This window comes from Paraburkholderia sp. GAS32, from assembly GCF_050434225.1.
GTDB lineage: Bacteria > Pseudomonadota > Gammaproteobacteria > Burkholderiales > Burkholderiaceae > Paraburkholderia > Paraburkholderia madseniana.
Genome location: NZ_JBNPVS010000047.1, coordinates 1 through 57,671 on the forward strand (window position 1 = coordinate 1; position 57,671 = coordinate 57,671).

Annotated in this window: 44 protein-coding genes and 1 pseudogene (1 of these 45 running past the window's edge); 7 read left to right on the forward strand and 38 right to left on the reverse strand. The window is 62.9% G+C overall.

All coding sequences use genetic code 11. The features are described from left to right. Nucleotides 1-249 precede the first annotated feature (249 nt). Together P3T25_RS38115 and P3T25_RS38120 are read right to left on the reverse strand one after the other, a co-directional pair. Nucleotides 250-1,605 carry an MFS transporter gene (locus P3T25_RS38115; RefSeq protein WP_429362293.1) on the reverse strand — a complete coding sequence of 452 codons (1,356 nt, stop codon included), beginning with the start codon at nt 1,603-1,605 and terminating at the stop codon, nt 250-252. A 164-nt stretch (nt 1,606-1,769) separates the two neighbouring features. Then, nucleotides 1,770-2,942: a M20 aminoacylase family protein gene (locus P3T25_RS38120; RefSeq protein WP_429362295.1), complete on the reverse strand. Its 1,173-nt coding sequence runs from the start codon at nt 2,940-2,942 to the stop codon at nt 1,770-1,772. Nucleotides 2,943-3,060: 118 nt separating this feature from the next. Here P3T25_RS38120 and P3T25_RS38125 point away from each other — a divergent pair, with 118 nt between their 5' ends. Next, entirely contained in the window at nt 3,061-4,011 is a 951-nt protein-coding gene (locus P3T25_RS38125) for a LysR substrate-binding domain-containing protein (RefSeq protein ID WP_154564209.1), read from the forward strand. Between the two features lie 108 nt (nt 4,012-4,119). Here the strand turns inward: P3T25_RS38125 and P3T25_RS38130 are convergent, their stop codons facing one another. Then, entirely contained in the window at nt 4,120-4,578 is a 459-nt protein-coding gene (locus P3T25_RS38130) for a hypothetical protein (RefSeq protein ID WP_429362297.1), read from the reverse strand. 129 nt (nt 4,579-4,707) lie between these two features. After that, nucleotides 4,708-6,144 (reverse strand): aldehyde dehydrogenase family protein, encoded by a 1,437-nt coding sequence (locus tag P3T25_RS38135; RefSeq protein WP_154564211.1) that lies wholly within the window; start codon nt 6,142-6,144, stop codon nt 4,708-4,710. Nucleotides 6,145-6,352: 208 nt separating this feature from the next. On the opposite strand from P3T25_RS38135, the gene P3T25_RS38140 reads away from it, so the two are divergent. Beyond that, a complete protein-coding gene (locus P3T25_RS38140; RefSeq protein WP_054040615.1) occupies nt 6,353-6,724 on the forward strand; it encodes a cupin domain-containing protein in 372 nt (123 codons plus the stop codon). A 129-nt stretch (nt 6,725-6,853) separates the two neighbouring features. Here P3T25_RS38140 and P3T25_RS38145 read toward each other — a convergent pair whose 3' ends face one another. From P3T25_RS38145 to P3T25_RS38155, 3 genes are all read right to left on the reverse strand, one after another. Then, on the reverse strand, nt 6,854-8,245 hold the full coding sequence (locus P3T25_RS38145; protein ID WP_429362300.1) for an NAD(P)/FAD-dependent oxidoreductase: 1,392 nt from the start codon (nt 8,243-8,245) through the stop codon (nt 6,854-6,856). Nucleotides 8,246-8,402: 157 nt separating this feature from the next. After that, nucleotides 8,403-10,019, reverse strand: coding sequence for a purine-cytosine permease family protein (locus P3T25_RS38150; RefSeq protein ID WP_429362302.1), 1,617 nt, complete (start codon nt 10,017-10,019; stop codon nt 8,403-8,405). A gap of 267 nt (nt 10,020-10,286) precedes the next feature. Continuing rightward, nucleotides 10,287-11,258, reverse strand: a complete 972-nt coding sequence (locus P3T25_RS38155; RefSeq protein WP_154564215.1) for a LysR family transcriptional regulator — start codon at nt 11,256-11,258, stop codon at nt 10,287-10,289. 154 nt (nt 11,259-11,412) lie between these two features. Between P3T25_RS38155 and P3T25_RS38160 the strand changes: the two genes are divergently transcribed. Next, entirely contained in the window at nt 11,413-12,813 is a 1,401-nt protein-coding gene (locus P3T25_RS38160) for an NAD(P)/FAD-dependent oxidoreductase (RefSeq protein ID WP_154564217.1), read from the forward strand. Nucleotides 12,814-12,877: 64 nt separating this feature from the next. On the opposite strand, the gene P3T25_RS38165 is transcribed toward P3T25_RS38160, so the two are convergent. Continuing rightward, nucleotides 12,878-13,771 carry a LysR family transcriptional regulator ArgP gene (locus tag P3T25_RS38165; protein ID WP_154564219.1) on the reverse strand — a complete coding sequence of 298 codons (894 nt, stop codon included), beginning with the start codon at nt 13,769-13,771 and terminating at the stop codon, nt 12,878-12,880. 97 nt (nt 13,772-13,868) lie between these two features. On the opposite strand from P3T25_RS38165, the gene P3T25_RS38170 reads away from it, so the two are divergent. Further along, nucleotides 13,869-14,507 carry a LysE/ArgO family amino acid transporter gene (locus tag P3T25_RS38170; protein ID WP_154564221.1) on the forward strand — a complete coding sequence of 213 codons (639 nt, stop codon included), beginning with the start codon at nt 13,869-13,871 and terminating at the stop codon, nt 14,505-14,507. A 15-nt stretch (nt 14,508-14,522) separates the two neighbouring features. On the opposite strand, the gene P3T25_RS38175 is transcribed toward P3T25_RS38170, so the two are convergent. From P3T25_RS38175 to wecB, 11 genes are all read right to left on the reverse strand, one after another. Next, nucleotides 14,523-15,422: a hypothetical protein gene (locus tag P3T25_RS38175; protein ID WP_154564223.1), complete on the reverse strand. Its 900-nt coding sequence runs from the start codon at nt 15,420-15,422 to the stop codon at nt 14,523-14,525. Continuing rightward, the gene (locus P3T25_RS38180; RefSeq protein ID WP_429362305.1) at nt 15,415-16,944 is read right to left on the reverse strand and encodes an AMP-binding protein; all 1,530 of its coding nucleotides are present in this window, start codon (nt 16,942-16,944) and stop codon (nt 15,415-15,417) included. Before P3T25_RS38180 ends, P3T25_RS38175 begins: the two co-directional genes overlap by 8 nt. Before the next feature lie 7 nt (nt 16,945-16,951). Further along, nucleotides 16,952-17,188, reverse strand: a complete 237-nt coding sequence (locus P3T25_RS38185; RefSeq protein ID WP_429362307.1) for an acyl carrier protein — start codon at nt 17,186-17,188, stop codon at nt 16,952-16,954. 33 nt (nt 17,189-17,221) lie between these two features. Then, the gene (locus tag P3T25_RS38190; protein ID WP_429362309.1) at nt 17,222-18,940 is read right to left on the reverse strand and encodes an MBOAT family O-acyltransferase; all 1,719 of its coding nucleotides are present in this window, start codon (nt 18,938-18,940) and stop codon (nt 17,222-17,224) included. A 5-nt stretch (nt 18,941-18,945) separates the two neighbouring features. Further along, on the reverse strand, nt 18,946-20,172 hold the full coding sequence (locus P3T25_RS38195) for an alginate O-acetyltransferase AlgX-related protein (RefSeq protein ID WP_429362311.1): 1,227 nt from the start codon (nt 20,170-20,172) through the stop codon (nt 18,946-18,948). Continuing rightward, entirely contained in the window at nt 20,172-21,200 is a 1,029-nt protein-coding gene (locus tag P3T25_RS38200) for an alginate O-acetyltransferase AlgX-related protein (RefSeq protein WP_429362313.1), read from the reverse strand. Before P3T25_RS38200 ends, P3T25_RS38195 begins: the two co-directional genes overlap by 1 nt. Nucleotides 21,201-21,342: 142 nt before the next feature. Beyond that, entirely contained in the window at nt 21,343-22,080 is a 738-nt protein-coding gene (locus P3T25_RS38205) for an alginate O-acetyltransferase AlgF (protein WP_429362315.1), read from the reverse strand. A gap of 15 nt (nt 22,081-22,095) precedes the next feature. Beyond that, nucleotides 22,096-24,840 carry an NfrA family protein gene (locus tag P3T25_RS38210; protein WP_429362317.1) on the reverse strand — a complete coding sequence of 915 codons (2,745 nt, stop codon included), beginning with the start codon at nt 24,838-24,840 and terminating at the stop codon, nt 22,096-22,098. Beyond that, nucleotides 24,837-27,059, reverse strand: coding sequence for a glycosyl transferase family protein (locus P3T25_RS38215; protein ID WP_168435860.1), 2,223 nt, complete (start codon nt 27,057-27,059; stop codon nt 24,837-24,839). Before P3T25_RS38215 ends, P3T25_RS38210 begins: the two co-directional genes overlap by 4 nt. After that, on the reverse strand, nt 27,056-29,242 hold the full coding sequence (locus tag P3T25_RS38220) for a cellulose synthase (protein ID WP_429362356.1): 2,187 nt from the start codon (nt 29,240-29,242) through the stop codon (nt 27,056-27,058). Before P3T25_RS38220 ends, P3T25_RS38215 begins: the two co-directional genes overlap by 4 nt. Before the next feature lie 101 nt (nt 29,243-29,343). After that, nucleotides 29,344-30,540 (reverse strand): non-hydrolyzing UDP-N-acetylglucosamine 2-epimerase, encoded by a 1,197-nt coding sequence (gene wecB / locus P3T25_RS38225; RefSeq protein WP_429362319.1) that lies wholly within the window; start codon nt 30,538-30,540, stop codon nt 29,344-29,346. 970 nt (nt 30,541-31,510) lie between these two features. Here wecB and P3T25_RS38230 point away from each other — a divergent pair. Beyond that, nucleotides 31,511-31,672 (forward strand): DUF1328 domain-containing protein, encoded by a 162-nt coding sequence (locus P3T25_RS38230; protein ID WP_035551387.1) that lies wholly within the window; start codon nt 31,511-31,513, stop codon nt 31,670-31,672. A 130-nt stretch (nt 31,673-31,802) separates the two neighbouring features. Here P3T25_RS38230 and P3T25_RS38235 read toward each other — a convergent pair whose 3' ends face one another. Then, nucleotides 31,803-32,432: a GNAT family N-acetyltransferase gene (locus tag P3T25_RS38235; protein ID WP_429362321.1), complete on the reverse strand. Its 630-nt coding sequence runs from the start codon at nt 32,430-32,432 to the stop codon at nt 31,803-31,805. 129 nt (nt 32,433-32,561) lie between these two features. After that, complete coding sequence (locus tag P3T25_RS38240; RefSeq protein ID WP_429362323.1) at nt 32,562-33,485, reverse strand: LysR substrate-binding domain-containing protein; 924 nt, start codon at nt 33,483-33,485, stop codon at nt 32,562-32,564. Nucleotides 33,486-33,566: 81 nt separating this feature from the next. On the opposite strand from P3T25_RS38240, the gene P3T25_RS38245 reads away from it, so the two are divergent. Further along, entirely contained in the window at nt 33,567-34,463 is an 897-nt protein-coding gene (locus tag P3T25_RS38245) for an EamA family transporter (protein WP_154564241.1), read from the forward strand. A 35-nt stretch (nt 34,464-34,498) separates the two neighbouring features. Here P3T25_RS38245 and rfbC read toward each other — a convergent pair whose 3' ends face one another. Both rfbC and P3T25_RS38255 read right to left on the reverse strand, forming a co-directional pair. Beyond that, the gene (gene rfbC / locus P3T25_RS38250; protein ID WP_154564243.1) at nt 34,499-35,050 is read right to left on the reverse strand and encodes a dTDP-4-dehydrorhamnose 3,5-epimerase; all 552 of its coding nucleotides are present in this window, start codon (nt 35,048-35,050) and stop codon (nt 34,499-34,501) included. A 151-nt stretch (nt 35,051-35,201) separates the two neighbouring features. Next, nucleotides 35,202-36,197 (reverse strand): GlxA family transcriptional regulator, encoded by a 996-nt coding sequence (locus P3T25_RS38255; protein ID WP_154564245.1) that lies wholly within the window; start codon nt 36,195-36,197, stop codon nt 35,202-35,204. Between the two features lie 765 nt (nt 36,198-36,962). Between P3T25_RS38255 and P3T25_RS38260 the strand changes: the two genes are divergently transcribed. Next, a complete protein-coding gene (locus P3T25_RS38260; protein ID WP_154564247.1) occupies nt 36,963-37,337 on the forward strand; it encodes a hypothetical protein in 375 nt (124 codons plus the stop codon). 133 nt (nt 37,338-37,470) lie between these two features. On the opposite strand, the gene P3T25_RS38265 is transcribed toward P3T25_RS38260, so the two are convergent. The 15 genes and pseudogenes from P3T25_RS38265 to P3T25_RS38335 all read right to left on the reverse strand — a co-directional run. Next, nucleotides 37,471-40,671 (reverse strand): multidrug efflux RND transporter permease subunit, encoded by a 3,201-nt coding sequence (locus P3T25_RS38265; protein ID WP_429362327.1) that lies wholly within the window; start codon nt 40,669-40,671, stop codon nt 37,471-37,473. A 13-nt stretch (nt 40,672-40,684) separates the two neighbouring features. Beyond that, a pseudogene (locus P3T25_RS38270) lies at nt 40,685-40,915 on the reverse strand (GNAT family N-acetyltransferase); the annotation flags it as partial. A gap of 67 nt (nt 40,916-40,982) precedes the next feature. Further along, nucleotides 40,983-42,344, reverse strand: coding sequence for a TldD/PmbA family protein (locus tag P3T25_RS38275; protein WP_429362329.1), 1,362 nt, complete (start codon nt 42,342-42,344; stop codon nt 40,983-40,985). Next, nucleotides 42,344-43,780 (reverse strand): TldD/PmbA family protein, encoded by a 1,437-nt coding sequence (locus P3T25_RS38280; protein WP_429362331.1) that lies wholly within the window; start codon nt 43,778-43,780, stop codon nt 42,344-42,346. The genes P3T25_RS38275 and P3T25_RS38280 overlap by 1 nt, the downstream gene beginning before the upstream one ends. Next, nucleotides 43,773-45,434 carry an ABC transporter ATP-binding protein gene (locus tag P3T25_RS38285; RefSeq protein WP_266261514.1) on the reverse strand — a complete coding sequence of 554 codons (1,662 nt, stop codon included), beginning with the start codon at nt 45,432-45,434 and terminating at the stop codon, nt 43,773-43,775. The genes P3T25_RS38280 and P3T25_RS38285 overlap by 8 nt, the downstream gene beginning before the upstream one ends. After that, nucleotides 45,431-46,546 carry an ABC transporter permease gene (locus P3T25_RS38290; protein ID WP_408265304.1) on the reverse strand — a complete coding sequence of 372 codons (1,116 nt, stop codon included), beginning with the start codon at nt 46,544-46,546 and terminating at the stop codon, nt 45,431-45,433. Before P3T25_RS38290 ends, P3T25_RS38285 begins: the two co-directional genes overlap by 4 nt. Then, nucleotides 46,500-47,552: a microcin C ABC transporter permease YejB gene (locus tag P3T25_RS38295; RefSeq protein WP_097391967.1), complete on the reverse strand. Its 1,053-nt coding sequence runs from the start codon at nt 47,550-47,552 to the stop codon at nt 46,500-46,502. Before P3T25_RS38295 ends, P3T25_RS38290 begins: the two co-directional genes overlap by 47 nt. 8 nt (nt 47,553-47,560) lie before the next feature. Beyond that, nucleotides 47,561-49,504 (reverse strand): extracellular solute-binding protein, encoded by a 1,944-nt coding sequence (locus P3T25_RS38300; RefSeq protein WP_429362334.1) that lies wholly within the window; start codon nt 49,502-49,504, stop codon nt 47,561-47,563. A 279-nt stretch (nt 49,505-49,783) separates the two neighbouring features. Beyond that, the gene (locus P3T25_RS38305) at nt 49,784-52,537 is read right to left on the reverse strand and encodes a TonB-dependent receptor plug domain-containing protein (RefSeq protein WP_154564263.1); all 2,754 of its coding nucleotides are present in this window, start codon (nt 52,535-52,537) and stop codon (nt 49,784-49,786) included. A gap of 381 nt (nt 52,538-52,918) precedes the next feature. Further along, nucleotides 52,919-53,494 carry a helix-turn-helix domain-containing protein gene (locus P3T25_RS38310; RefSeq protein ID WP_154564265.1) on the reverse strand — a complete coding sequence of 192 codons (576 nt, stop codon included), beginning with the start codon at nt 53,492-53,494 and terminating at the stop codon, nt 52,919-52,921. 303 nt (nt 53,495-53,797) lie between these two features. Next, nucleotides 53,798-55,003, reverse strand: coding sequence for a tetratricopeptide repeat protein (locus P3T25_RS38315; RefSeq protein WP_429362337.1), 1,206 nt, complete (start codon nt 55,001-55,003; stop codon nt 53,798-53,800). 9 nt (nt 55,004-55,012) lie between these two features. Next, nucleotides 55,013-55,444 (reverse strand): ExbD/TolR family protein, encoded by a 432-nt coding sequence (locus P3T25_RS38320; RefSeq protein WP_429362339.1) that lies wholly within the window; start codon nt 55,442-55,444, stop codon nt 55,013-55,015. A gap of 156 nt (nt 55,445-55,600) precedes the next feature. After that, nucleotides 55,601-56,023 carry an ExbD/TolR family protein gene (locus P3T25_RS38325; protein WP_097391962.1) on the reverse strand — a complete coding sequence of 141 codons (423 nt, stop codon included), beginning with the start codon at nt 56,021-56,023 and terminating at the stop codon, nt 55,601-55,603. 12 nt (nt 56,024-56,035) lie between these two features. Next, nucleotides 56,036-56,944 carry a MotA/TolQ/ExbB proton channel family protein gene (locus P3T25_RS38330; protein ID WP_154564269.1) on the reverse strand — a complete coding sequence of 303 codons (909 nt, stop codon included), beginning with the start codon at nt 56,942-56,944 and terminating at the stop codon, nt 56,036-56,038. Nucleotides 56,945-57,021: 77 nt separating this feature from the next. Continuing rightward, on the reverse strand, nt 57,022-57,671 hold the 3' portion of the coding sequence (locus P3T25_RS38335; protein WP_372342507.1) for an energy transducer TonB. It continues 61 nt past the right edge of the window; 650 of the gene's 711 nt are visible here — the last part of the coding sequence; the start codon falls outside the window, past its right edge; its stop codon occupies nt 57,022-57,024.

Here is a 57,671-nt window from a genome sequence, read left to right on the forward strand (position 1 = left end):
AATTCCTGTCGGAGGCTCATGGTGTCTCTTGCGTTCCAGGGCATGGTCGGGACCGGGCGTTTTAATACCCGGAAGTGTCAACCATGTCCCCGCACGTCTGTCAGCCATGTCTCCGGTCCATACACAGCCGGCAAAGAGAAGTAGGTGCCGCCCCGCACAGGGGCAACGCTAATAGACCACTAACAATTCAAGGAAAGGCCAAAGCCCTAAGAACACGGCCAATGCCGCCGCCAAAGGCGAAAAACACCTTCAATCTATTGCCTTCCCAGCAGTCTCCCGCATAAACGGCAACGGCAACAACGACACAACCCCACACCCAATCAAATACCAGGCAGGCGCCAGATTACTCCCCGAAATCTGAATCAACCAGGTAGCAAAAAACTGCGCAAACCCACCAAAAATCGAAACCCCTAAACAATAAACAATCGACATCCCGGTAGCGCGAATCTCGCGCGGAAACATCTCGGGCAACATGACGATATTGGGCACAGCCGTAAAAGCGACAAACACAGCCAGCACAGCAACAACAGACAACAAAACAGGCACCGTAGGCGAAGCATTGATAATCATGAACGCCGGATACACGGCAACAATCAGCAACACCCGCGAAATCCACAAAACACGTTTACGCCCCACCCGATCGGACAACGCCCCCGCAAACGGCGAGCAAATCACCGTCACCACCGCCGCGGTCCACGCGGCCCACAACGCCGACGACATCGGCAAATGCAAAATCCGAATCGCGTAGGTAGACAGATAAAACAGCACGATGTAATTCGCCGCCGTGCCGCCAATGGTCGTCAGCACCCCCGTCGTGATCACCCGCGAATGCTCGCGAAACAGCCTGCGAACCGGCTGTGCATCAGGCGCCTGGGCCGCCGAAACCGTGCCGTCTTCCACGCCCGGCAACGTTTCGTCCAGATGCCGCCGGATGTAAATACCAATCGGCCCCATCGCCATGCCGATCACAAACGGCACGCGCCAGCCCCAGCTCTCCAGCGCAGCAGTGGACAGCGCCGCCGCCAACGCAACACCCAGCAGCGAGCCGCATACCGTGTTCAACCCTTGGCTCACAAACTGCCAGCTTCCGTAGAACCCGCGCGTCTTGTCGCTGCCATATTCAAGCAGCAACGAGGTCGATGCGCCGACCTCGCCGCCCAGCGCGAAGCCCTGAATTAATCGCGCAAGAATCACCAGCAGCGGCGCGGCGATGCCGATCGCCGCATACGTCGGCGCGAATGCGATGATCGCCGAGCCGAGCGTCATCAGCCACAGCGTGAGACTCATCGCGGCCTTGCGGCCGGCACGGTCAGCATAGCCGCCGAGCACAATGCCGCCCACCGGACGCATGATGAATCCCACGCCGAACGTGCCGGCGGCCAGCATCAGTTGCGCAAGCTGCCCTTCCACCGGGAAATACAGCTTGCCGATGATCGTCGCGAAGAAACTGTAGATCGTGAAGTCAAAAAACTCGAGGCCGTTGCCGAGCGTGATCGCAGCAATCGCTTTGGCGTGACTCGTGCGTTTGGCCGGCGGCACGGCCGACGCGCCAGCGAGATTCAACGCGTCGGTGCCTGCTGGTTGCGGTGTAGCGGAATAGTCCATCTGTGTCTCCATGGTGTCCTCCCTGCTGATGCGCGGCCCTGCGGTCTTGTGCGCCTGAGAGCAAAGGACGGCCTGACTGGCCCCAACACGGCCTTGATGGCCCCGCTGGTCTTCGTGACCCTCGGAGCCTTGCACGGCCTCAGTTCAATCCGATGGCACCCGGCTCAGACGAGGAACGTCTGCGCAAGCCGCACCCAATAGGCCGCGCCGGTAGCGAGACAGTCGTCGTTGAAGTCATAGCCCGGGTTGTGGACCATGCAGCCGCCCTCGCCATCGCCATTGCCGATGATCAGGTAACTGCCCGGGCAACGCTCCAGCAGGAACGCGAAGTCTTCACTGCCGGTCAACGGTTGCATGTCGGCGATCAAACCGTCTTCGCCGAGCCAGTCGAGCGCGACCTGCCGTGCGAGACTGGTCATCTGCGCATCGTTGACCAGCACCGGATACCGTCGCTGATAGTCCACATGCGCTCGCGCGCCGAACACCGCCGCCTGCCCGCAGGCAACCGCCGTGATGCGCTCCTGCAAATAGTTGCGAACCTCGGGCTTCAGCGCGCGCACGGACAGGCGCATCTCCGCGGTTTCAGGAATCACGTTCGGTGCTTCACCGGCGTGAATCGCGCCGACGGTGATGATCGCCATGTCGAGCGGCGCAATGTTGCGCGACACGATCGACTGCAAGGCCAGCACGATCTGCGCGCACACCACCACGGGATCGACCGCCTTGTGCGGCACCGCGCCATGACCGCCGCGGCCAGTCACCTTGATGATCACCGTATCGGACGACGCCATGAACGAGCCCGACAGGAAACCGAACTTGCCCGTCGGAAAACCGGGCATGTTGTGCATCGCGAAGACCGCGTCGCACGGAAACTTGTCGAACAGGCCGTCTTCGAGCATTTTCTTCGCGCCGGCCTGACCTTCTTCAGCGGGCTGGAAAATCAGGTTCAACGTGCCGTCGAAACTCTTTTCCTGCGCCAGATGCTTGGCTGCCGCCAGCAGGATCGCCGTGTGCCCGTCATGGCCGCATGCGTGCATCTTGCCGGGGACGGTGCTCGCGTACGGCAGGCCGGTCGTCTCATGAATCGGCAGTGCGTCCATGTCGGCGCGCAGGCCGAGTTTGCGCGTGCCGCCGCCTACTTTCAGTTGCCCTACAACGCCGGTCTGACCCAGCCCGCGATGCACGGTGTAGCCCCACTCCTGCAAGCGCTCGGCGACCAGGTCGCCGGTGGCGAACTCTTCGTAAGCCAGTTCGGGCTGCGCGTGGATGCGGCGGCGCAGCGCGATCATTTCGTCTTCGAGTTCGGCGATGCCCGCCGGGATGGCCATGGTGTTCACGATGTTGTCTCCGTCGATGAAAGCGTGAACCGAGCATAACCACGCCGATTTTCCAGCGGCAGGCGTAGAATCGTTGCGCCAGCAACCAGCGGTTGCCACCCATCTACGGGTTTTCCAGATGAAACTGCATCAACTCAGCACCTTAGCGGCCATTGCGGATACCGGCAGTATCCGGGCCGCCGCCCGTTCGCTCGAGCTTTCGCCGGCCGCCGTGACCAAGGCCATGCGCGAACTGGAAGCCGATCTGCACGCGCCGTTGCTGGTGCGCGGCGCGAGCGGCGTCGCGTTCACGGAGTTCGGCCGCGCGCTGGTCGTGCATGCGCGGCTGGTGCTCGGTCAGTTGCAGCGCGCAGAAGCGGAGATCGAGGCGATGCGCGGCGCAGCGGCCGGCAAACTGTCGATCGGCGTCACACCGTGGGTGGCGCTGACATTCCTGCCGCCCACGGTGCAGCGGTTCCGGCAACGCATGCCGGAGGTCCAACTGGAATTCTTCGAGGGTCTGTTGGCGGTCGTGCAACCGCGCTTGCGCGACGGCAGCCTCGATTTTTCGATCGGCCGTCCTCCGCCTGCTTCGCCGCAATCGGAGTTTCACAACGTACCGCTGTTTTCCACGCATTCGGCGGTGGTCGCGCGCCGCGATCACCCCAAGGCGGGTTGCCGCACGCTGCTCGAACTGGAAGACGCCGAATGGGTATTGAACTGGGACCCCGCCAGCCGCGAGTCGATCTCGGACAATCTGTTCCGCAAGCGCGGCATGAAGGTGCCGCACACGATCCATCTCGCGCATTCGCTCGCGGTCGTGCTCGGCTTGCTCGCGCAAACGGACATGCTCAGCATTTTTCCGTGGCCGCTCGTCGAGGTGAGCATCGCGAAGGAGAATCTGTGGGCGCTGCCCTTGCGCGAGACGGTGGATGAAACCATCGTCAGCATCACGTCACGCCGCGGCGCGCCGACGAGTCCGGCGGCCACGTGTTTTCTCGAGTGTTTGCGCGAAGTCGTCGACGAAGGTGCGCGCTCGCAAGACCCCGAGCTGCGCCGGCTGTTTCATTCGATCGAACTGCTGCTGTAGTGACGTGACCGAATCGCGTTGTTGAGCAACGTCACGGGCCAGCGTGGCTTCATCGCATTCAAACAGGCGAGGTACGGTCGCCCGCTACTACCTGGGTTGCTGGCCGGATTACTGGCTGGATAAATGCTTCTGCAGATACGGCACGAAGCCGTTTTGCGTCGGACCGATCTGCTTGACGCAATCATCGTAGTCAGAGCCCATCGCGCGATCCTGGCCATACATGCCACGGCATTGCGCGTACAGCGTGATCGTTGCCCCGCTGCCCTTGGCCACGCGCGTGGCCGAAAAGACCGCATGGCCCGAGCGGCTCGGAACGTCGGTCTCGATCGCTACCGCGTCCGCGCGGACGATCGACGTGGAAGAATGCGCCGCCACGTAGTCCTTCGTAAGCGACCAGGCCTTGTCGCACTGCGCCTGATCCGCGCACCCAACCGCGGCATTACGCTGCGCGCTATCGAGCAGGTTCTCTGAGCGGGTAAAGTCGCGCGCCTGCGCCTCCTGTTTTTCGGTGGACATGCAGCCGCTCAAGGCAAGCGCAGCAAGCGCAATAGCGATAGTCGTTTTCACAGGTTCAAGATCCGATGGCGAATTCCGGCAAAGATTATAGACGCCCGCAAACGGCGTTCGCAGATTGGAACAGCCATCGGAAAACGGCCGGCGCGGTGACGTCCCTCACCGCCCGGCAGTCACGCAGCGTCAGCTCGCGTAACCCACTACGCCCTTGATCTCCAGAAAATCCTCGAGACCGAACTCGCCGTACTCGCGGCCATTGCCCGATTGCTTGAAGCCGCCGAACGGCGCATCGGGGCTGTAGTCCGCGTAGTTCAGATAGATCGTGCCGGTACGCAGGCGCTTCGCCACGGCATGCGCGTGCTCGATCGAGGCGGATTGCACATAGCCCGCGAGGCCGTAGAGGCTGTCGTTGGCCATCGCGATCGCCTGGTCTTCGGTGTCGTAGCCGAGGATCGACAGCACCGGCCCGAAGATCTCTTCGCGCGCAATCGTCATGGTCGGCGTGACATTGCCGAACACCGTCGGGCGCACGAAGTAACCATCCTTCAATCCTTCAGGACGGCCCGGCCCGCCGGCCACCAGCGTAGCGCCCTCTTCAACGCCCACGCCGATCAGCCGCTGGATCTTGTCGAACTGCTGCTCGCTGATGACCGGCCCGAGATCGATGCCCTTCGCATCCGCAGGACCGACGACGAGTGCTTCAGCCGCTTCCTTCGCATACGCCAATGCCTCGGCGAGGCGTGCGCGCGGCACGAACATGCGCGTGGGCGCATCGCACGACTGGCCGCTGTTGTCGAAACACGCACGGGCGCCGCGCATCACAGCCTGTTTCAGATCGGCATCTTCGAGAATCAGGTTGGCCGATTTGCCGCCCAGTTCCTGGTGCACGCGCTTGACCGTGTCCGCCGAGGCCTTGGCGACCTGCACGCCCGCACGCGTCGAACCGGTGAACGACATCATGTCGATGTCCGGATGACGCGACATCGCCTCGCCCACCGTTGCGCCTTCGCCGTTGACGAGGTTGAACACGCCGGCCGGCACACCCGCTTCGTCGAGGATCTCGGCGAAGATGATGCCGGAGAGCGGCGCCAGTTCCGAAGGCTTGAGCACCATCGTGCAGCCGGCCGCGAGCGCGGGCACGACCTTGGTGGCGATCTGCAAGGCCGGCCAGTTCCACGGCGTAATCAGCCCGCACACGCCGACCGCTTCCTTGCGGATCAGAATGCTGCTCTTCACGTACTCGAATTCGAACGTGTCGAGCGTGCGGATCATCGTCTCCAGATGCGCAACGCCGGTCCACGCCTGCGCGTCGTTCGCATATTGCAGCGGTGCGCCCATCTCGCGGCTGATCGCATGCACCATGTCGTCATAGCGCTTGCGGTACACGTCGAGGATCGCTTGCAGCAAATCGATTCGCTGCGCGATCGTCGTCTCGCTGTAGGCAGGAAAGGCACGCTTCGCCGCGGCCACGGCGCGGTCGACATCGGCCGCGCCGCCGAGCGAAATCTGCGCGAACGCGGTAGCCGTGGACGGATCGATCACGTCGAGCGTGGCGGCACCGGCCGGGTTTTGCGGATCGACCCACTGGCCGTCGATGTAAAACTGTTTGGCGTGTTGCATGGGCTTGTCCTTTACATGAATGGTTGGGTCAGACGTTGGGCCGGCAAAGCGCCCGAGAGCGGTATCGAATGCTTTACATCGACGCCGCTCAATCTGAATGTCTTCAAATCGAAATTCATCGCTACGCAGCTTTGGCTCAGACTCCGGTTCTGCTTCGATTCCGTCATCGAATCCCTCGTCTTTGAATCAAATTAACCAGGAGAGACACATGAGCACCATCACTTTCACCCGCATCGACGCTAAAGGCCCCGGCGCTTCCGGCCTGAACCCCGCTCTGCACGATCCCGCCGACGTCATCCTCGAAGGCGCCAAGGCACCGCACGCCCTCAACGCATTCTCCGACGCAAGCAACATGCTGTCCGCCGGCGTATGGCAATGCGATGCGGGCACGCTGAAGCTGGCCGACCTGCCGATCCACGAAGTCTGCGTGCTGATCGAAGGCGAAGTCGTCATCACCAGCGACGACGGCCGCAGCGAACGCTATGCCGCCGGCGACGCCTTCATCCTGCACAAGGGCTTCTCGGGCACGTGGCATATGCCGGTGGCGACCAAGAAGTACAGCATCGTGTACTGCGGTTGATTCATACTGCATCGCAGCGTTGCTTCAACAAGAGCCGCACCCGTTAAGGTGCGGTTTTTTCATTCCGGCTGCAATCAATAAAAAAGCCGTCGGGCACATCGATCACTACAGTGGCAACCATAACGGCAACTACATCGGGAAGCCCAGCGCCTTGATCGAATTGATCCAGAGACGCCGCCAGCCGCCGCGATCGTCGGCGCCGTCGAATGCGTTGAAGGTAATCTTCGCGGCGATCCAGCGCAACGGTTCCGGCGGAATGTACGACGGCCCTTTGCGCGAAATATCCAGCGACGTAATCAGCGTCTCCCGATTCCACAGCATGTCGAGGCCCATCTTCGCACCAAAGCGGCTGCCCGCCACCCCGAAACCCGTATAGCCCGCGACGAACACGCTTTTGCCGCCGTGATAGCGGCGCGCGAACACGGCGCCGCGTGAGCAGTAGTCGATCGGGCCACCCCATGCATGGGTGAAGCGCACGTCGTCCAGTTGCGGAAACGTGCGGTAGAACGCTTCGGCGAGCTTGTAGTATGTGCTCTCGTCACGATCCGCGGCCGGATTTGGATCGCCGCCGAAGTGATAGCTCACACGGCCGCCGAAGATAATCCGGTTGTCTTTGGTAAGACGGAAATAATTGAGTTGCGTACGCGTATCGTAGATGCCCTGGCGATTGTTCCAGCCGATGCGCGCCATCTGCTCGTCGCTCAAAGGCGCAGTCGCGATGATGTGATCGCGCACCTGCATTACGCGGCGCTTGATGTCGGTCACGCCCACGTCTGCCGTGCCGGTGCCAAGCAGCACGCGTGGCGTTTCGATGCTGCCCGCCTGGGTGTGCACCATCATCGTTGCGCCGAGATCTTCCATGCGCGTGATCGGCGAGTGTTCATGCAAACGCACACCGAGTTTCAGCGCGGCGGCCTTCAGGCCCCACGCGAGTTTCGCCGGATGAATCGTGCCGCTGCGATTGCGCGACCACATCGCGCCTGCGAACAGCGGTGAATCGAGTTGTTCGCGTGCGCCTTTGCTGTCGAGCAAAACGACATCATGCCCGTGGGCTACGTGGAGCTCGTAATCGCCTTTCAGATGATCGAGGTGCCCCGGATCGACGGCCACCGTCATCTCGCCATTCCATTCGACGTCCGCTTCAATGCCGTAACGCGTCAACGACTCCTTGAAACCGTCGAGGTTCTCCTGCCCCAGCTGTTCCAGCACGTCGAGGTCTTGCGGAAAGACCCGCGTTGCATTCGGCAGACCATGCATCACCGACGTGGAGATGATCCCGCCCGGACGACCCGATGCGCCGTAGGCCGCCTTCCCCGCCTCGACCAGCACGACGTCGAGCGACGGGTCCGCTTCTTTCGCCTGAATCGCCGCCCATAAACCGGTGAACCCACCGCCGACGATCACCAGATCCGCGGAAGTCGGTCCGATCAATTCCCGTTCGACAGCCGGTGCACGCGGATTGTCCAGCCAGAACGGAAACAGCTTTACACCTTCAAACGCGCGCTTTACTGACTCGCTCATTGTGTTTGCCTACTCAACTTGAATACCATTGCATTTGCTGCGCGACTGTTGCTTCGGTGCGGCCTTGGTGGCGCTTCGACGCAGCTTCTAATGCCACCTCGATTGCCCTCGGCGAAGTCTCACTGCGCCTTGCACTGAGCGCCTCGAACCGCACGATTCAACCCGCGTCCTGCGTGTCCAGCACTTCTTCGCGTTCACGTCGTACGGCGCGCTGCTGCGCTTGCGTTTTCATTTGTGTCTTCATTTGCGCGCCGCCAGCCTTAAGCCTGGTCGCCGGCACCACCGGGTGCACGGTCGCGTTGCGCTGCGGACCGCTACGCAACCAACGTCGGCCAAGCGGCCCGTACACGCCATCCGGTTCAGGAAAACACTGCAGCAATGCGATATACAGCGCACAGGCCAGCGTCAGCGAAACAGGCATGCTGATGTCGAGACCACCGGCGAGCTGCCCAAGAGGACCGACGAACTGATCCGGCAGATTGACGAAGCACAGGCCGACCACCGCGCTCGGAATCCACGCGCCCATCGCTCGCCAGTTCCAGCCGTGCGTGAACCAGTAGTGCCCGCCACGGCCGCCGCGATTGAACACCTGCAGATCGTCGGAAAGATAGAAACCGCGCCGCGTCACGAAGCCGATGATCATGATCACCATCCACGGGCAACTGCAGACATTGATCAACACCGAGAACGTCGACACGCTTTCGACCAGATTGAACGCGAAGCGGCCGAGAAAGATAAAGCCGATGGCAAGACTGCCGATCAGCAACGTGGCGCGCACGCGGTTCAGAAACTTTGGAAACATGCTCGACATATCGAGCCCGGTGCCGTACAGCGCGGTGGTACCCGTCGACATCCCGCCGATGATCGCAATCAGGCACACCGGCAAAAAGAACCAGTTCGGCGAGATCGCCAGCAGACCGCCCACGTAGTTATTCGAGGCGATGAAATCCGGTGCCTTGCTGGCGATGATCGTCGCGGTAGCAAGACCGAAGAAGAACGGCACGAAGGTGGCCAGTTGCGCGAGCATCACCGCGAGGATCGTGCGCTTCTTCGGCGTGTTCTGCGGAATATAGCGAGCCCAGTCGCCGAGCGTGCAGGCGAACGACACCGGGTTGCTCATCGCAACCAGCACAGCACTCACGAACGCCGGCCAGAAACCCACCGACCCGAGCGCCACCTTGCCGGCGTACGCGCTATTGAACGGCCCGGCGAACGCCACAATGCCGACCACGAAAAGCAGACTCGCGGCCCACACGGCGATCTTGTTGACCCACAGCATGAAGCGGAAGCCGTAGACGCAGACGGTCAGCACCAGCACCGCAAAGAGACCGTACGCGAAGCTCAGCGTCATCCAGTTGACCGGCAGGCCGAGCAGATGATTCGCGCCGCCCACGAGCGCATCGCCCGAACTCCACACCGCCAGCGAGAAGAACGCGACGGCGGTCAACACCGCCAGAAAGGAGCCGACGATCCGGCCATGAATGCCGAAATGCGCACCCGACGAAACCGGATCGCTCGTGCCGTTGCGCGGACCGAACAGCCCCATCGGCGCAAGAATGCACGAACCGATCACCACGCCAAGCACGATCGAATAAACGCCCGCCTTGAACGACAGACCCAGCAGCACCGGAAAACTGCCGAGCACCGAGGTGGAAAAGGTATTGCAACCGCCGAACAGCAAGCGGAACAGATCGATCGGCCGCGCATAACGCGAGCGATCCGGAATGCGTTCAAAACCGAATGTTTCGACTTGGGTGATGCTGTTGCTGCTCATTGTCTCCAACTCCTGTAACGGCCAGGTCAATCACGATGGCTCGCCACGAGGATGCGGCGTCCACTTTTCTCAGATGTCTGGACGCCACTGTAAAGACAATCAGTGCGGGCAAAAATATCGCCCGCCCAACCTTTACTTCGATCGCGGGCGATGTAACCTGAAATGCCCGTCCTATAAGGCTCTGCGGAGGTAGCCAGAGGCCGCGCGGGTACCTCCTTCGGGCCTGGCGAAACGCAAACGTCGAAGCGAATAGCGAGAATCCTCGCCTCAAATCGGGCTTGCCTCACGCGCCTGACGGCGCCGCTTCGCCGCGGCAACAGTCGGCAGCGGCACCGGCACCGCGCCGGACATGCCGTGCTCGATCAGAAAATCGCGGAACAGGCTGGCGACATGCGGCAGGCGTTTATCGGACACATGCATCACGTACCAATCGCGCTCGATTGGATTCGCGGGCAAGGGCAACAACGCCAGCAAGCCCGCCTGAAATTCCAGCGAGCACGCATGCAGCGACAGAAACGCGATACCCAAGCCCGCCTCGACCAGTTGCTTGATCGCTTCGTTGCTCGAGAGTTCGGAGCCGATATGCAGCTTGTGGCCGGCGAGCCGAAACAGATTCTCGACCGTCGAGCGCGTACCCGAGCCCCGCTCCCGCACGAACAGATTCGCGGATTGCAGATCGTCCAGCGACAGGCGCTTCTTCTTCATCAACGCATGGGCGGGCGAGGCGACGAACGCCATCGGATGCTTGGCGAACGCCGTGGCCACTGTGCGCAATTCGCGTGGTGCGCTGCCCATCACCGCGAGATCGATCTCGTGCGTGGCCAGCATGCGGATGATGTCGGCGCGATTGCCGACCTTGAATTGCACCTTCACTTGTGGGCGCGATTCCGTGAAGCGCACCAGAAAAGGCGGGATCAGATATTCGGCGGTCGTGATCGCGCCAATGCGCAGCGTGCCGCCCTGCTCGCCATGCAAGGCGGCGAGGTCATCCGCTGCGCCGTTCCATAGATCGAGGATTTCCAGCGCATAGCGCGCGAGGATTTCCCCCGCCGCGGTCAACTGCACGCCACGGCCCACCCGCTGCAACAGCGGCGCGCCCGCGGCCTCCTCGAGCAGGCGCACCTGAAGCGACACCGCCGGCTGCGTGAGCTTCAATTCTTCGGCCGCGCGCGACACGCTGCCTAGCTTCGCGACCGTATGCAAGGCTTTCAATTGACGAAACGTGGCGGCTTTTAACATAAGTGAAAACCTATATATTGTGCAGAAACATTAAATTGTGCTGCGGTTTCAGCCGATTCTATACTGGCCCTGACAGATGAGGCCGGTGAATACCCGGTATAGCCCCGGAACGCCTTCACCGGCTCAGCACGGACAACTTCAGGAGGATAGGATCATGGCCGCAATCGATCAGCAGGGAACCTCTACCGCGCAACGCAGAGAGCAAGGGCAGCAAGCGGCTCAATCGACGCAAGCGGCGGCGCATCGCGTCGTGATCGTCGGCGGTGGGGTCGGCGGCCTTGGGCTCGCTACACGACTGTCGGAAACGCTCGGACGCGCCGGTCTCGCGCAGATCGTGCTGGTGGATCGCTGGCCGACGCATTTCTGGAAGCCCTTGTTGCACGAAGCCGCGTCGGGCCAGCTCGATCCGGCCACACACCAACTGCAATACGCCGTGCAGGCGCAACGGCATGGCTTCGAATTCGAACAGGGCGAGCTCGCCGCGCTCGATCGTACGAACCGGCACATCACGCTGAATGCGCTCCACGACGCCGACGGCCGCGAAATCCTGCCGTCACGGCAGCTTGCATTCGATACGCTGGTGCTGGCCATGGGCAGCGTCACACAATATTTCGGCGTGCCCGGCGCGGCCGAACACGCGTTGCCGCTCGAATCGGTCGCGCATGCGGAAGCGTTTCGCCGCAAGCTGCTCGACGCCTGTCTGCGGGCCAACCATGCGCGACGCGCACGGACCGCGCAGGCGGACACGCCGGTGTCGATCAACATCATCGGCGCTGGAGCGACAGGCGTTGAACTCGCCGCTGCGTTGCGCGACACGGTGCGCCTGCTGAACCGCTATAGCCCGTTTTCGCTCGACCCCGTGCGCGACTTCCGCATCCGTCTGATCGAAAGCAGCGAGCGCGTGCTGCCCGCCCTGTCTGAAACGATCTCGGCGCGTGCACAAAAGATGCTCGTCAGTCTGGGGGTCGACGTGTTGAACGCCACGCGCGTCACCGAAGTGCGCGCCGACGCCGTGCTGACGAATGAAGGCGCACCGCTCGCCAGCGACATCGCGATCTGGACCGCCGGCATCGCGGGGCCGCCGGTGTTGCGCACGCTGGGCGGCATCGCGGTGAATCGCAACGCACAGGTGCAGGTGAACCGCACGCTGCAATGCACGAACGATGCGAACATATTCGGACTGGGCGACTGCGCGGCCTGCCCTTCTTCTGAAAACGCGGACGCGTTTCTGGCGCCGCGCGCGCAAGTCGCGCATCAGCAGGCGCTGTTTCTGGCGCGCGCGCTGAAGTGCCGGATAGCGGACGAACCCTTGCCGGAGTTCGTCTATCGCGACGCCGGCACGTTGGTCGGCTTTGGCCGCGAAGGCACGATCGGCAGTCTGAGCAACAGCTTGCTGACGCAGCCGGTGTTCGTCGACGGCTGGCTGGCGACTGCCGTCTACAAGCTCATCTATCGCCGCCACGTGATGACATTGACCGGCTTCGCACGCATGGCGCTCGATTCGGCGAGCCACTGGTTGCGTCGACGCGTGCATCCGGTGATCCGGCTCCATTGAAATTGGCAAGCGCGGGCGGCGTCTTTCAGATTCCCAGATTCAGAAAACACCGCCCGCGCGACGCTCAATCGAGAAACTCCGTCGCCCGTTTGCGCAGCACCGCGCCGAAATCGTCGAGCCAGCCGATCGACAGGCGCCAGCTCTGCCAGTACAGATCCACGTCGATATGCTTGCCGGGCGCCACCTCGACCAACTCGCCGCTGGCAAGGTGCGGCGCGATCATCCGTTCGGGACACATGCCCCAGCCCATTCCCGTCACGCAGGCGCGCAAAAAACCGGCGACGTGCGGAATCCAGTGCAAGGGCGGATCCAAATCGGCCCGCGTGATGCGGCGCATGAAGCGCTTCTGCAACTGATCCTTCGGGTTGAAATCGACGCACGGCGCGCGCCGTAACGACTCGCGCGTGACGCCGTCGGCAAAATGACGCTCGCGAAACGCCGGCGTGCAGACCGCCAGATAGCGCATCCGCCCGAGCCGGGTCGAGCGGCAGCCCTGCACCGGCTCGGCCTGCGTGGTGACCGCGCCTTGCACGCTGCCGTCGCGAATCCTCTGCGCGGTGTGGTCCTGGTCGTCGATCACCAGATCAAGCAGCATCTCCCGTTCCACGCAGAACTGCGCCACTGCGTCGATGAACCAGGTGCCCACGCTGTCGTCGTTGACGGCCACGCGCAGCGCCGGCCACGGTTCGACCAAGGCGCCGGGCAGTGCCGGCAACCGGCCGGTCAGCTCCGCTTCCAGCAACAGCACGCGTTCGGTATGGCGGCACAGCAGCGCCCCCGAGGTGGTCGCGACACACGGCTGGCCGCGCTTCACGAGCACGCTCCCCACCCGCTCCTCCAGCAGTTTGACCCGCTGCGAGACGGCTGAGGGCGTCACGTTCAGTTCGCTGGCCGCACGGTCGAACGAGCCGTGCCGCACCACGGCGGCCAGCGCGTCGAGCAATGCATAGTCGAGCATTAGCGTTCCTTAATCGGCATTAAGTAAATTAGCTTCTCTTATGAGCAGCAAAACCGCAGACTAGTCTCGTTCGCTTTCCCCGTCTACTGGATCGATTATGAATTGGCTGTCTTTTTCCCACGGTGCCGCCCTGTGCGCGTCGCTGATCGTGACGATCGGCGCCCAGAATGCCTTTGTGCTGCGTCAGGGCATCATGCGCTCGCACGTCGGCAAGATCGTCGCTCTGTGCGCGCTGTCCGATTGCATCCTGATCGGCGCGGGCGTCGGTGGCGCGTCGGTCCTGGTGGAGCGCTATCCGGTGTTCGTCCACGCGATGCTGTATATCGGGCTTGCCTATTTGGCGTGGTTCGGCATCAACGCGCTGCGCCGTGCAGTACGTCCGGGACATGCAGTGCTGGACGCCAATGCGGGCGGCACCGCACCGGGCACGAGCGCAGCAGCACCCGTGCAACGTGCAATGCCGATCATCCTGATGACGCTGGCCTTCACGTGGCTCAATCCGCACGTGTATCTCGACACCTTCCTGCTGATCGGCACGGCCGGTGCGCGCGAACCGGACGGCGCACGGGTGGCGTTCGCGCTCGGCGCGATGGCGGTGAGCGGAATCTGGTTTATTGGTCTGGGTTACGGCGCCCGCGCGTTGGCGCCGCTGTTTCGCCGCGCGACGGCGTGGCGCGTGCTGGACGGCGCGATCGGCAGCATGGTATTGCTGCTGGCGGTGACGCAGTTGCGGTGATTGCCGGCAGGCGCCCTACTTCTGCACCTGCTGCATGCCGAGCAGTTCCTGCACGAGTTGCGCCGACACGTAATGCGGTCCGTCGAAGAGATAGGTCCGGTAACCGCGATACGCGAGCAATTGCGGCGACAGTTCAGCAGCCGTCGCCGCGCGGAACGCGCCGCCCTGGGCGGGACGAAATGCCTCGGCGATGATCCGCACACGATCCTTGCCGAGCCGTGCCGCCAACGCATCCGCATATTCACGCGCAGCCGCCGGGCCACGCGCATAGACACCGCAGCCATCCTGCAGAAACACGCCGACATCGGGCGGCAGCCAGCCGTCCAGCCACGCTGCCAGCGCCGCGCCGCCGATATTCGAGTTGTCGTAGACACTGATCCACAGCGGCCGCGGGAGCTTGTCGAGCAAAGGCGCGAGCGCGGCGGCGTCCTTCCAGGTTGGGTCGACTTCCACCGGAAAGTAATAACCGTCGATGTGAATCGCCGGCCGCACGGCCGCCAACTGCTTCGATTGTTCGATCAGTTGCGCCGCCTGCGCACGGGCTGTGGTTTCGTCGAAACGTCCGGCGAGACCGACGATCACATTGCGCGCCCATGGTTCGCCGGCAATCCGCGTCCAGTCGGGCAAGCGTCGGGCCGTTTGCATAGCGGTGCCAGGCAGAAACGACGTGCCGTCCACCGCCGTCCATTGCACCAGCAGATCCGTCACGCCGAGGCGATTCCAGTCGCCGTGCGGGTCGACATGATCATCGTCGATCTGCCAGACCACGCCCTGCGCCAACGCGCCGGCGTCGCTCGCACCAGGCGCCGAGCAGCCGTACACGAGCGCGGCGCACGCGCTCGCCGCCAGCAGCGCGCGGCGGCGCGGCGAGACCGGCTCGCCCTCCCGGGTCTGAACCTCGTGTGAACTACGCATTGTGCTGGCGCTGTGCTTTGAAATGAACGTCACGATAATCCTGAGCAAGTTGCGCGCGATCGATCTTGAAGTTGACAGATACCGGCAAGGACCGGCACGCGAGCAATTCTGACGGGATCATATACGACGGCAGGCGCGCGGCCAGCAGCGTCTTCCAGTCCTGCAACGCATCGGGCAGCCGGCCGTCGTCGTTGCCGGTTGCGACGAACGCGACGATCCGCGCGACCGAGCCGTCCGGCCGCCGCAACGGCACGGCTGCGGCACTCGCTGCAGCGGGCAGCGCGCGCAGGGCCGCGTCGATCTCCATCAATTCGATCCGGTAGCCGCCCATCTTGATCTGATCGTCGATACGTCCGTGGCAGAACAGCAGTCCGTTGCCGTCGATCGCGCCCAAATCGCCGGTGCGAAACGCCCGCTGTCCGTTGTGGGTGAACATGCGTGCCGCGTTCAGGTCTTCGCGGTTCAGATAGCCGCGCATCACATGTGCGCCGGCGATGCACAATTCGCCAGCGTCGACGAACACCTCGGCGTCGCGCTTGGCATGGCCGATCGGCAGGCGCGCGTGATGCGCGAGTACCGCATCGTCGACGACGATCCAGGTGGTCGCTACAGTCGCCTCGGTTGGTCCGTATGTGTTGATGATCCGTGCGGCCGGGAAGCGCTGGCGCAATTGGCGCGCGAGTGCGACTGGTAACACTTCGCCGCAGAACAGGAAGGTCCTGAGCGCCGGCAAGCCGTCTTGCGAGAACTGCGGATTGAGGAGTTGCTGTTGCGCAAACGATGGTGTCGACACCCATGTGGTCATGCGGTGACGTGCGAGCGTGGCGAGAAACGCTGCGCCCTGCGTCGTCAGTGCACGCGAGGCGAGTACCACGGTGCCGCCGAGCGCGAGGGTGCCGAACACTTCGTACATCGACAGATCGAAGCTGAAGGGCGCCTGATTCAGGAACACCGGCGCGTCGCCAAGCGCGAAGTCGGCCGCCATCCAGTCGGCCAGCGCGGCGACGCTTTCGCGGCCAATCTGGACGCCTTTGGGTTCGCCGGTCGTACCGGAGGTGAACAGCACGTATGCGAGGTTTTTCTCGCGCAATGCCGGCGGTGCTGATGCTGTCGAAGTCGAAGTCGAACTCACCGCCCCCTCTACCGCCTCAAATTCGACCCACGCGCCGTGCCCGTTCAAACTCACGAAGCGGCCGTCGCGCGCGTCGAAGTAAGTCTGCGCGCCGAGCGTGCTCGCGATGCGCTGCATCCGTTCATCCGGATAGATCGTATCGACAGGCACGAACGGCGCGCCGAGCAGCAACGCCCCCACCATCGCCACAAAAAATTCCGCTTCCTTGTGACCGCGGATGATCACCGGCACATCCGCAGCGAAACCGTGTGCGCGCGCCTGGCCGGCCCACGCGTGGGCTTGTTCCTCCAACTCGTGCCAGCGCAATGCGCGATCGGCACCGATCACCGCCCACGTGTCCGCACGAACATCGACATCGGCAAAGCAGTTCGCGTTCAGATCGAATCGCATGGCGCGCCTAGCGATTGGCGGCGATGAATGCGCAAAGCGCATCCACGGATGCCAGGTGCTCGGCGATCTCGGTTGGCGGAATCCGCACGCCGAATTGCATCTCGACGCCCATTACGATTTCGACGGCCAGCACCGAATCGACCAGCCCCGTTTCGAGCAGCGGTTCATCACTGCGCACGAGGCGCAGCACGACGGATTCGACCAGCGCCGCCACGTCGGCGTGCAGCGTTTCGTGTTGAGTCATTGTGTACTCCTTGCGCAAACGTCGTTCCGGCAATCAGAACTGGAAATAAAGAAAACGCACTTCGCCATGCAACTGCGCGACACAGAACACCAGCACGCCGAACATCGCGACGGTCCAGCGCAGCGAAGGCCGCCATGTCAGCGCAGCGGGCAAGCCTTCGACCGCGCGGTCGAGCGCCGGCGAGAAGCGGCCCATCAGTTGATGTGAATTCGGCGTGCACCAGACGATCGCCAACAGCGCGACGATCTGCAACGCGAGCATCGAACGGCCCGCGACCAGATGCAGCCACTCGCCAAGGCCCATGTTCGCCGTGCTCCAGGCGGGCCAGTCGAGCGCTTCGATACCGCGCAAACCGGCCATGCCCTGCAATAACGCGAGCGCATCGCCAACGCCATGTGCCCGGAAAAATGCAAACGCGACCAGTGCGGCCACGAAGGTCAGCAGGACCTTGCCCGCATGGCGAACGCGTGCTTTGAAGCTCAATGTGAACGCCGCGGCTGTTCCTGCCGTCCCCGCTGTCCCGATCGCCCGTGCCGGCCCTGCAGTCACCGCTGCGCCCCGTACCGTCCCCGCTGCAGTTGCCCCACTCACACTCACCCCAACCGCCGGCGCAGCCGCCCCCCGCCACGCGCGATAAGCGTGATTCACAGTGAGATACGACGCGTGCAGCAGACCGTAAATCAGATACTGCAAGCCCGCGCCGTGCCAGATGCCGGCCAGCGCCATCGTGTAGAAAGTCGGCACGGCCACCGTCGAGAGAAAGCCGCCCGTCGAGCGTTGCGCGAGGCGCCCGATCGGCAGGCCACGCAACGCACGGCTACGGTTGATCCGCATTGCCAGCGGGTAGTACAGGTAAGCCGTGAGATAGCGCGTGAGCGTCATATGCCAGCGCTGCCAGAAGTCGATGATGCTGGCCGCCTTGAACGGCGAATTGAAGTTCAACGGAAAACGCACGCCGAACATCTTCGCGAGGCCCACGGCCATGTCCGAATAACCAGAGAAATCGAAGTAAAGCTGCAACGCGTACGCGAGACAGGTGCCCCACGCGGCCAGCCACTGCAACTCGTGCGGCGCGGCGAAGCCCGCGTCGGCGAACGGTGCGATGGTGTCGGCGAACAGCAGCTTCTTCGCGAGGCCGATCGTGAAGACGAACGCACCGATCGACAGATTTTCCGCGCGCAGCTTATACGTGGCCGGCTGCGCGAACTGCGTCATCATTTCCTTGTGATGCAGGATCGGCCCCGCGATCAGATGCGGAAAGAACGTCACGAACTGCACGTAGCCGAGCAGGTCGCGCTCCTTGACGATGCCCGCGTTGCAATCGAGCAGATAGCCGATCTGCGTGAAGGTGAAAAACGACACGCCGAGCGGCAGGATCACGTCCTGCATGCCGTGCGCGAACCAGTCGGCCGGCGCGACGCCGCTTGCGTGCACGAGCGCGGTGAGCAGCGTCGCCAGATATTTGTAGCGCACCAGCAGCGCGAGGTCGGCGGTGATCGCGAGACCGAGTAACCAGCGGCGGCGAGTGGACTGCGCAGGCGCCGCGACAATCGCACAGCTCATCGCGTAGTTGAACGCGATCGACCCCACCAGCAAAGCGACGAACGCCGGATTCCACCAGCCGTAGAACACGATCGACGCACCGCAGAGCCACGCCGCCGCGGCGCGTGGCATGCGCTGGCCGAGCAGGTAGTAGCCGGCCAGCGCCGGCGGCAGGAACAGCGTGAGGAAGATGAATGAATTGAATAGCATCGGGATCAGTCCTGCCTGGCTGGTGCGGGAGCGGTGCCGACCGGCATCGACAGCGCGTCTTCCGACATTTCCCAGATCACCACGCGCACACTCTTCGGCCACGTGGCACGCTCGCGCCAAGCCGCCTGCATCGCGCGATCGAACTGGCCGTCGTCGAGGCTGACGTTCCACACTTCGCGGCCGAGCTGCTCGCCGAGGCGCTCGGCAAACGCGCTGCGGCGCGAAAACGAACTGCCCGCGAGCAGCACATCGGCGGCGGGACCGTCGTCGAGCAGGCCGCCTGTGCGTTGTGCCTGTAGAGTTTCAGCGGCGACGACATCAGGCGCTGGCCGCCACGCATCCGGCACGTCATTCAGATCGGCCAGCGTGAGCAGATCGCCGATGCGCGGTGCGGGTTGCGCCATCGTGTGCATGAATGTGGTGTCGCCGCATTTACCGAGCAACGGCAACACCGCGGCGCCGACCACCTGTGCAACTGCTTGCGCACCACGCGCATTCCAATGCACATCGGTACGGAAAAACGCGGGACGTGCAGCTTGCAACGCCGGCAACAATTCGACGTGCGTGACGTTGCTCGCGGTCAACGCGCGATTCCATACTTTCAGACGCTGCGTCATCCGCGCGTCCTGACGCAGCCCACACAGCGCTTCGCTCTCCACGCGCGCTTTGTCGGGCACCGTCACCACCACCAGTTGAATCCCGTCGCTGCGTAGCGCATCCGCGTAACGATGCAACGAGGCGATGCGCGCATCGGTCAGCGCGTCACCGCCATCGGCGCGTTCGACGGGATCATGTCCCGGCTGCACCGGCGCGCGCAGGCCGTCCGCATAGAACAGCCAGCCGGGACAGCCCTCGCGCACCTGATGCCCGAGGTCGCCGAACAACCGGTAACGCGCCGCGGCTTGCCAGCGATGCATCGACCGCGCATACGGCACGTCGATTGCACGGTCGAGACTGCGGCCGAGGCTGCCGTCACGCCAACCATGCGCATCGAACGACGCGCCGTCGCGCGACTGCATGACAAGCGAGGCCAGCGCGCCTGCACAACCGAGGCCGAGCAACAGCGCGACCAGCCACGCGACGTGCCGATGCGCGCGAGCAAGCGGCTCAGCGAGCGGCCCTTGCGCCGCCGCAGCAGCGTGACCGTGCGCCGCACCGGTGTCGTTGCCCGCTGCGCCTGCCGCTGTGCGACCCACCGTACGCGCCGGCGTGCGTCCGACTGACTCGCTCATCAGGCGATAGCCTTGGTCAGGCGTGCGAGGAACGCATCGTCGGCCATGACGGAGGCTGCGTCCCACTGCCCGCTCGCGCTCGGCAGATTCATCATCTGCCCTTCGTTGAATTGCCAGACGATCGCGTGTGGCGGATTCGCCTTGAAGGCCGGCGCTTCCACATAGTTGAGCAGCGTCTTCCACGGACCGGTGTCGCCGAAGGTCCACGTCAAACCAACCGGGCGATCGATTGCGTTCGAGAGCTTCTGCGGAAAACCGAGGTACGGCTGAACCATGCTGTTGCCGACCACCTGCACGACCGGCGGGCCACCATCGACGAGATCCGGCGACGCCACTACCGTGCGCACGATGAAGTGATCCTTGCCGACCGTTTTCTTGCGGTCCGGCGGCAGCAAGGCCGCGAGGTCGCCGTAGCGGACTTCCTCGTTCCACTTGCCAAGCCGGCTGCCCGCGCCCGCGGTGCCCTTCAGCGGACCGGCCGCCATGAGGCGTTTGGCGACACGCGCGGCGACCGCTTCGGCGGAATGGCCGCTCCAGTGGTAATCGGCGCGAATGTACTTTTCCTGCGAAGCATCGACCGCGGCGATCGCGCCGTCGCCATCGACTATCTGCAAGCCGAGCGAAGCGCCGTGCGCGCGAATCGCGGCATAGCGGCTCGCGACCCCTGCGGACATCGCGGTGCCGTCCGGCAGATTCTCCGGACATGCACGGGCTTTTAGCGGCGCGATCACGATCACGCTATGGATGCCGCGCGCCGTCAACTTGTCCGTCGCCTGATGAATCAGATCGACGGCTTTCAGACACGCGGGCGTTGCGTCATCGGTGAGGCTTTCCCAGCCGGGATAGAGCCACAGATTGCGGCCCTCGATCACGCTGGTCGACGCCGCGGCAAACGCGCGGCGCGGCAGCAGCGACAGCGCGCCGCTGAGCGGCGCCGCGGCCAGGGCGAGCAGCAGGCGGCGACGAGTGCTGTTGAGTGGCCCGGCCTGGATGGACGGTTGGAAAAGCGAACGGCAGGAGTCGGTCATGTCGTGTTCCCCGGACTGATTTGAAGCATCTCTCATGTGGCACAACGTCGGCGGCGCGCGCTGAAGCGTGGCCCGCGTTGCGATCTTCTCTTGGTGTTCCCGCTACTTCTTACTGCTATTTCGTGTTGCCAATGCGTGCCGCTCAATTCGCGGCCGGCGGCCACGCGAGCGCATCGCGTGCGCCGCTCAACACCGGCTTTGCGGCATCGCCGGTGACGAACAGGCTGTAGCTGTCACCGGCAGCGAGCGCAGGCAACGGCAGCACCGCGCTCGCCACCGCGCCGCACTGCCCCACCAGCTTCGCGCTGACCGGATTGATCGCGCGCGTGTCCTGCGCGCCCGCGGCCACTTGAGCGAACACCGTCGGACCATTGCCGTCCACTCCGATCTTCGCGCTGCAACCGGGCGCGAAATTGAACGCGCGCAAAGTCGCCTTCAATCCATCGACCCGCTCATAGCGGCCGACGATCCGCGTCGCATGCCACCCCTTTGCATCATGACGCAGCGCGACGGTGACGGCGTCGCCTGCACGTGTCGCTGCATTCGCCGTCGCATTGGCCGAACCGGCGGCATCGGCCAGAGCCTTACCGTCGACCGTGACGCGTGGCGGCGTGCCTTCCGTCAGCACGCTAAAGCGCGTGACCGCGCCCGGCGCGAGCGTCTGCGGCGCTTCGCTGCCGGCGAGCGCGACCCGCACCGCCTGCGACGATGCGTTCAGCACGCGCAGATACGACGCGTTGGCGGGCGGCTGCGGTCCATACAGGCTCGCGACATCGTCAGCAGCCGCGTGCGCCACGCCAGCCGACAGCAGCGCGGCTGAGGCCACGGCCGCTGCCATCACCGCTGCCACCTTCGATTTACCCAAGCGGTTTCTTTTCATTTGATTCGTCCGGAGTCAATACGAGTAGATCGCGCCGAAGAAGACGCCGCGCGCACGTTCGTCACCCGTGATCTTCAGGCGGTACTGCACCGACAGATCGACATACGAGCGCGGTGCGTCGTATTTGCCGTCGCGGAACCAGTAACGCGTCGAAATCCCCACACCGGCGCCGAGCGGAATGCTGTGGTTGACGCTCGAGTCGTAGTCCGCGCCGATTACCGCATACGGGAACACGGTCCACTTCGGGCTGTAACGGTCCATGCGGAAGGTGCGGCCCAGTTCGAGATTAGTGGTCGCGTAGACCGATCCGGCGTTCAGATAGGTGCCCGTTTCGGCGTAGACCTGCGCGGTCCACCACGACGGCACGTCCACCCGGCGCTCGGTGCCGTAGCCACCCGAATACGCGAGCCGCGCGAGCCAGTCGGGATTGACCTGCGAGCCGATCGGAATGATCCGTTCGAAGGCGACGATCGCGTCGATCTGCGAGAACGGCTTGGCGCGCGCGCCGACGGTGGCCTGCAAGGTATCGATGCCGCTCGCGCCACCGTTCTTCACGCCGAAACTTTCATAGCCACGCGCGTAGAGCTCGAACATCCGGTCGCCGAGACTGCCGAACGGACGCCAGTAGGCTTCCACGCCTGCTTGCCAGTTGTTCGACGTGCCGGGCGTCGGCGACGACGCATAGCCCGGCTGCATGCCCGCGCCACGATAGTTGAGCGATGCGTCGAAGCCCCAGTTGCGCGTGGCCTCGGCGTGGGCGCTGCGCATCTCGTTCAGTTGCGCCGGTGTGACCGGCGGCGTGTCGTCCGTTGGTGTGGCGCTCGCGTCGATGGCGCGCTCGAAGTACTGCGCGGCTTCGTGATTGTGGTGCGCCTGGACGGCCGCATAGCCCGCGTCGGCAGCGGCGCTGGCCGGCAGGGTGCCGGCCTTGTCGGCCATGCTGAAGCGCTGGTACGCGACCTTGTTGTTGCCGGCACGTTGCGCGATATACGCGGCCGTCATGTCGGGCATGGCGTCGAGCATGCCGGCATCGACCATCTTTTGCGCTTCGCGCGTCGCGGCGGAATCGTCGCCGGCCGTGCTCAGCGCGTTGATCAGTTCCACACGATGCTGCGGATCGTCCGGGGCTGCCTTGACCGCTTCGCGTGCATAGCCGACCGCACCGGTTTTGTCGTTCGCGGCCGCGGCAGTCGCCGTGGCGCGCGCCGCGGTGAAACCGGGATCGGCCGCGTAGACGTCGCAGCTTGCGCCGAATTGATCGACGACGCAGTCGATGATTGGGCGTCGGGCCGGATCGAATGAGGAGATCGGGGCGGTCGCTGAGCTAGTTGCGTTGGCTGCGTTCGTTGCGTTCGTTGCGGTCGTTGCGGTCGTTGCGGTCGTTGCGGTCGACGCATTCGGCCCCGCCAACGCATGCGCCAACAATTGCCGCGCCTGATAACGGCGCAGCGCGATCGGCGGATCGGTGTCATCGCGATCCATCTTCAGCGGCGCGAGCAGATCGAGCGCGCGCTGCGGCTGTCCTTCGGCGATCCACACGTCGGCGATGATCACGCGCGCCACGCGCTGGTTGCGCTGGGTCGCGTCGTTGGCATGCAGCGCTTTGGCGAAGTCCGCCTCGGCTTCCGCCGTCTTGCCCTGCGCGGCCAGCGTGTAGCCACGCAGCGTAAGCGGCATGATTTCCGTATCGTCGGCGGCAATGGCAGCACTCGCCGCCGCTTGCACGCCTGGCAGATCGTTCGCGGCGAACAGCGCGTCGATCAACTGGATGCGGTAGCCGACCAGATCCGGCGCATAGGCGACCGCCTCGCGCGCGAGCGCGGCGGCCTCCACGTAGTCGCCCTTCTTGCGCGCCGCGAACGACGCACCCGACGACTTCGGCGCCAGACGGCTGCCGATGAAGCTGCGCCTCACGCGCAGTTCGTCGTTGTCGCCGAAGCGCTTTCTTGCATCGAAATCGGCGTTCCATGCATCGGTGTCCTGACCGGCCGCGCTCGCCGCGTCGATCAGCAGCAAGCGCAGGCGCAGCAGATCGGGACGCAACGCGATCGCCTCGTTCGCGTACCTGACCGTGCCCGAGAAATCCTTCGCCGCATACGCCTTGTAGGCCTGCTGCGCGGCCTTCAACGCAGCGCCCGTCAGCGCGTCCGGGTCGCCCGGTTGCTGGCGGCCGGCGCGGGCGACCGCGCGGGTCGACACGTTCAGCGCGTCGATCTGCTTGCGACGCGAGACCAGCGCAGGATCGCGGCCGATCTGTGCGATCGCGTCGCCGAGCGAGCGGCTTGCTTCGTTATAACGGCGAAGCGCAGCGAGCGCGTTGGCGAGCAGCACGCGCAGCGATACGACGTCGGGGCGCTGGCGAATCGCCTCGCGCGCCCGCGCGATCGCGCCGGTGTAGTCGCCGCGCCCATAGGCCGCATACGCTTCCTGCGCCACCCGATAGGCGGCGCCGCTCAACGGCAGCGCATTGTGTTCGGATGGGGCCGGCTGCGGCGCGGCCGCTGCTCTCTGTGCATACACCGCTGCGCTGCTCAAGCACAACGCGCCGACCACCATTGCAGCGGTGACGCCACGCAACGTGAATGCGGACGCCGCAATCGGAGTCGCAGTTGGAGCCGCAGTTGGAGTCGCAGTCGAAGCCGTCGCTGTAACCCTAGTTACAGCGCACGCGAAAGCGGACGCCGCCGTTGAGCCAGAAGCCGAAGCCACCAAAGAAGCGCGCCCCATCCACGCACGCCGGGTGAAAAAAGAATCGCTCATTCGGATGCCGCCAAAGCGCCCTGAAGACGGCGCTGTTGCTGGATTACGTTCTCGAGTGCGGCACGCGAGATCACCCCGCGCGCCACCATGTAGTCGCCGATGCGGCCATGGCGATCCGGGCGGTAGTCCTGCATCGCCGCTTCGAAAGCCTCGCGGCGGACGTGGCCATGCTCGATCAGCAGATCGCCGATCAGCGGTACGCTGCGTGCCGGCACAGGCTCGGCACCGCCGGCCGACGATGCGCCCGCTGACGCACCTTCCACCCCACCCGCCGTACCCGCCTGCTCGCCCTCGCCCGCCGGCGCCGCGATCTCGACGCCGCGCAACACGCGCAGCCCCGCGGCGATCTCGCCCTCACGAACGATCTCCTGCACGACCTGCCCCCCCACCAGCGCGCTCAGTTCCGCGAACACCGGTTCGGCGAGCGGACTCGCGCTCAGCAGAATCGTGCGGCCGCCCGCGGCGTCGGCCTGCGGCAACACGCGGTGGCGCACGATCGCTTCGAGCGGCAAGCGCTTCGCATCGTCCTTGATGCGTTCGAGCGCCACGCGGCCACGCGGCAAATCAGACTGAAAGGCAATGGCTTCCGCGAGGGTTTCCTCGTCGAGCCAGCCCTTGGCCATCAGCACGCGACCGAGCGGCGCTTCACGCGCATGGCTTTCGCCGAGCGCCTGTTCGAGTTTGTCCGGATCGATGGCCTGCCACGACAGCAGCAATTCCCCAAGACGCTGACGGCGATTGTTAAAGCCGTCGGCCGATGGAAAGTCATGCATGGTCTTGTCCCATGCCAGCCGCTTGCCGGTCACGAGATGCGTGAGGAACATCTTCCACGCACGCGAGACAGCCATGAAGTTGATGAAGTTGCCCACCACCATGCGCGGCACGGACAGCACCCCATGCTCCCAGCCGTACAGACGGGTCACGAAATAGATCCGCTGCACCACGCGCAACAGCAACGCGCAACCGTTGGCCCACAGCAGCGCTTGCAGCCACGGCGAATCGGCGAACGGCGAAGCGATCAGCTCCGGCATCCAGCCGAGCAGATCGGCGCCGGCGAAGAGCAGAAACTGGATCACCAGCGCATACGCGATGATGCCGACGAACGCGGTAACGATGCCTTTGCGGTCACGGAACAGCAGATAGCGGTTGGCGAGCGAGCCGCTCCAGCCGGTCTGCTTCCACCCTTGCAAGCCGATGCCGAGCGTCCAGCGCGCGCGCTGCCGGTAAGCGGTGCGAAACGTATCGGGGAAGAATTCGCGCACGCAGAGCGGCATCGTCACGGTGATGTCGCGTTCGCGGCCAAGGCCGAACCACGCCTTGCGGCGTGTGGCGAATTGCACCGGAAAGCGCGCGAAGATCGACTGCATGCCCATCTTGCCGAGGCGCGCGCCGACGTCGTAGTCCTCGGTGAGGCTCTCGGTGTTAAACGGCTGATTGTCGGTTTCAGCGTTCAGCGCGAGTAGCGCGCGCCGCGAAAAACACGTGCCGACGCCCGCCGAAGGCACCGAGCCGACCAGGCTCTCGCGCACCACCAGATCCTTCGCGTGCCATTCGGCGAACTCGTCCATATAGGTGCCGGCCACGAGTTCGAACCAGTTGCGCTCGAGCGAGGCCACCGGCAACTGGATCATGTCCTTGCGCGGCAGCAGGTAATTGAAAAAGCGCAACTCGACCGGATGCAGCACATCCTCGCTGTCGTGCAGCACCACGCCGGCGAATTCGACGCCCGTTTCGGCCTCATACCTGAAGATCGCCTGGATCACCCAGTTCAGACAGTCGGCCTTGCAGGTCGGACCGTCGTGCGGCACTTCCACGCGTCGCAACTGCTTATAGCGGCGGCGCATCCGCTCGACTTCGGCGATAGTCTGCGGGTCGTTCTGATAGGTGCCGACGAACACCACATAGTTGCGGTAGTCCATCACCCGCACCATGTCTTCGATCATCGCCGCGACCACGTCGTACTCGTGCCACGCGGGCACCATGATCGCGATCGGCTGCTCGTCGCGCTGATACAACTGCGCGCTGGTGAGCGGCTTGTAGGCGCGCTGCACCGTGAAGCGGCGATAGAGCGTGCGGGTCCAGTACCAGAGGTCGATGAACAGATCGTCGAGGCTGGACAGCAGGATGATGAACGCCACCAGCGCCGCGACGTATTCGAGCCCATGGTAATAGTGGGCTACCGCGTAGCCCGCATACCATTTGATTAGCGCGAAGCTCACGACTTGTCCTGATTCCTGCGGCGCGCCACGCTGGCCACCAGCAGCAACACGATCAGCAAGCCGACGAGGCCGGCCGGGATGCCCCAGCGCACCCAGCTCTGCATGAACCACGGGCCTTGCACGTCTTCTGCATCGACCACTTCGCCCGGATGACGCGTATCGAACTGGCGCAACGTGCCGCTGCCGTCGACGATCGCGACGTCGCCACGCGACAGTTGCAGCGACGCCGGCAGAATCGCTGCCGTATCGCCCACCGTGCGATACACGATGCCCGATACGCTGCCCGACTTGACGGCTTCGATCACGCCGACGCGGTTCAAACCCGAAATATCCGCCAGCATCTTGCCGGATGCATCGGTGAGCGACAGACGGTCTTTCGACAGATGGGCGAGGCTCTTCTCATCGGCGAGCGTGACGTCGGCCGCGAGGAAGGCGCCCTTCGGGCTCGCCGCTTCGCCGTCACGCGCAACGCTGAAGATCGCACGGGTCGGCGCGATGCCGCTCGCGTTCGCCAGGCGCGCGACGCGCGGCAGCACTTGTGTGGCGTCGTTCAGATACGAGGCCGGCACGATCACATTCGCTTCCGACGCGAACCGCGCCACCATGCCGGTGAAGTCGTCGCCGACTTTCGCATCGGTTAGCGTCAGATGGCTGCTCGGCAGCACGGCAATCGGATGACCCTGGCCGCGCGCCTGACAGCCGCCTTCCGGTTGACGCTGAAACACCACGCGCAGCAGGTTGTTCGGGGCGAGCGCGTAATGCGGCACGCGGGCGGCGATGCGCTGCGGTTTGCCGTTGGCGGTCAGCAGTTGCGAGCCGATCAGCACGTCGTTGAAATAGATCGAGGCGGTTTGCGCGGTGTTGTTCGGCGTCGGCGACGCGGCCACGTCGAGCACCACGGTGCCCGGCAACTTGCCGTTGCCCGATGCCGCGCCCAGATCGAAACTCGCGTCCCAGGTGGCCCGGCCCTGCACGTCGAGCGTGCGTGGCTGGCCGCCCAGCAGCGACAGTGCGATTTCGTCGCCGCGCGTGTTCGGTGCGGTGTCGATCTGATGGACCACGAGGCGGCTCGTCACGTCGATCGGACGCCACGAGCGCGCGAGGACCGCCACGCCGTCGTTATCGCCGATCACGATCGCGGTCTGGCCACCGAGGTGAGCAAGGCGCACTTCGCCCGAGGCGAGCGGCCTCGCGATCGGGTCGATCGCGCGGGCGCGCCATGCATCGAAAGCCTCGCTTGCGCCCGGCGCGGCGCCGACGACCTGTTCGCGCAAGGCATCGAGGGAAGTCTTCAGCGTGTTGCGCACCGTGTCGTCGGCGACGATCACGTCCGGCGCGAACGCCGAGCGCGGCGTGAGTGCGATCAAGGCGCCCGCTTCCGCCGGGTTCGCCAGCTTGTGCGAACCGCCCGCGGCCAACGCCGCAAAAGCCGGAACCGCGCGCAGCGGCGCCGGCACCTCGGTGTCGCCCAGATCGACCGTGTCGCCCACCGCCGGCCACGTCCGCGTTGCCGGCGTGCGGCCTTCGCGTTGCAGCAGCGCTTCGACGCGCCAGCCTGCATCGAACGCCGGTGCCGCGAGCGTGCTCGCGCCGAGCATCACTACCGGCTTTTGCGGCAAGGCGCTCCACGCGCTGCGCAGATCGACGACCGCATCCGGATCGTAGCGATAGGTCAGGCGCGAAGTCGGCGCGATACGCCAGACGTTGCCGATCGCGGTCTGATCGGTACAGATGTTATCGCTGAGCACCGACGACCAGTCGAGGCCCACGCGCACGAAGCCGCCCGGCCGTGCCGCGCCATCCACGCCGAGACTCGCCGACGCATCGCCCTGGTCCTGTGTCGGGCTGCGCGAGAGCACCGGTGCGCCGTCGAGCGACACCAGCATGGTCGTGCGGCCGCCGTTGCCGCGCAGATAGCTGCCGTCGATCTGCAAGGCCGCGTCGCTCAAGGGCACGCCGGCCGGCACCGGCAGATACAGTTCCTGACGGCCGTCCGGCGCGCGCAACACGACCGGATCGCGCATTCCCAGTTCGGCCAGCGACACCGTGCGCGTCGCGAGACGGCCGCTGCCGAGTTGCGCGAGGCTGCCAGCGACGTCGGCCGGCTGTTGAGCATGGGCCGTCGAGGCGAGCAACAGCAGCACGGCAAGGGCGTTCAGGCGAGGACGCGCGAGGCGGCGCATTGGCGTATGGGAGGTCACGTTGTCTTTTCTCTTAATTAGCGCACAAACAGTGAAGCTGATTCGCACTGCATGGATTGTCTGGAACTGCGGCCCGCGCGGCGCTATTGCACGGCTTCCGCGCGCTGCGCATTCGGAACCTGCCCCGTCCCACCGATGCCGCCACTCACGAACTCGTCGAACGGGCGCCCGGTCAACGCCGCGACGATCCGTTGCGACGCATGGCCGTCGCCGTATGGGTTGACGCGATGCGCGAAATCGTCGCGCTCGCCGGCGTCGTCGAGTAAGCCCGTCACCGCGCGTACGATCGCTTCGCGCTCCGTGCCGACGAGGCGCACCGTGCCGGCCGCCACTGCTTCCGGACGCTCGGTCACGTCGCGCATCACCAGCACCGGTTTGCCGAGCGCGGGGGCTTCTTCCTGCACGCCGCCGGAGTCGGTGAGAATGATCGAGGCACGCTGCATCAGACGCACAAAACCCAGGTAGTCCAGCGGATCGATCAGATGCAAGTTGCGCGCCGTGCCGAGGGTTTCCTGCACCGGGCCACGCACATTCGGATTCAAATGCACCGGATAGACGATCTGGACCCTGTTGGTCCTCGCCAGATCCGCGAGTGCCGCGCAGATATTCGCGAAGCCCGCACCGAAGCTCTCGCGGCGATGGCCCGTGACGAGCAACACCGGCAGCACGCCGTCGAGGAACGGCAAGCGCGCGTCGAGCTCGGCGCGCAATGCCGCGTCGTTGTCGATGCGCGCGGTGGTGAGGTTCAGTGCGTCGATCACCGTATTGCCGGTCACGATGATCCTGCCGTGCAGCGCTTCGTGCGCGAGGTTCGCTTTCGAGCTCGCGGTCGGCGCGAACATCAGATCGCTCATTACGTCGACCACGCGGCGGTTCATTTCTTCCGGCCACGGCTGCATCAGGTTGCCGGTACGCAGACCCGCTTCGACGTGACCGATCGGAATCCGCCGATGAAACGAGGCCAGCGCCGCCGTGGACGCGGTGGTCGTATCGCCGTGCACCAGCACACGATCCGGCTGAACGGTTGCGAGCACGTCGTCGAGCGACGCGATGAGGCGCGACGCCAGACCGTTGAGCGTCTGGTTGCCGGTCATCAGGGCGAGATTGTGATGCGGCTTGATCTGGAACAGATCGAGTACCTGATCGAGCATCTGCTGATGCTGGCCTGTGACGCAGACCACCGACTCGATGCCGGCGTCAGCTTCCAGTTGTTTGACCAGCGGTGCCATTTTGATGCCTTCCGGCCGCGTCCCGAAAATCGACAGAATCCTCGTTGGCATATGCCCTCGATCTTTATTTGAATGTTTTATTGGCGGCAGGCAATGCGGAGCACGCGTTAATATCGCACCCCGATATTTACCGATCTGACTTGCCCGTCGCCGATAATTAGCGGCAGTTCCCATATACGCCGGGAACGAATCGATCGGATGTAATAACTGCCGACTGGATTCACTTGAGCGTCGTTTGAACGAGCGGCCATTGATGGTGAATCGATGCGCATTCTAGCGCGTATTTCCGCCTATCTCACAATGGATTTTGCCTATGTGGCACGTCCGCGGCGGCGCCTTGCAGCCGGGAAACGGGATTTTTTGCCGACGAAGCCGGGTGATTAAGCCAGCGCAAACGTTTTCCGAATGTTTATGAAAGCGTTAAATTCAGGCTAATCATTTTCAAAATCCGTAAATGTTAAATCAGAATTAACATTTACTCCGCCTCATTCGCTCAAGTGGAATTGCCCGCTGATTAAGGCTGCGCAAACGTTATCGGCGGATTCGACGTGGTGCGGGCAATATCATGAACGACTCGTTCAAATTGACCGTGCGTCTCACTTGCTGGATTCGCGTTCGATTCCCGCGGCCAGTTCGGCGATCTGCGACTCCGCAAATACGCGGATGCCGTGCTGTTGCGGCAACGCGACAGTAACGCCGGTAGCGGGGTGGGTTTGGTTGTTGAACGCGCCAGATCAAGCCAATCACGAGCCAAGCGAATCGGCATCGATCAATCGCTTCATAAGGGTTCCGAATTATATGAGGCGGCGGCAACACGACCAGGCACGTTTCCGGCACGCGTTCGAAGATCATCAGTTGATTGAGTTTCAGCTCACGGATCAGGAGCGCCCCTGCTCGTCCCGCTGCTGGGCACACGTATTGCTCCATATCGCTCGCCGGCAACGACACGTCAAAGCACGCAGTGCCCACAACGAGTAGCCGTTTTCAACTTCGATCCAGCAATCCATCGGTGGGAGGCCCCATGCTTCGATACGCCGTAATCTTCTTCATCATCGCGATCATCGCCGCGGTATTCGGCTTCGGCGGCATTGCCGCAGGCGCAACGGAAATCGCCAAGGTCCTGTTCTTTATCTTCGTGGTGATCTTCCTCGTCACCTTGCTGATGGGCGTGATGCGACGCTGACCTCCGCATCGAACAGGTAGGAAGAAACACCCGCCCCGGTGCGAGGATCAGCAGCGCGTTGCAATACTTGCCACACGGTATTGCAATAGTTGCTGCCCGCGCCGGGGGTTTTATCGCCAGCCCACCCACCTCACGCCGCGCGCGCGATCCTCGTCGGCACAGTCAACCTATGCGACCAGTTCGCGAGCGTGCGCGTCGCCACCGGTGGTTTGCTCAAGATCGCGCTGTCGTAGTGCTTGCCGTCAAAGCGCACGAAATCGACAATGCGAAACCCCTGCCCTCTGTAAAACGCAATCAGGTGTGCAGCCGGCTGCGGCGTATCGAGCGCGAGTTCCGCATAGCCGCGCGTCGCCGCCCAGTGGTCGGCGAAAGCGATCAACAGCGTACCGATGCCACGCGCCTGCCACACCGGCTCCACGCCGAACTGACGCAAGCTGGCAATATCGTCACGCCGGTAGAGTTCGCACGACGACTCGCGGTCCGGTGCATATAGCGTCATCGTGCCGACAATGCGTCCTTCGCAGACCGCCACGTAGCAATCGCCGCGCGTCGCGCGTGAACGTGTCGTCTCCACCGTTTGATCCACACAGGTGCAATTCAGCCCCATTGCACCGAGTCGTGTGAAAGCGCGATGCAGCAGCGCGGTCAACGCGACATACGAATCGCGCGACGGATCGAAGCGGCGCAGTTCGACACGGCCCGCGCCGTGACACACGTAATCGATACGGACAGATTGCTGCGTCGTTGCACGTCGCTTCACGTTGAGCACCTCGCGCTATCAAGATGCACGAAGTGTAGATTTCGCGCGTAGGCGTCTCAAGAAAAAATGTCGTAAAAACTCACATGGGATGTGCGTGCCAGCATGTTGCTGGCACAGCTTGCCCACGCATTAGGCCGCCGGCACCACAAGCGGCTCGCTCTCCCGCAAACCAAGATGCAATTCCTCGCAGAGGAACGTCTGCAATGTCTGCACGGCGGCCGCCTGCGCACCGGAGACTGGGCGCATGAAGAGTCCGAAATCGGCGGTCGGCGCATCGGGCAATCCATCGGCCTGACCGAGCACGCGCATCGACTCCGAGCGGATATTGCCGTCGAGCAGCACCGACACGCCGAGCCCCGCTTCCACGGCCGACTGCACCGCCGGCAAACTGGTGCTGGTGCACACAATGCGCCACGCAATCCCCGCGCGCCGCAGCGCCGTCAACACCTGTTGCTGCCACAGACACGCGCCGCCGAACGCAACCACCGGCAGCACGGCGCCATCGTCGCGGCTAAACCCGCGTGCGCCGACCCAGAAGAGCGGCTGCGTCCACGTCAGCAGCGGCACCGAGTCGACCAGCGCGGGGTCCCCCACCACCACGTCGAGGCCGCCGTCCGCAAGCCGGTTCGACAACGCGGAACTGGTATCGACGACGATCTCCAGCGCCACCTGCGGATAAGCGATCGAAAAACGCCGCAGCGCACGCGGCAAGCGACCGACCGCGATGTCTTCCAGCATGCCGAGCCGCACCGTGCCGGACACCTGCCCCGCGCTCAGCGCCCGCCGCGCATCGGCGCCCGCGCCGAGGATCGTGTGCGCGAACGGCAGCAGCAGATGTCCCGCTTCCGTGAGTTGCACGCCACGCGGCGAGCGGTCGAGCAAACGCTGCCCCAACTCTTCCTCGAGCCGGCGCAATTGCATGCTTACCGCCGCCTGAGTACGCGCAAGGCGGGCCGCCGCCACGCCCACCGCGCCGGTTTCCGCCACGGTGACGAACGCGCGCAGGAGACTGCTGTCGAGATCTCGGGTCATCACGTTTATTGAAGTGGTCATAAGAAATATCAACTTATCTTAATACTGCCTGCACCGATAAGATAGCTTCCACCCCATCCGAAAAGCGGTCACGAGGCCAAGATGCAGGACACCACCATCAAACCCGCGCTGAATCCAGTGCCAACACCAGCTTCAGTGAAGCCCGTCAGTGCCGCAGCCGGCGCAGCGCTCCTGTGCGTGCTGTCGATGTCGAGCGTGCAGTTCGGCGCCGCGCTCTCCGCGCCGACAATGGCTGAGTACGGCTCGCTCAGCACCACCTGGTTGCGTCTTTGCTGGGCGGCCGTCGTGCTTGCGTTGCTGGTGCGCCCGCGTTTCTTCACCTACTCGCGCTCGCATTGGCTCGCGGCCGGTGCGCTGGGGGCCGCGATGGCCGGCATGACGTTGTGCTTTTTCGCGGCGCTGCAGCGGATTCCATTGGGGCTCGCCGTCGCGATCGATTTTCTTGGACCGCTCGCCGTAGCGACTTTCGCGGTGCGCCGCGCGCGAGCAGTACTGTGGCCGGCCCTGGCGATTGCCGGCGTGCTGCTGCTCTCGCGTGATCGCGCGGGCTGGATCGGCGAGCCGCTGGGCGTGCTGCTCGCGTTCGGGGCCGCGCTCGGCTGGGGCAGCTATATCGTGTTGATGAAAAAGATCGGCACGGTGTTCGCCGGCCTTGAAGGATTGTCGGTGTCGCTGATCGCAGCGGCACTGGTTGCCACGCCGTTTGGCTTTGCGCAAAGCGGCACACACATCGCCGCAGGACAGATCGCCGCAACCGCGGGCCTCGCGTTGCTGGTCCCGCTGTTACCCTATGCGCTGGAAATGGTGGCGTTGCGGCACATGCCGGCCTCATCGTTCGGGATACTGATGAGTGTCGAGCCCGCGATCGGCGCGCTGGCTGGCTTCGTGGTGCTGCATCAGCCGATGGGCGTCTTGCAGATCGCAGGCACGCTGCTGGTGGTTGCGGCGAGCGTGGGCGCCGTGGTGGCGACACGCTGAACGGCGTTGAACCGCTGCGTGTGCTTGCGCAGCGCTCAGGCGATATTTTCCGCTTCGTAAAGACGCCGGCCCGCTGCGTCCTTCGCGCCGAGGACCGGCTCGATTTCGATCGGCCACTCGATGCCGATGTCGGGATCGCTCCACAAGATGCAGCGCTCGAGTTCCGGGAACCAGTATTCAGTGGTCTTCCACAGGCATTCGGCGACATCGGACAGCACGACGAAACCGTGTGCGAAGCCCGGCGGCACCCACATCTGCCGATGATTGACCGCGCTCAGGTGTTCGCCGCTCCACTTGCCGAAGGTCGGCGAATTGAGCCGCACGTCCACGGCGACGTCGAACACCTCCCCCACCACCACGCGCACGAGCCGACCTTGCGGCCGATGCACCTGATAGTGCAAGCCGCGCAACACGCCACGCACTGCCCGTAAATGACGGTCTTGCACGAAATTGAAACCTTGCGAGACGTCGTCGGTAAACTCATCCGCGCTGAAGCTCTCGAAGCAGAAGCCAAATTCGTCGCAAAACACCTCGGGCTCGATGAGTTTCACCTCCGGCAATGCTGTCGCCATTACCTTGTTGCCCATGGCCACTGTGCTCGTAAGAAGCCCGCCAGGAGAAAACGCGACCGCCGACGCGCGCACCGGTGCATACGCCGTTGCACACCCCGCTGCACACGCACCCATCCGCTCTGAATTGCACCCTGAGTTGCACCGTCTGCACGGCGCCTGCTCAAGATTACGCCTCGGTCGCCACCCGGCTGCGCGCGCGATATTCGGTGGGCGACAGCGCCATACGCTTGCGGAATATCTTCGCGAGGCGGTCGCCGTTGCCGGTGCCGCTGCGGCGCGCTATCTTATCGACCGGTAATTCTGTTTCGGTCAGGAAGTTGCAGGCAATACGCAGCCTCACCTGGAGCAGATAGTCAGAAGGCGTGACCTGCATTTCATGCTTGAAGCGCCGCAGAAAATTGCGCTCGCTCATCGCCGCCACTTGCGCTGCGTCGGCAACCGACACCGGACGATCGCAATTCGCCTCCATCCAGCGCGCGGCGGCACGGATTTTCTCGGCGACGCTGAGTGTGCCGCCTTCAGCCTGCAGCGGCACCCAGGTGGCGGCCATGCCCGGCATCACCCGATCGGCGACGCTGCGCGCGAGTTCCGCGCCAAGATCGCGCTTGATGAACATCAGCGCGCTGCGCGCGCAGTCGTTACGATCGTTGGCGGCGCTGCGCACGGCATCGGCCGTGGCGCTGCCCAGATAGCGATTCACCTGCAGACCGTCATGCTCCGCGGGACCCGCTGCTTCCAGAACGAGACGGCCCTCGCCGATCGTCTCGATCGCACGGGTTCGCGTTTGCACCGATCGCAACCAGCCCAGCAAGCGTTCGTCGAGTGCGGCCTCATGTGCGCCGTAGCCGCCTGCGATGAAGAGCACGTCGAAACCGCTGCCATAACGTGTGTCGATGCGGTCAGTCCAGATCCGCGCCGACGAAGAACTCGCAACGCTGCCTCCGTCCATCGACAGAAACTGCACTTCGTAAGGCGGCTCTTCGCCAGCCCGCGAGCCCGAGAGTTCGTTGGCGGTCTGGAACATCTCGACCACTGTGCCAGGCCCGAGCAGCCAGAAGCCGTCGAACAGCAACACGCCGATTCGCCGCGCTGCGCTACGCACGTTTAGCGTTGGCGTATGTAACCAGGTAATCCTCGCAGTATCCAGATGCAAGTGCGGCATGATCTTTCCCCAAGCTGTCGTACATTGTGGACCCCGCTGCCCCGTCTGCCGGACGATATGGACGAATTGAATTACGGCGGATGAAAACCACCGGCAACGCCGCTTAACGGATTATGCGTGATGTTAGCCGAATGCCGCGCCATAGTAAATTTGAAAAACAAATCCGCATCGAGAAATTCAATGTATGACGAAAACCATTATTGTGTGTTTCATATGACTTTCGGCATATGAGCCGGCATAGCGACAGGCCATAGCGGCCTGACGACCGCCCGAAGACCGCAACACCTTGCACAGAGCCGCACTCAAGCCTACAGCGCCGTTGCGGCAACTCATCGTGAAGCGTCGAATTCGCGACGGCGATTCACCGAAATCACATACGAAAAATGTTTCAAACGTGAACTCGAAACCTCGCAAATAATGAACATTCAATCTGGCTTTATTCGCAAATCTGGAATTTATCGACAGTGCCAATGTGGCAAACCGCACATTTATTGAAACATTCAAGATTAAGCATTTCGACCCTGCATTCTCATTCGATTAAAAATGTTTCTATATTGAAACATCCGGCTTCTTATACGTATGACCAAATGCGCTTGTCATCGGCCTGCATACCGGGAGAACATCAGACGATTCCATGCTGCAGCGCAAATCGTGCCAGGCGGTTTCCTTAAACAAAGTTTCATCCCTTGATCGTTCTCTTTAAGACTTGGTTAAGAGAGGCGGCGCCATAATTTGCGTACCGTAAGAGCAGCAAGGAGCAGAGATATGTCGCGCCCCATGAGCATCGAGAGAGTCAACGAATACGGACAGAACGCGGTTCGCATCGCCATCGAGGACCGTGCGGTACTGCTCGAAGCGGCCGATCTGGATGCCGTGATCGAGCACCTCAGCGCGATGCGCGCCACGATGCGCCCGGAAGTGCCGAAGGAACCGCTGCGCACCCATCAGTACGTGATTGAAATCGATCCATGCTGGCACACCGAAAAGCATCCGCTGGACGACGGCGCCGTACTGTTCCTGCGGCATTCCGGTCTGGGCTGGGCCGGCTTCGCGCTCCCCACCGCGAGCCTCGCGAGGCTGCATCACGCGTTGACGCAGCAACTGGAAGCCTCGCTCGAAGTACACGGCATGCTCAACTGAATCGGCTGAATCAGCCGATTCGCGAACGCTGGGCAGTGCAGCGCCCGCGCAAGCAGTGAATCAGCCGGCCGGCTGAACGCCGTGCTCGACACTGACGACGGTGGTGCCCACGCGCGGCGTGAGCATCGTAGCCCTATCGGCCGTTCGTCAACTGGCCGCTTTCGCTCGGCTGCCGTCGTGCGCGCCGCTCGTCACGCTTACGGCGCAACTCGGCAAGCCGCCGTTTGCTATACGTTAGCGAGGCGACCGCATGAAACGCGACCGGGGCGAACACGAGGCCAAACAGCGTGGCCGCCAGCACCCCGCCGAACACACCGGTGCCGATCGAGCGACGGCTTTCCGCGCCCGCACCGCTCGACACCACCAGCGGCACGACGCCCAACAGGAATGCTGCCGAAGTCATCACGATCGGCCGGAAGCGCGCGGCGGCCGCTTCGGTCACGGCGCGCGTCAACGGCAGGCCGCGGCGATACAGATCGCGTGCGAACTGCACGATCAGAATCGCGTTCTTCGCCGCGAGGCCGATCACCGTAATCATGCCAACCTTGAAGTACACGTCGTTTGGCATGCCCCGCAGCAGCATCGCAGCGATTGCGCCGATCACGCCGAGCGGCACGACCATCAGCACGGCAAGCGGGATCGCCCAGCTTTCGTACAAGGCAGCGAGCGCCATGAACACGGCCAGCAGCGACAGGCCGATCAGCAACGGCGTGAGCTGTGCCGCCGCGGTTTCTTCACGCGCCGCGTCGACCCAGTCATACGAGACCCCGACCGGCAGCGAAGCAGCGAGCCGCTCCATCTCCGCCATTGCCGCGCCCGAACTGTAGCCGGGCGCAGCGTGGCCGCTCACGTCGAGCGACGGATAGCCGTTATAGCGCGTCAGCATCACCGGACCGATGCTCCAATGACGTGACGCAATCGCGGATAAGGGCACCATGCCGCCGGACGAGTTCGGCACGGCCAGCGCCATCAGATCGTCCTCGGTCATCCGCGTGGCGGCGTCGGCGGAAATCATCACGCGGCGCATCCGGCCACCGGTAGGAAAGTCGTCGATGTAGGTCGAGCCGAAGGTGCTGCCCAGCACATCGGTGATGCGGTCGAACGGCACGCCGAGCGCATACGCTTTCGCACGATCGATGACGAGTTCGACGCGCGGCGCATCCGGCAGATTCTCCGAATGCACGGAAGCCAGCACCGGGTTCGCCTTGGCCTGCGCGAACAGTTGCTCGCGCGCGGCCTTCAGCGCATCCAGCCCGACTCCGCCGCGGTCTTCAAGCCGGAACACGAAGCCGTCCGAATGCCCGAGTCCCGGCACGGAAGGCGGCAAGTGCGCCTCCACATTGCCGTCGAGAATCTTGTCGAACTTCTCGTTGAGCCGCTCGCGCAAGGCCATCGCATCGGTATTGCGCTTGCCCCAGTCTTTCAATTCGACGAAGCCCATCGCCACGTTCTGACCGCTACCGGTAAAACTCCAGCCGATCACACTGGTGACGTGCGCGACGGCGGGTTCGGCGCGCAGGATCGTTTCCATTCGCTGGACCACCGCGAGCGTACGGGCCTGCGTCGCGCCGGCCGGCAATTGCACCATCACCTGCAACTGGCCTTCATCTTCGCTCGGCAAAAAGCCACCGGGCATCTGCCAATAGAGCGCGGCGCACGCGCCGACCAGCACGGCATAGATCGCCAGCATCGGGCCGATACGGCGCAGCGTACGCGCGGTCAGCCCGCGATAGCCGCTCGCGGCCCGATCGAAACCGGTCGTGAAGCGGCTCGCCGCTCGCGCCGCGAAGCCGAGCAGGCCACGGCGGGCATCGCGTTGACTCACCGGGTGCTTGTGCGCTTTCAGCAGATTCGCGCATAGCGCGGGCGTCAACGACAACGCCATGAACGACGACACCAGCATCGACGCGATCATCGACACCGCGAATTGACGGTAAATACCGCCGACACCGCCCGGAAAGAACGCCATCGGCACGAACACGGCGGTCAGCACCGCGGTCACGCCGACGATCGCGCCGCCGATCTGCGTCATCGCCTTACGGGTGGCCTCGCGCGGCGGCAGGCCCTCCTCTTCCATCACGCGATGCACGCTCTCCACCACCACGATCGCATCGTCGACGAGAATCCCGATTGCCAGAACAAGGCCGAACATCGTGAACACATTGATCGACAGGCCGCAGGCGTACATCGCGAGAAACGCGCCCATCAGCGTGACCGGAATCACCACCGTCGGCACCAGTGTGTAGCGCAGATCGCGCAGGAACAGCCACATCACGAAGAACACCAGCACCACGGCTTCCGCCAGCGTGACGAGCACCTCGCGAATCGCAATCTTCACGAAATGCGCGTTGTCGAACGGAATTTCGACGGCAACGCCCGGCGGCAAGCCTTTCGATAGTTCGGCAAGCCGCGCGCGGATCGCGTTGGACGTCTCGAGCGCATTGCCGCGCGGCCCGAGTTGAATACCGACGGTCGCCGCGGTCTTGCCGTTCAGGCGGGAGTAGAACGAGTAGTTGTCGCGTCCCAGTTCGACCCGCGCGACGTCCCGCAAGCGCACCGCCGAGCCGTCTGGCAGCGCCTTCAGCACGATCTGGCCGAATTCGGCGGGCGAGATCAGTTGTCCCTTCACGCTCACCGAGGCCGTCAATTGCTGCCCCGGAACGAACGGTGCGTCGCCCAGCGTGCCGGCCGTTACCGTGGCGTTCTGCGCAGCGATCGCGGCGTTCACTTCCGCGGCGCCGAGGCCGTACTCGCGCAGCTTCATCGGATCGAGCCAGATGCGCAATGCTTCGTCGGCGTCCCACAACTCTGCCGCGCCCACGCCCGGCGCGCGCTTCAGTTCGCGCAACACGTAACGGCTCAGGTAGTCGCTCAATTGCACGGAATCGCGCGAGCCATCCGTGGATGTCAGCGCGACCAGCATCAGAAACGTATTGGCCGCCTTGAAAACGCTGATGCCCTGCTGCACGACCTGTTGCGGCAAGCGCGGCTCGACCTGCTTGAGACGGTTCTGGATGTCGACCAGCGCGAGATCCGGATTGGTGCCCGGCGCGAAGGTCGCGTCGATCTCGAGATTGCCGAGGTTGTCGCTGGTCGTTTCGTAGTACAGCATATTGTCGGCGCCGTCGAGACTCTCCTCGATGATGCTGCCGACGTTCGCATCGACCACTTCAGTGGCAGCCCCCGGATAGATGGCGCTGATCACGATGCGCGGCGGCGCAAGACGCGGATACTGCGCTACCGGCAGTTGCGGAATGGCAAGCGCGCCCGCCACGACAATGGCGAGCGCAACAATCCATGCGAAAACCGGGCGGTCGATGAAGAAAAATGGCACGCAAGAAATCCGTTCAGATTGTCTGGAGACGCGGCGCGTCAACGAGGCGGGCCATATGCAGCATGTCGGCCAGTATGCCGTCGCGCAATGCAAAACCGCGCGAGCGGCCTTCTTCGACAAAGCCGAACTTGCGGTACGGCGGGATTGCCGGCCAGTTATCGGCCAGATCGATCAGTTCGGTCATCAGCGCACTACCGATGCCGCGCCGGTGCCATGCGTCGTGTACACCAATGCCGAGCGACGCGCGCAGCGTCAGGCCCTCGGGCAAGCTCTCAGAATTTGATTTTGTTCTTATGTCTTGATTCATAGGCTCATAACGTCAATTCGAATGACCTCGTCAGAATGCCGGGTAATTGCATGCCGCCCGTGGCACGCTCGCCCCATGTCGAGTCGCTCAATAGCAATTCCGCTTGCGCGCCGAGTTGTTCAAGTTCACTACCGAGCACGCGGTACAGGCTATCGTCGAAACGCATGGCTTCGAGCGGCGCGACGATCTGCCCGTTCTCGACCCAGAAGGTTGCAAAGCGCGTCATGCCGGTCAGGCGGCAATTCATCCGGTCCGAGAAATTCACGTACCAGAGATTGCCGATGTAGAGACCGGTATCGAGTTTCGCCAGCACGTCCTCTTCCGGCAGATCGCCCGCTTCCATCGAGAGCGCCGCCGGCGACTCGTTCGCCAGCGCGCCGTTGGGCGTCAAACCGTACTCGCGCGCGCTGCGCGCATTGGTCAGGCGTTCGGCACTGCGGCCGGCCTGAATCAGCGGGACGCTCTCGCGCAAATAGCCGTCGCCGTTGAAGCCGGGTGTAATGCCGAGATTCAGATCTTCGCTGATCGTGACGCGCGGGTCGACTACGATTTCTCCCACATGCAGCTTGTACAACTCACTGCGCGACGTGGCCTGGGCACGTGCGGAGAAACCGCTCCATGCCGCCACGCCAAGCAGTTCCGCGAGCGCTGCGGGCGCGAGATACGAACGATAACGCCCCGGCGCCAAGGTGCGCGGCGTGCGCGCGAACACCGGGAGACGCGTTGCGGCCTGCTCAACCTTGTGCGCGAAAACTGCGTCGCTCCAGTCGTCGCCCGCGTATGTCGTTTTGATCGCGCGGCCGCTCGGGTCGTATAGCGACCAGCTAAAATTGAAGTTATCGACTTCGTACCAGCCGCGACTGCCGTTCGTGGACGCAAAGCCGCGCACGATCGTGCCGCCCGCGTAAAAGCCCACGAAATCCAGCCCTTGCGCGCATTCGGCAACGGTGCGCAACAAGCTGTCCGGCTCCGGCAGCTTGCCCGAACGTTGCGTGGTGCGCTGCCATTGCGACGTGTCGAACAATAGATGCGGGTCGTCCGCCGCGCCGCGCAGGCTTTCACGCAAGGTGGCGAGCGCCGAGTTCACGTCGTCCAGATCCTGTTGCAGATCGCCGCAGACGGTCAGCGTCGAATAAGCCTGGCGCGCGCCGTCGATCAAACGCAAGGTCAGCTTGCCTTGCGACACGCTGCCGATCTGCCGCACCTTGCCCGAGTTGAAGCGGATAAAGTCGGACTGTTCGCCGGCAAATGAACTCAGCGTGATTTCCGCGCCTTGCTGCAAGCGTTCGATGGCATCGGCCAGCGACGTGAAATGCTGCTGCCAGTCGATCGACGTAGCGGCGCGCGAGGACATGAATTGACTCATCAGGCGCCTCCGAACACGTCGATGTTGCTAAACACGCAAGCCGGCGAGGCATGGCCGACGCGAATGATCTGTGCCGGTTCACCCTTGCCGCACATGGATGTGCCGTACACCTCGCGCGTATCCGCATTCCCCACCGCGCTCAGGCTGCGCCAGAAATTCGCCGAAATGCCGCGATAATTCGGCTGTTTGACGACCTGGGTGAGCTTGCCGTTTTCGATCAGTTGACCGAACTCGCAGCCGAACTGGAATTTGTTGCGATGGTCGTCGATCGACCAGGACGTGTTGGTGCGCATCAGAATGCCATGTTCGATGTTGCCGATCATCTGCTCCAGAGAACTCTCGCCGGGCTCGATGTTCAGATTCGCCATCCGGTCGATCGGCGGGCGGTTCCAGTTCGACGCGCGCGAATTCGCCACGCCCGCCATATGCGCGCGTTGCTGCGAAAGCGCGCCGCCGAGCGGACGTTCGAGCACGCCATCGCGGATCAGATACTGCTTTTTCGCTTCAGTGCCGTCGTCGTCGAATGCGTACGTGGCGGCTTCCTCGCGCAGTTCCGGGTCGAAAGTCACGTTCAGCAGTTCCGAGCCGTAGCGATATGAGCCGAACATTTCCTTCTTGACGAAGCTCCAGCCGGCAAAGTTGCGCTCGTCGCCGAGGATACGATCGAGTTCGAGCGGATGGCCGATCGATTCGTGAATCTGCAGCATCATCTGATCGGGCATCAGCAGCAAATCGCGCTTGCCTGACGGGCAATTCGGCGCGGCCAGCAATTGCAGCGCTTCATGGGCGACACGCGCACCCGAGCCGTCGAAGCCGAAGCGTGTCAGCACTTCCATGCCGCCCTGTCCCAACGTGCCGTAGTTGCCACCGAGGGTACGCACCTGCGTATCGCCGTCCGCGTGGGCGGCCACGCTCAATTGCGGCATCACGAACTGGAACTGTTGATCGATGCGCACGCCGTCGCTGGTGATGTAGAGCTGATCGGTTAGCGTGATCTGCACGGCCGCGACGCGTTCGACAATGCGTGCATCGAGATTCGCACCCGCGCATTCCACGCTCAAACGGTCCAACCATTCGGCGCGGCTCGGCAACGCAAGCTGCGCGTTCGGCGACACATAGTGGCCGCTCATGGCAGGACGCACTACCTCGCGATGGTCGATCAGCGACAAGGCTGCGCTCGCTTCCGCACGGGCCGTGGCGAGATCCAGCGCTTCCTGCAAGCCGGCGGCACTCAGATTCGCGGTGGCCGCATAGCCTGCGCCCGCGCCCACCCATGCGATCAGCATCGCGCCGCGATCGCGCACCGTGCGCATGGGTTGCGCGATGTCGTTGCGGATCTCGTGATCGTCGATCTGTTCATCGACAATGCGCAGCGACCAGAACGCCGCGCGGCTCGTAAGCGACCCGGCGGCTTGCGCCCAACGTTCGTCAATCATTAACGGTTCCCGTAGGAGTCTTTGCCGCACCCGCCGGCGACACGATCAGCGACGACGCGAGCAGCGACTGGGTATAAGGATGCGACGGCGCGTGCAACACATCGAGTGTGTCGCCGGCTTCGACGATGCGTCCTGACTTCATCACGATCACACGATGCGCCATAGCTCGCATCACCGCCAGATCGTGCGTAATGAACAAATAGCTTAGCTTGTACTTTTTCTGCAGATTTGTCAGCAGATTCAGCACCTGTTTCTGGATGGATACATCGAGCGCACTGGTCGGTTCATCGAGCACCAGCAATTCAGGCTCGACCGCGAGCGCACGCGCAATCGCTATACGCTGGCGCTGGCCGCCGGAAAACTCGTGCGGATAGCGCAGCATTGCGTCAGCGGGCATGCCCACCTCTTCCAGCAAGCCACCCACACGTGCGCGCCGCGCCTTGGCGTCCATGTCGGGCTGATGCATGGTCAGGCCTTCGCCGATGATCTGCTCCACCGTCATTCGTGGCGACAACGAGCCGAACGGGTCCTGAAACACGACTTGCATGCGCGAATACAACGCCCGGCGGGAACGCGCCGTTTTCAGCGTGGAAAGCGGCAAACCGTCGATATGGATATGCCCGGCGGCCGGTTGCTGCAGACCGAGCACGGTCGCCGCCAGCGTCGATTTGCCCGACCCCGATTCGCCGACGATGCCGAGCGTTTCGCCGCGCCGCACGCTCAGGTCGACGTCGTGCACTGCGCGGAACGTAGAGCGCCCGAACATGGAGCGCCAGCCCTTCGCAGAGGTGCTGTAGTCGACGGCGAGCCCTTGCACTTCGAGCAAACGCCGCGCATCCGGCTCAACGGGCTCCACCGCACGTTGCGGCTCGCTGTCCAACAGGCGCTTCGTGTAGGGATGCTGTGGGTTGGAGAACAGCGCTTCAGTCGTATTGGTTTCGACTAGCACGCCCTTTTCCATCACCGCGACGCGTTGCGCGAAACGCTTCACCAGATTCAGGTCATGCGTGATCAGCAGCACGGCCATGCCACGCTCGGCCGCTTCCTGCTCCTGCAACGCGATCAATAGATCGACGATCTGCTGACGCACGGTGACGTCGAGCGCGGTGGTCGGTTCGTCGGCAAGCAGCAGACGTGGCCGGCACGCCAGCGCCATGGCGATCATCGCGCGCTGCCGCTGGCCGCCGGACAGTTGATGCGGAAAACTGTCGATGCGCCGCTCCGGCTCGGGAATGCCGGTGCGCCTGAGCAACTCGATGCCGCGCTGGCGCGCCGCATTTGGCCGCAAACCCTCATGCAGGCGCAAACTTTCAGCGATCTGCTTGCCGATCGTGAAGAGTGGATTGAGCGCCGTCATCGGTTCCTGAAACACCATCGCCACGTCGGCGCCGCGCAGACCACGCATCTGCTGCTCGGTTTTCTGCAGCAGATCTTCACCGTCGAGCAGCATGCGGCCACTGAGATCAGCGTGCTCGACCAGACGCAGAATCGACAGTGCGGTGACGCTCTTGCCGGAGCCCGATTCGCCGACCAGGGCGACGCGCTCACCGCGCGCGATCGAGAGGCTGAGTTCATGCACCGCGATCTTGTCGCCGAACCGCACGGAGAAGCGATCGATTTCCAGCAACGGCCGGTTTGGTTTGGCTTCGCTCATCGCGGACCTCCACCGAAGGCCGAACCGCGTTTGCGCGTATCGAGCGCATTGCGTAATGCGTCGCCCATGAAGGTCAACAGCAGCAGCGTAATCACCAGGGCAGCGAAAGCCGAAATCGAAATCCACCAGGCGTCGAGATTGTTCTTGCCTTCCTGAAGCAGTTCGCCGAGGCTCGGCGTGGGCGGCGGTACGCCCAACCCCAGGAAGTCGAGACTGGTCAGCGACAGAATCGCCGCGCTCATGCGAAACGGCAGAAACGTGATCACGGGCGTCAGGCTATTCGGCAGCACATGGCGCCACATGATCTGCCAGTTCGAGAGGCCCATGGTGCGTGCCGCCCTCACGTAGTCCAGCGAACGGTTACGCAGAAACTCGGCGCGCACGTAGTCGGAGAGCACGAGCCAGCCGAACATCGAGAGAAGAATAAAGAGCAGCCATAGCGTGGGTTCGAAGATCGACGCGAAGATGATCAGCAGGTACAGGTCCGGCATTGAGCTCCATATCTCGATCAGACGCTGGCCGATCAGATCGGTGCGGCCGCCGTAGAAGCCCTGCACCGCGCCGGTCAATACGCCGATCAGAACGCCGGATACCGTGAGCGCGAGCGCCATCAGCACCGAGAGCCGGAAACCATACAGCAGCCGTGCAAGCACGTCGCGTCCGTACTGATCCGTGCCGAGCCAGTTGCTTCGGGTGGGCGGTGCTGGGTATGGATGGGCGGCGAAGTAGTCGATCGTGTCGTAATGGAAATGATTCGGCGGATAGATCGCGAAGTTGCCATTCGATTCGAGCCGCGAACGGATATACGGATCGAGGTAATTCGCACGGGCCGGAAAATCGCCGCCGAAAATCTTCTCCGAATAGTCTTTGGCGATAGGAAAGTAATAGTGCCCGTCATAGCGGACGATCAACGGACGGTCGTTGGACAGCACCTCGCCGAACAGGCTGATGACGAACAGCGACACGAAGATCACGAGGCTCCAGTAACCGAGTCTCTGCCGCTTGAAACGCAGCCATGTGCGCCGCCAGGGAGACGGCGACGCCACGTGCGCCGCGCCGGACTGATCAGCGGTCCAGGCGGTTGAATTGGATGCGGGGGTCGACGAGGACATAGCAGACGTCAGCAATGAGTTTGGTTACGAGGGCGATCAGCGTGAACAGAAACAGCGAGCCGAGCACGACCGGATAGTCACGGCGAATCACCGAGTCATACGAAAGTTGGCCCATGCCGTCGAGCGAGAACAGGGTTTCGATCAACAGATTGCCGTTCAGGAAGGCGCCGACGAAAGCCGCCGGCAAACCGGTCAGCAGCGGAATCGCGGCATTGCGCAGCACGTGTTTCCACAGCACGTCGCGCTCCGGTGCCCCTTTGGCGCGTGCAGTCAATACGTATTGACGTCCTATCTCCTCGAGGAAGGTGTTCTTGGTCAGGATCGTGACGATCGCGAAGTTGCCCACCACCGAAGCGGTAACCGGCAACACGATGTGCCACAAATAATCGAGTAGCTTGCCGAACGCACTGAGGTCGTTGAAGTTATCCGAGGTCAGGCCGCGCATCGGAAACACCTGCCAGAAGGTGCCGCCGCCGAACAGCATCAGCAGCAGCACGCCCAGCACGAAGCCGGGAATCGCATAGCCGGCAAGTACCAGCACACTGGTCACGGTATCGAAGCGCGAGCCGTTGCGCACCGCTTTCGCAATGCCCAACGGCACCGATATCAGATAGGTGAGCATCACGGTCCATAAGCCGAGCGTGATCGACACCGGCAGCTTCGATTTGATGACCTCCCACACGCTGTCATGCTGATAGTAGGATTGGCCGAGATCGAAGGTCGCATAGCGCTTGAGCATCAGGACATAGCGCTCGAGCGGTGGCTTGTCGAAGCCGAATTGCTTCTTGATCTGTTCGAGTTGCTGCGGATCGACACCCTGGCTGCCGTGATAGCCGCCGCCACCCGACCCCGCCTCTCCGCCACGGCCAGCGCCGTGGCGGAGTTGCGTCATCACCTGTTCGACCGGCCCACCCGGCACGAACTGCGTGACGACAAAGGTCAGCGTGACCACGCCGAGCAGCGTCGGCACCATCAACAGCAATCGTCTGAGAATGTAGGCGAGCATGGTGTTCCTCAGTGGGCCGTTGCCGTGGCTGAACTCGCGGATTGCACGGCCTGGAGTTTCTGTGTCGCTTGTGCGCCCGGCGCTTTTACGTACCAGTAGTCGATGACCCAGTCTTCGTACTGGTAGGAATTCGGCACGGTCTTCGGGAAGCCGAGGGTAGTCTTGTAGCCAATGCGCGCGCCCGGCGCGTAGTACTCCGGAACCAGGTAAAACGAATAGATCAACACGCGATCCAGCGCACGGGTCGCGGCTTCCAGATCGTCGAGATTGGTGGCGGTGAGCGCGGAGTGAATCAACGAATCGACCGCCTTCGAACGGATGCCGGGATAGTTCTCGGAGCCGACTTCGGATGCCGCCGCACTGCCGAAGCGGCGCGTCAGTTCGGCGCCCGGAATCGTGACCGGCGGATAGATGAAGGTGGTCATGTCGTACTCGAAATTATCCAGACGCTTCTGGTACAACGCGCTGTCGATTTCGCGCATATGGGCTTGAATGCCGAGCATGCCGAGCGCCTGCATATACGGCAGGATCAGACGATCCATGCCGGGCTGGTCGTCCATGATCTCGATTGTCATCGGCGTACCTTTGGCATCGCGCAGTGCACCGTCGCGATAGTGCCAGCCAGCTTGTGCGAGCAGATCGCGCGCGACGCGCAAATTACCGCGCAGGGAATTCGGTGGAATCGTGTCGGGTTGTTTGAGCATGGGACCGAACACTTCTGGCGGCACGCTGCCACGCAGCGGTTCGAGCAGCGCCAGTTCCTTCTCACCCGGCATACCGGTTGCGCCGAACGGACTTGCCTCGAAGTAGCTACTGGTGCGCCGGTATTGACCATAGAACATCATCCGGTTCATCCAGTCGTAGTCGAATGCCAGCGTCAGGGCATGGCGCACGCGGGGGTCCTGGAACATCGGCTTGCGTATATTCATCAGCATGCCCTGCATCTGCGCGGGACCGTCGGCGAATTCGCCTTTCTTCAGCAGTCCGTTGTCGAAGTTCTTGCCGACATATTTGCGCGCCCACTGCGTCGCGCTGTATTCGACGACAACGTCCGCATCGCCCGCCTTGAAGGCTTCGAGTTGCGTGTAGTGGTCGCGGTACAGGTTGAACGTGATGCGCTCGAAACGGAACATGCCGCGTCGCGACGGCAGATTCGCGGCCCAGTAGTCAAGGTTGCGGCGATACGTGATCTGCTTGTCGTTTTTGCGTCCCTCGATCAGATAGGCACCGCTGCTGATCGGTGGCATGGAAGAGATCTGGTCGAATGGCAGACGCTTGCCGTTGGGCTGCACGCCCCACTTCGGAGAAAAGATCGGCAGGTCGCCGGCAATCAGCGGCGCATCGCGTTCGGCATGCTTGAAATCGAAACGGATCGTGCCCCTGTCGATCACCGTCGCGCTTTTGATGATCGAGAACTGCGCGTTGAAAAGCGGCGACGCCTGCGGACTTGTCAGCGTGTCGTATGAATATTTGACGTCCGCAGCGGTGATCGGGTCGCCGTTCGAAAAGCGTGCGGCAGGATTGATATGGAACGTCGCTGACGTCAGATCCGGCGCCACCTCTACGTCGTTCGCGATTAACGGATATTCGGAGGCCAGCTCGTCCCAGCTACGCTGCATCAGCGTGTCGAACATCAGGTTGAGGATGTCGGGCGCGGGCGCGCCACGCACCAGAAACGGGTTCAGCGAATCGTAGGTCTGCAGTTCGTTATAGTTTTCGAAGCTGAGCGAGCCCGTGGCCGGCGCGTCGGGATTCGCGTAGTCGAAGTGGCTGAAATCAGCCGGGTATTTAGGCTCGTCGTATTGCGCGATCGAAGGCTTCGCCTGCACCGAAGCCGCATTCAAACTCAGGCACAAGCTCAGCGCGGTAAGCCATGCGGCGCCGGCCGTCAGCGCCGGCTGGCGCGAAACCGACCACACGGTGCGTGGCAGGCGAAACTTCACAAGTCTCATCTTCGGAATGCGTCAGAACGCGCCGGCCTCAAGCCGCGCGCGGTAAGTCGAATCGGCGCGGGCGGCGGCTTGACGCCGCCGCCTGCGTAGTTTTTCCCGCTAGCGCTGCGCTGCGGCTTACTGGTCGTCGTCGTTCGCCGTGATCTTAAACGAGCATTGAGCACGGGGAACTCCAATGTACATCTCTAACAAAATTGAGCCGCTCCGGCACCGATGACCGGACGCCGGAGCAGCCGACCGACTAGACAGACTGCGGGTGAATCGCAAACATCAAAGGCTTCAGAAGCGGTACGTTGCACCGACCTGGAAGAAGCGGCCGATGTTGGTATAAAGCGACTGGTCGTAGCCCGTGATATCCGGGGTGGCCTGCCACTCGACGTCGAACGGCGGCTTGCGATCGAAGATGTTGTTAATGCCGCCGTAGATCGTCCAGTTCTTGAAGCCGCGATACGTGGCCACCAGGTTGAACTGGCTGTACGACGCCACCGACAGCGTGCCGCCGTCGCCGAATTCCGCCGCTACCGCGTTGGTGTACGGGCCCGTGTATTGCCAGGTCAGCGTCGTGGTCAGCTTGCGGTAATCCCAGCTCAGGCTCGTGTTGCCCTTCCAGCGCGGGTTACTGGCACCGAACGGTTGCAGCAGCGCGAGGTTGTTGCCGGCGAAGTCCTGTGTCGGCGCGCCCGGGGTGTTCAGCTTGAAGTGCCACACGTAGACCCAATCGCCTGCCAGCGTGAACGTGCCGTACTTCGTACCGACCGACTTGCGGAAGTTCATGTCGAAGCCGTCGGTGTCGAGCGAACCGAGGTTGATGAACTGTTCCTTGATGTAGGCCACGGTACCGTCCGGATTGCGGATCACGGTCGACGGGTTGTTCGCATCGATCACCGCGTTCGGATCGTTCGTGCCGATCACGCCATCGATGTGAATCTTGTAGAACGCCGCACCAATATCCGTCGACGAATCCGGCGAGAGCTGGAAGCCGATGTTGTAGTTCTTCGTATGCTCAGGCTGCAGCGCCGGATTGCCGTTGACCTGTTCCGTCGTGAAGTGCTTGGTCGGCACGCCGCTCGGGTCGTTCGGGTCGACCAGGTTCTGGTGGGCCAGATACGTTGCCTGCGAGTTCTCGACCAGCGTCGGCGCACGGAAGCCGCGGCTATACGATGCGTAAGTCGTGAGAGACTGCACCGGCTGGAAGCGCAATGCGAAGCTCGGCGAGAACGCACCACCGAAGTCGCTGTAGTGGTCGTAACGGCCCGCCTGCGTGAACGTCAGGTTCCGGATGATCGGAATATCGACCTGATAGTAGACGGCGGCCACGTTGCGTTCGCCGTCGACCGTCTGCACGTTGGCCGGAGCGGTAATCCCAAGCGCGCTATCAGTGCGCGAGTTGATCAGGTTGCTTTCGTGACGGAATTCCGTACCGAAACCAACACCGACCGGGCCGCCCGGCAGATTGAACAGGTTGCCCGTCGAGGTCTTCGCCGTCACGCTATCGAGCTTGGAGATCGCCTGCTCGTAGTCGTTCTGGAACACACCGTTCAAGCCGTTCGGCGTGGACGACGGGTTCGAGAAGTTGAACACGCCGTTCTGCAGAATGTTCTCGACACCTGCAACATTCAGCGCGTTGCGGTAGGTCGTGTCGACCGTGCTCTGCGAATGGCCGTAATCCGCGGACCAATCCCAGTCGCCGAACTTGGCGGTGGTGAACGAGCCCTTCACACCGGTCATCGCGCGCCAGAAGGTCGACACCGTATCGGCCGAAACCGTGTTCGGGAAGGTGTAGTTGATCTGCGCCGGTGCGCCGAACGGGTTGTACGGGTTGGTTGCCGAGACGGTGCGGTTCAGTGGCAATGCCGAGCCGGTGGCGGGATTGAATGCGTTGGTCTGACTGCTCAACACAGCCGGACCTTCGTTCTGCACCGTTTCGTTGCGGCTCACCCACAAGTCGCCATAGGCCTGGATGTCGTCGTTGATCTTGAACGTGCCGCGCACTTTCGCGTTCAGGCGCGTCGTCGACGGGACCAGCGAGGTCTGGCTGGCTGGATTCGACTTACACTCCGCGCCGCCGTCCGCCGACACGCTGCCCGGAGGGCATGGGCTGAGTGCCGTCTTGGTGCCGTCCGGCGCGGTCCAGTACGATTGCTGATTCGGGCCGAGCGGGCCGGCGAGGCCGCCAGGGAACTGACTGAAGTCCTGATTCGCCGTCATGGAGCGATCGGCGAGCGAGGAGCCGCTATCGCGGTAGTAGCTCGCTGCAGCGGTCACGTTGAAGCGATCGCCATTCAGATCGCCGATACCGCCGAGCACGCCGAAGTTGCCCTGCGCGTCGCCCGGATGCTGCGCCTTGCCGAGCTGGCCATCGATCTGCAAGCCCTGGAAGTCCTTCTTCGTGATGATGTTGACAACGCCTGCAATGGCATCCGAACCATACACCGAGACCGCACCGGTCTTCACGATGTCGATGTGGTCGATCATGTTGAGCGGGATCGAATTCACGTCGAAGAACGTGTCGGTGAAGTTCACCGCCTTGCCGTAATTCGCCACCCGTTGCCCGTCCACCAGCACTAGCGTGTACTTCTCGCTCAGACCGCGCAATGCAATGCCACCCCCGCCTTGCGCGGAGCTGTTCATGTTCGTTTGGCCCCAGCTGCTCCCTGAGTTCACGGACGTGCCGCGCAGGAAGTCGGCCACGGTCGTATAGCCGCTTTGCTCGATTTCCTTTGGCGTGATGGTCTGGACTTCCGTGTTGCCGACCTTGTCCGACGTGCGGATCAGCGAGCCGGTCACTTCAAATTTCTTAAGTTGCTGAACCCCTTTGCCCGCAGGCGTCGCGGTGTTGCTATCCGCGGACGGTGTTGCGGCAGTGCCCGATGCCGGAGCCGCAGCCGGCGTGCTTTCCGTAGTCGTCGCGCCTGCCTCGGTTCCTGCCGTGGCCGGCTGGCTTTGTGCAAACGCCGGTACGGCGATTGCGGCCAACGCCAGTTCAGCCCAGATTATTCTTTTGATGGCCAGCGCCAATGCCCTTTGTTTCATTTTTCCCCTTCTCGCTCGTCAATTAAGGCCACTGCTGTGTGTGTGAAGAGAGGTCTTGTGAACCTCCCCACTCGATATACGGCGATCTTGCGCCGCGCTCCGTTAAAGCTGACCCGTCCTCCCATTGCCCTGCAAACCGGTCAACAGCGCACCAGTTTGCAAATACAGACAGGAAGACGGGACACTTCAGATACTTCAATATCGGACTACTTATTTATTACAAACGAAATGCGCAGCGCTTTCTAATTGTTTTCACTTCTACTACCTCGGGCTCGGACTATAGGGCAATACACTCCCAACCGGACTCATTCCCGACTCACCATAAGTAATGCTTACAAATGCGACGTGACCGCTTTCGACGAAAGCATGAAGCAAAGGCACCTAAAACAATCTTGGTGTGCCCACCCACACAACCACCGCTTCTTCGCGAGCGGTATTGCACCAGGCGTGAGGCACGGTGGACTCGTAATGCGCGGTGTCACCCGCCTGCAATACGAACGTTGTACCTTCTAACGTGAGCGATATCTGGCCGCTCATCACGTACAAGAACTCTTCCCCTGCGTGCGTCGTGACTTCCGACGGGTTCTGCCCCACCGGCATCCTGACGAGAATCACTTCCAGCTTGCTGCCGACCGACAGGTTCGTCAGCCGTCCAAAAAGATTCGCGGTTCCGTCGAACCCGAAGTACTTCAATTCACTGCCTCTGCGCACCGACTTGTCTTCAGTTGGTGTGTCGACGAAGTACTGCACAGTGACGCCTAAAGCCCGCGCAATGCCCACTAGCGATGTGATCGACGGCGTTGCATGTCCTCGCTCGACCTGCGACAGAAAAGGTTTGGAAATTCCCGCAGTGGTTGCCACTTCATCCAGCGTGCGCTTGAGGCGTTGGCGAAGCGCGCGGATTTTGTTTCCTATAGAGACTGCAACGTGTGCCTTGTTATCGAGTGGCAAAACCATAGCAAGACAGAATCCCGTAGTCAAAATTAGTTTGATAAAACCAAACTATGTTTCGTTGAGCGCAACATCCTCCCTGGGACATGTACCGTATGTCTGGCCGGTTGCCGCGATGCATGGCTCGATCGCTGCGATCGCCGCGATACTTCCGACCTTGCTGCGAACTGGGCGATGGTTGCGCACGCAACCACCCCCTTCAACTAGCGCAGGTCTGCGTTCCAAACGGTGAGAATGTGCCGCCCGGTTCGACGCAGCGGTACCTCGGCAGCAGTTCGCAAAATCGGACATATCGGGAACAGGATGCCGTTACTTCGACGCCACCAGCACCCACAAACGGGCGAGGTCGGCCGAACCGTCGGCACCCTTCACTGCGCGGAAGGTTTGCACTGCACGCGCCTTATCGCCCGCCATGTAGTACGCCTCGCCCAGATGCAGTTGCGCCTGGTCCGGGTGATCGATTCCGCCCTTTGCGATCGCAGCGTCCATGGCGCTCAGGCCCTGCTTGGCTTGTCCCGCGAAGACCTGGTTGAAGCCGACGTTGACCGGCGCGACGGGGTTCGCGGGATCCGCTGGTGCTTGCGCCCGTTTCGCGGCGAGTGCCTGCAGCCGCTTCTCGCGATCGGCCTGCGCATCGTGGCCCAGAACGCCTGACGCAAAGCCTTGATCGATGACCTGCTTGCCTTCGGCCGTGGTGCCGGCCACGATTGCGAGCTGTGTCATTTCCATGTAATCGTCGGCGGTACTGAGCGAGCCCGTCGCACGGCGCAGACGGAAGGTGTCGATATCCAGTGCCGACGAATAGCCGGGCTTGCGGCGAATCGCGTTGAACAGATCGTCCCAGTAAGACTGCTTCGGATGATAGGCAACCAGCTTTTCGAGCGTGCTGCGGTACGTCGCATCATCTTTCACGCGTTGCGCGCACGTGCCGAGCAATTGCAGTTGCGACTCGTCGGGCGCGTGACCGGCGCGCACTTGCGCATCGACACCCGGCTTGAGCAGGCTCACCACATTGGCGCAATCGTTTGACAGGTAATAAGACTGCACGAGCAAAGTGCGCATGTCGGGATCGCTGCCGCCCGACTTCAGATAACGTTGCGCGACCTTCGCAGACTGTGCGTAGTTTTTCTGCTGGAAGTAGATGCCTGCAAGCGCCGCGGTGGTGCGCTGCTCGTCAGCACCGGTCAGGCGTCCTGAACCCAGCAAAGTTTCGTAGGCCTGGGCAGCCACACCGGATTCACCGGCTGCTGCTGCCGCGGCGCCGCGCATCTCCTGAATCATGTAGCTTTCATAGGGCGTTTTGCCCGGCACGGCGTCGGCCTGATCGATCTTCGTCAACGCGTCCTTGTACTTGTGCGCGCGATACAGATCCTGCGCGGCGTTCAGCGGCTTCGCCACGTCCGGCCGCAGCGTGTCCGCAGCATGAGACGTGACCGGCAGCACGACGAGCGCGGACAGCCCTCCGATAGCGGCCGCGATGACGGCGCGCTTGAAGCGATGATGGATCGTTAGCATTCCACTTCCCTATTGCATGTACTGCTCGTTGCCGATCAGGCCGATTTTCGTCGCGCCCAGTCGCTGCGCGGACGCCATCACCTCCGCGACATCCTTGTACGGCACCAGCTTGTTAGGCCGCAGATGAATTTCCGCCTGAACCGGTTCGGCCGCCACCTGTGCAAGCCTGGATTCCAGTGCCGCGCGGTTAGGCACCGGCTGGCCGTTCCAGGTCGTGGTGCCGTCGAAGTCGATATCGATCTGCACCACTTCAGGCTGCGTGATCGGCGGCGGCGGATTGCCGACCGGCAAGTTCATCTTGATGGCATGCGTCTGAATCGGAATCGTGATGATCAACATGATCAGCAACACCAGCATCACGTCGATCAGCGGCGTGGTGTTGATATCGACCATCACATCCGGTTCGGAACTGCCACCGCTCGAAGATACGTTCATTCCCATGATCACCTCCTGTCGACCGGACTAAGTGCTTCAGCTGTCGACCAGAGTTGGCGCTTTAGCTGTCGACCAGAGTTGGCGCTTTAGCGCTTACTCTGGTCCCATGCAAAGCGCTTACTCTGGTCCCATGCAAAGCTCTTACTCTGGTCCCATGCAAAGCTACCCCCCGCGCGCGGGCGGCTCAGTAATAAACGAAACCTTGGCAATACCGGCGCGCTCGCACGCAGTAATGACCCGGCCGATGAATTCATAACGCGCGCTCTGGTCGCCGCGAACGTGCACTTCCGGTTGCGGCGTCATGACCGACACGGTTTTCAGGCGTGTCAGCAGCGTAGGCCCATCCACCTGCTTCTCGTTCCAGAAGAAATCGCCGTCGTGGTTGACCGCAATGACGATACTTTTTGGTGTGGTCTGCAGCGGCTGGATCGTCTCCTTCGGCAGTTGCACCGGCACCGTATGCGTCACCACCGGAATCGTGATCAGAAAGATGATCAGCAGAACCAGCATCACATCGACAAGCGGCGTGGTGTTGATACTGGAGATGACCTCGTCGTTATCATCCTGCCCAACGCTCATAGCCATGACAGACTCCGCTTATTGGACCAGCGATGCTTCACGAGCCGAAGCGCGTGCCGAGCGCCGGCTGCCGGCGAGCAGGACGGTGTGCAGTTGTGCGCCGAACGCACGAACACGCTCCATCACCGACTTGTTGCGGCGAACCAGGAAGTTGTAGCCAAGCACAGCCGGCACGGCGACGGCGAGGCCGATCGCGGTCATGATCAGCGCCTCGCCCACCGGGCCCGCGACCTTGTCGATCGAAGCCTGGCCGGCGATACCGATTGCCGTCAGCGCGTGATAAATCCCCCACACCGTACCGAACAGACCGACGAACGGCGCGGTCGAGCCAACCGTGCCCAGGAAAGCCAGGCCGTCTTGCAGACGGTTCGACACGTTGGTGATCGCACGCTCGACCGATGTATCGATCCACGTGTTGCGGTCGACGGCCTCGAGCAGTGCTTCGTCATGATGCTCGCCTGCCTCGATGGCCGTTTCGGCGATGAAGCGGAACGGCGACGCTTCGTCGAGCAGCTTCGTGCCTTCAACCAGCGACGGCGCGGTCCAGAGTTGTTCGTCGGCGCTCTTCGCACGACGGTTCGCGCGGAACTGCTCGAGGAATTTGGTGATCATGATGTACCAGCTACCCATCGACATGAGCACCAGCAGAATCAGCACGAAGCGTGCAACGAAGTCACCGTTCTTCCAGAGCGCGCCGAGGCCGTACGGGTTGTTGACGGTTTCGGACGTAGCCGGCGCCGGTGGCGGTGTTGCTTCATCTGCGGCCGGGGCGGCCGTTTGCGGTGCGGCAGTGGTGGCAGTGGCAGCGGCCGACGCGCTCGCGTCGCTCGCTTGCGCGTGGGCCATTTGCGGTGCCACAAAGGTATCCACCGTGGTTACGGCGAACAACATGGTTGCCGCCAATGCGGCGAGAGTACGCTTCTTCATGCCTGCTCCAAGTTCATTAGTACAACTTCTAAACCAAGACTGATAAATCGCTACCGGTACCGAACAGCCCGTGGGTTTCAGTTCAGGTTAAACGAGAACGGAACTTGCACACGGACAGCCTGGCCTTGGGAAACGCACGTGAACTGCTTGACCGCGTTGAAGGCCGCACGATCCAGTGAGGAATCGTCCGCCGACTTGGCAACACGTTCATTCGTAATATGGCCCTGCGGGTCGACTACAAATTCAATCAGCACATCACCCGTCACGTTGTTCTCCTGCGCTTCCTTCGGGTAGCGAATCGACGAACGGATCTGATCCGAGTTCGGGCACACGACCCCTACTTCAGCGCTCACGGGCTTGCTCGGCGCAGGCGGCGCCGGCGGTGCGGGGGGCGCGACAGCGGGCGCCGATACGACCGGTGCGGCCTGGTGCGTGATGGTCGGCTGGGGCGGCGCTTGCACCTGCACTTCCGGCGGCGGCACGAACGGCGGCGGCGGCGGTGCGAACTTCGGCGGCGGCAATTGCACGGTAGGCAACGGCGGCGGCGGAGGCGGCTTCACCGGCTCGATGATCTTGGTTTCGATAGGATGCTGGATGACCTGCACGACCTTGGTGGCAAGGCCATTGATGAGTGCATAGATCAGCACGATGTGCAGGAGCAGAACAACTGCGATGCCGCCGAAGCGGCGTACTGGGTTTTGCTGCTTGCGCCCAAACTCACGCGGGC

Excerpts from the sequence above, each read along its gene's own strand:
- P3T25_RS38115 (WP_429362293.1), bottom strand. The coding sequence starts at position 1,605 with ATGGACTATTCCGCTACACCGCAACCAGCAGGCACCGACGCGTTGAAT.
- P3T25_RS38125 (WP_154564209.1), top strand. The coding sequence starts at position 3,061 with ATGAAACTGCATCAACTCAGCACCTTAGCGGCCATTGCGGATACCGGC.
- P3T25_RS38135 (WP_154564211.1), bottom strand. The coding sequence starts at position 6,144 with ATGCAACACGCCAAACAGTTTTACATCGACGGCCAGTGGGTCGATCCG.
- P3T25_RS38140 (WP_054040615.1), top strand. The coding sequence starts at position 6,353 with ATGAGCACCATCACTTTCACCCGCATCGACGCTAAAGGCCCCGGCGCT.
- P3T25_RS38145 (WP_429362300.1), bottom strand. The coding sequence starts at position 8,245 with ATGAGCGAGTCAGTAAAGCGCGCGTTTGAAGGTGTAAAGCTGTTTCCG.
- P3T25_RS38150 (WP_429362302.1), bottom strand. The coding sequence starts at position 10,019 with ATGAGCAGCAACAGCATCACCCAAGTCGAAACATTCGGTTTTGAACGC.
- P3T25_RS38155 (WP_154564215.1), bottom strand. The coding sequence starts at position 11,258 with ATGTTAAAAGCCGCCACGTTTCGTCAATTGAAAGCCTTGCATACGGTC.
- P3T25_RS38160 (WP_154564217.1), top strand. The coding sequence starts at position 11,413 with ATGGCCGCAATCGATCAGCAGGGAACCTCTACCGCGCAACGCAGAGAG.
- P3T25_RS38165 (WP_154564219.1), bottom strand. The coding sequence starts at position 13,771 with ATGCTCGACTATGCATTGCTCGACGCGCTGGCCGCCGTGGTGCGGCAC.
- P3T25_RS38170 (WP_154564221.1), top strand. The coding sequence starts at position 13,869 with ATGAATTGGCTGTCTTTTTCCCACGGTGCCGCCCTGTGCGCGTCGCTG.
- P3T25_RS38175 (WP_154564223.1), bottom strand. The coding sequence starts at position 15,422 with ATGCGTAGTTCACACGAGGTTCAGACCCGGGAGGGCGAGCCGGTCTCG.
- P3T25_RS38180 (WP_429362305.1), bottom strand. The coding sequence starts at position 16,944 with ATGCGATTCGATCTGAACGCGAACTGCTTTGCCGATGTCGATGTTCGT.
- P3T25_RS38185 (WP_429362307.1), bottom strand. The coding sequence starts at position 17,188 with ATGACTCAACACGAAACGCTGCACGCCGACGTGGCGGCGCTGGTCGAA.
- P3T25_RS38190 (WP_429362309.1), bottom strand. The coding sequence starts at position 18,940 with ATGCTATTCAATTCATTCATCTTCCTCACGCTGTTCCTGCCGCCGGCG.
- P3T25_RS38195 (WP_429362311.1), bottom strand. The coding sequence starts at position 20,172 with ATGAGCGAGTCAGTCGGACGCACGCCGGCGCGTACGGTGGGTCGCACA.
- P3T25_RS38200 (WP_429362313.1), bottom strand. The coding sequence starts at position 21,200 with ATGACCGACTCCTGCCGTTCGCTTTTCCAACCGTCCATCCAGGCCGGG.
- P3T25_RS38205 (WP_429362315.1), bottom strand. The coding sequence starts at position 22,080 with ATGAAAAGAAACCGCTTGGGTAAATCGAAGGTGGCAGCGGTGATGGCA.
- P3T25_RS38210 (WP_429362317.1), bottom strand. The coding sequence starts at position 24,840 with ATGAGCGATTCTTTTTTCACCCGGCGTGCGTGGATGGGGCGCGCTTCT.
- P3T25_RS38220 (WP_429362356.1), bottom strand. The coding sequence starts at position 29,242 with ATGCGCCGCCTCGCGCGTCCTCGCCTGAACGCCCTTGCCGTGCTGCTG.
- wecB (WP_429362319.1), bottom strand. The coding sequence starts at position 30,540 with ATGCCAACGAGGATTCTGTCGATTTTCGGGACGCGGCCGGAAGGCATC.
- P3T25_RS38230 (WP_035551387.1), top strand. The coding sequence starts at position 31,511 with ATGCTTCGATACGCCGTAATCTTCTTCATCATCGCGATCATCGCCGCG.
- P3T25_RS38240 (WP_429362323.1), bottom strand. The coding sequence starts at position 33,485 with ATGACCACTTCAATAAACGTGATGACCCGAGATCTCGACAGCAGTCTC.
- P3T25_RS38245 (WP_154564241.1), top strand. The coding sequence starts at position 33,567 with ATGCAGGACACCACCATCAAACCCGCGCTGAATCCAGTGCCAACACCA.
- rfbC (WP_154564243.1), bottom strand. The coding sequence starts at position 35,050 with ATGGGCAACAAGGTAATGGCGACAGCATTGCCGGAGGTGAAACTCATC.
- P3T25_RS38255 (WP_154564245.1), bottom strand. The coding sequence starts at position 36,197 with ATGCCGCACTTGCATCTGGATACTGCGAGGATTACCTGGTTACATACG.
- P3T25_RS38260 (WP_154564247.1), top strand. The coding sequence starts at position 36,963 with ATGTCGCGCCCCATGAGCATCGAGAGAGTCAACGAATACGGACAGAAC.
- P3T25_RS38275 (WP_429362329.1), bottom strand. The coding sequence starts at position 42,344 with ATGAGTCAATTCATGTCCTCGCGCGCCGCTACGTCGATCGACTGGCAG.
- P3T25_RS38280 (WP_429362331.1), bottom strand. The coding sequence starts at position 43,780 with ATGATTGACGAACGTTGGGCGCAAGCCGCCGGGTCGCTTACGAGCCGC.
- P3T25_RS38285 (WP_266261514.1), bottom strand. The coding sequence starts at position 45,434 with ATGAGCGAAGCCAAACCAAACCGGCCGTTGCTGGAAATCGATCGCTTC.
- P3T25_RS38290 (WP_408265304.1), bottom strand. The coding sequence starts at position 46,546 with ATGTCCTCGTCGACCCCCGCATCCAATTCAACCGCCTGGACCGCTGAT.
- P3T25_RS38295 (WP_097391967.1), bottom strand. The coding sequence starts at position 47,552 with ATGCTCGCCTACATTCTCAGACGATTGCTGTTGATGGTGCCGACGCTG.
- P3T25_RS38300 (WP_429362334.1), bottom strand. The coding sequence starts at position 49,504 with ATGAGACTTGTGAAGTTTCGCCTGCCACGCACCGTGTGGTCGGTTTCG.
- P3T25_RS38305 (WP_154564263.1), bottom strand. The coding sequence starts at position 52,537 with ATGAAACAAAGGGCATTGGCGCTGGCCATCAAAAGAATAATCTGGGCT.
- P3T25_RS38310 (WP_154564265.1), bottom strand. The coding sequence starts at position 53,494 with ATGGTTTTGCCACTCGATAACAAGGCACACGTTGCAGTCTCTATAGGA.
- P3T25_RS38315 (WP_429362337.1), bottom strand. The coding sequence starts at position 55,003 with ATGCTAACGATCCATCATCGCTTCAAGCGCGCCGTCATCGCGGCCGCT.
- P3T25_RS38320 (WP_429362339.1), bottom strand. The coding sequence starts at position 55,444 with ATGGGAATGAACGTATCTTCGAGCGGTGGCAGTTCCGAACCGGATGTG.
- P3T25_RS38325 (WP_097391962.1), bottom strand. The coding sequence starts at position 56,023 with ATGGCTATGAGCGTTGGGCAGGATGATAACGACGAGGTCATCTCCAGT.
- P3T25_RS38330 (WP_154564269.1), bottom strand. The coding sequence starts at position 56,944 with ATGAAGAAGCGTACTCTCGCCGCATTGGCGGCAACCATGTTGTTCGCC.